Origin of the sequence: Neobacillus drentensis NBRC 102427 (assembly GCF_001591445.1) — a bacterium.
Lineage (GTDB): Bacteria > Bacillota > Bacilli > Bacillales > Cytobacillaceae > Neobacillus > Neobacillus drentensis.
On sequence record NZ_BCUX01000029.1, the window covers coordinates 1 to 57671 of the forward strand.

Genomic DNA, 57671 nt, shown 5'->3' on the forward strand with positions numbered 1-57671 from the left:
CGCTTCGCTTCTGCGGGGTCTCCCCTGTCCCGTACTCCCGCAGGAGTCTTCGCGCCTTCCGCTCCAATCAACAAGGTGCCAAAATTATCATTGGGCTTTAACTTATCATTTATTGAAACGGTTTAAAGTGAAATTCTGCGATCACTTCTGCCTTGATTATTATTTGTCCCGGTTCTAATTGGGTTGAGGTACTTGCTTTTACGAAAGTCTCTAGCTGGTTAAAGATAGGCTGGACTGTGCTTCCTCCTTCAACAATTACACTTGGTATGGGAATTAACTCAACGTTTAAGGACCTTGCTATAGTTTTTGCTTTGTCAGTTGCATTATTTACTGCAAGCACCAAGGCCTGTTTATAAAAGGCATCCTTGTTCTTCACAGTAAATTGGACATTAGAGACAAAGTTCACACCGTTTTGTACAGCGGTATCCACTACTTTCCCAACGAGTGATAAATCCTCTAGTTTTATCTGCAAGATATGAGTTATTTTATAGCCGCGAAAAATTTGTTTCCCTTGATCATAATCGTACATGGATTCAATTCGATAATCGAAAGTCTGTATATTATTTTTAGAAATTCCCAGTGCGGTAAGAGCGTCGATTACTTTGGTCACTTCTAGCGAATTCTGCCGCTGGGCTGCAATTAACTGCTTGCCATCTGTGATAACTCCGATGTTTACCGAAGCGGAGTCAGGCGAGATGGCCAATTCTCCTTCACCTGACACTTTGATTAAATGATCCTTGGGAGCCAATCCGCTTCGGATTAATGGATGGTAATTGTGCACTTCACTCTCCCCCTTTACGGTTATTCTTTTCTATAAAATACGACTGACATCTCAAAATGTTCCAACCCCAAATGTTTAAACCTATCTTAATTTGTTCTAGTAATAATCCAAAAAATAGCAAAGAAATGACAGATTTGAAAGTCATAATGTGACCAAGCAGGCATACATTTTAAATAATGAGAAAGGCAAATACAAGGAGGATACTTTCATGGAATCAATCCTAAATTTTTTACCTAAAAATATTGCCGACCTAATCAACAAAATCCCTCCTAATCAAAAAGAAGAATTAGAAGAAATCCGTATACGCATTAATCGACCGATTGAAATGACCATGAAGGGTGCACCAAAGTTTTTATCGTATATTATTCAGCCTGATGATGCGTTCCACCTAATGAATAAAATCAGCCATTTCTCCATCTATACACTCGAAGAGGAACTTAAACAAGGGTTTATAACGGTTTCTGGTGGCCATCGGATTGGGCTGGCCGGCAAGGTTATCCTTGAAGGTGGCAAGGTCAAGGCAATTAGGGATATTTCCTCATTTAATATACGGATAGCAAGGGAAAAAGTAGGGATAGCTGAGTCAATTATTCCGTATATATATCAGGGTAATTGGATGCATACGATGGTGATTGGTCCGCCGCAAACAGGAAAAACAACATTACTGCGGGATATTGCAAGAATCGCCTCGTCAGGTTTGTTAGTGAAAGGCATACAGGCAAGTAAGGTTGGGATTGTAGATGAACGCAGTGAGATTGCCGGATGTGTGAATGGAATCCCACAATTAACGTTTGGAGACCGTTTGGATGTACTAGATGCCTGTCCGAAAGCTGAAGGAATGATGATGATGATTCGCTCGATGAGCCCTGATATTTTGGTTGTTGATGAAATCGGCCGGAAAGAAGATGCTGAGGCCATCCAGGAAGCGGTTCACGCGGGGATAAAGTTAATGATGACCACCCATGGGACGAGCATCGAAGAAGTAAGGAACAGACCCTCTTTACGTGAGATTCTTGATCAAAAAATCTTTCAACGGTTTGTTGTCCTAAGCAGGAAATCAGGACCTGGAACGGTTACACATATTTTAGATGCAAATGGTATAGAAATGAATCAAAAAGTGAGAGTGACTTAAATGATTAAGCTTATAGGTGCTGTATTCATTATTGTCGCAACAACATGGATTGGATTTGAGATTTCCAGGCGCTTTAGTGAGCGACCAAAGCAGCTTCGTGCTTTAAGGACTGCCCTGCAATCACTGGAAGCAGAAATTATGTATGGTCATACACCGTTACATGAGGCTGCAAGGAGGTTAGCAGAACAGCTTTCAAAGCCGCTTTCAACCTTTTTTGAGTCCTTTTCCAAGAAATTAACGGACACTGAGACAACCGTTAAAGAGGCATGGGAAACTTCATTAAGAGAAATATGGAATTCCACGGCTTTAAAGCAGGGCGAATTTGAAGTCATGAAGCAATTTGGAGAAACCCTTGGTCGACATGATCGTATCTCCCAACAAAAACATATCATGCTGACGCTGACACATCTTGAACGAGAAGAGGTCGATGCGATTCAAGCCCAAGTAACTTATGAAAAAATGGTCAAGAGCCTCGGATTCTTATCAGGATTATTACTGATTATTTTATTATTTTAGGGGGAAAAGCAATGGGTTTAGAAGTAGATATTATTTTTAAAATTGCTGGTGTGGGAATCGTTGTTGCTTTTTTGCATACAGTTCTTGACCAGGTAGGGAAAAAGGAATACGCACAGTGGGTTACATTGTTTGGGTTTATCTATATTTTATTCCAAGTAGCATCCATTGTGGATGACCTCTTCCAAAAAATTAAATCAGTATTTTTATATCAATAGAAGGGGGGGCCCGAAGATTGAAATCATAAAAATAGTCGGAATAGCACTTGTCGCCACCTTTCTAGCATTAATTGTTAAAGAACAGAAGCCAAATTTTGCTTTCCTCTTAATCGTTTTTGTTGGCTGTGTTATTTTCCTTTTCTTAGTGGATAAAATTTATGAAATCATTCATATGCTAGAAAAACTGGCAGTGAATGCAAAAGTTAATATGGTCTATATTGAAACGATTTTAAAAATTATTGGAATTGCTTATATCGCTGAATTTGCCACCCAGATAACGAAGGACGCCGGCCAGGGAGCGCTCTCCTCTAAAATTGAATTAGCAGGAAAAATTATTATCCTTGCAATGGCAATCCCGATATTAACTGTTTTAATTGAAACGATCATCAAGCTTATTCCGAGCTAATGAAAGTCCGTAAAAAGAGGTGTAAAAATGAAGCAGCGAATGCAGTTTATTCCCATTATGATTCTTGTATTCTTTTTTTTATCATTTTCAGGTGTACAAGCTGCTGACGAGACCAAAGACCCGTCAAACCCACTTTCTCCGCAGGAGTTAGTGGATGCCCAGCTTAAAACCCTCGATATGACAGAACTCAAACAATTTTGGGAGGATATTACTAATAAATACGGTGGATTTCTTCCTGAAAGCCAAAAGGGAAGCTTGTATGACTTTGTCAGCGGTGAAAAGAAATTTTCGTTTAAACAGTGGGGATTGGGAGTAGTAAAGTTTGCTTTCCAAGAGTTTGTTTCTAACGGAAAATTACTAGGGTCGTTGATAATGCTAACCATATTTAGTATGTTTCTTCAATCCATGCAAAACGCGTTTGAGAAAAGCACGATTAGCAAGGTTGCCTATTCAATTGTGTATATGGTTTTAGTGATTATTGCCCTGAATAGTTTCCATATTGCTATCAGTTATACAAATGAGGCAATTGGATCGATGATCTCCTTTGTGCTGGCACTTGTCCCACTTTTACTTGCATTAATAGCAGCCTCCGGCGGACTTATTTCAGCAGCTTTCTTTCATCCAGTGATTTTGTTTTTAATGAATATAAGCGGTATGTTTATGCAGTATATTATCCTGCCTCTTCTTTTCTTAGCAACTTTGTTGAGTATAGTTAGCACGATGTCAGAACAGTATAAGGTTTCACAATTAGCAGCGCTGCTAAGGAACTGGTGTATTGGGTTAATGGGCCTCTTCTTGACAGTGTTCCTAGGTGTTATATCCGTTCAAGGGGCATCTGCTGCTGTAACAGACGGTATAACCATCAGGACAGCAAAATTTGTAACTGGGAACTTTATACCAGTTATTGGCCGGATGTTTACAGATGCCACTGATACGGTGGTTGGTGCATCGGTCCTATTAAAAAATACAGTCGGCATCGCCGGGGTTGGGATTTTGCTTATCATTGTTGCTTTCCCGGCTATAAAAATCTTAATGATTGCCTTTATCTATAAATTTGCTGCGGCTATCTTGCAGCCATTAGGCGGCGGGCCAATTATTACCTGCTTGGATATTATCAGTAAGAGTGTCATTTACGTGTTTGCAGCTTTAGCGATTGTTTCATTGATGTTCTTTTTATGTATAACGGTTATTGTTGCGGCAGGCAATCTGACAATGATGATGAGATAGGGAGGATTCATATGGGATTTTTAATAGAGTGGGTAACGAATATTATTTTATTTATCCTGTTAGCCACGGTAATTGATATGCTCCTCCCCAATTCAAGTATGCAAAAGTACACAAAGATGGTTACAGGCCTCCTCTTAATTGCGATTATTCTGACACCAATCTTTAAATTGATCTCTAAGGATTTTGAAACAGCATTGGGTTCAATACCTTCCTATCAAGCCCCTGGAGAAAAAAATATGAAAAATTCAATAGATTTAAAGAAAAAAGAAATACAAGCTCAACAACATGCATATATTTTAGAAGAAATGGCTGTCCAACTGAAAAAGGACGTGAAAGAGGAGTTGATGGAACAATACGGATTGGAGATAGCAAAAATTGATCTAGCTACAAATGAAGAAAGCGACGAAGCATTCCCAGACAACCTCCAAAAGGTTACAGTTCTTCTGAAACAACCAGAAAATGAAGTGAAGACAGTCGAAGCAATCAAACAAGTCGAAATTAACACAGCAACACCTCTTCCATCCAAAAGCTCAACAGAAGAAGCTGAAAAAATAGCCGCTTTTCTTTCGCAAAAATGGAATGTGACCGAAAAAACAGTTGAAGTTTCGATTGAAGGGGGGATTAAAAAGAATAATGGATAACAACCAAGGACCATTTTCATGGCTCAAAAAGGTGCTCAAAATAGAAGGTAAATCTGATAAGAAACCAGGGAAATACCAGTATATGCTCATTGTTTTATGTATCGGAGCCGCTTTAATGCTTGTGGGCAATATTGTATTTAAAACAAACTCGAATGCAGCTGATACACCTGTTACGACGAGCGAAAAGGCAGCAGCCGAAGATGTCCCGGCATTTGGGTTAAATAAGGGCACTGGCAATAAGGCTTTAGATAAATATGAAGAAAAATATGAAAATCAACTTAAGAAAGCCCTCCAACAAATGTTAGGGGTAAATGATGTGACTGTTGTTGTCAATATTGATGCTACTGATAAGAAAATTCTTGAAAAAAATAGGGTTTCAAAATCGCAAACGACGGAAGAAACAGATCGCGATGGCGGGCAGCGTAAAGTACAGGAAGCCTCAACAGATGAACAACTTGTGATTATACGTGAAGGCGAAAAAGAGGTTCCTATTGTAGTAGAAACGAAAAAACCTGTCATTCGCGGTGTCTTAGTGGTTGCGAAAGGCGCAGATAACATCCAAGTGAAAAAGTGGATTGTTGAAGCAGTCACACGCGCATTAGATGTACCGAGTCACCGAGTTGCTGTCATGCCTAAAAAATAAAAGGGGTGTTTTTCCATGCTATTGAAAAAACAAACAGTTTGGTTATTAACGATGTTAAGTTTAGTAGTTGTATTATCTGTTTATTACATTACTTCACCCGAGCAGAAGAGCAATGATATGGCGGCCATAAAGCAAGATGCGAAGGAGCAAAATAAAGGGAAAACAAAAACGGAAGCTAAAGAAGATAAAACGATTGTATCAACCGTGGCGGGTGATGAGCAGTTTGAAGAATTACGAATGAAACTTAATGATCTTAGAAGCGAACAGCAAGAGGAACTAACAACTGAGTTAGCCTCCACAGATCTACCTGCCGTCGAACGGTCAAAAGTAAAGGATCAAATGGATAAATTGAATCAAACTGCTCAAAAAGAAGAAATTCTTGAAACCTTAATCAAAACCATGGGTTATGAAGATGCTTTAGTTAGAGCAGATGGTGAAAAAGTCAGAGTTACTGTAAAATCCAAAAAGAAGCCTTCAGCCACAGAAGCTAATAAAATCATTTTACAGGTGAAAAAGGAAATTGGCGAAACCAATTATGTAGCCGTAGAATTCCAACCAACAAAATAAATCTATGCAAAAAGGAAAGTCAACCACTTTCCCAGATTGTCGAGAAAGACTATTTTTCTCGACAATTTTTTATTTTGTCAAATCTAAATTACTAATTTTTTATGAGTTGAGGGTCTTAAATGAATATTACACTCTGTTGATTTGCGCGGAAGTGCCTGGAGCGCAAAGCAACAGACATGGTTCAAAGCCGTCAACCGACTTTCTTTATTTTGATTGTTTGTTATGAAATAGGGTAAAATAATATGTTGAACGACTATTACTATAAAAATTCCCTTTTGTTAAGAAAACTATTATGATTAATATGAAGGGTGTAAAGGGGAAAAAGGTAATTATTTACATCATTGAACTTTTACTAGATATTATCGTATAGTTATAGTAGTTAGTCATAATTTTGTAGTACGAGGGGTGTAACTCAATGTTAAAAGTACAAGAAATTCGCGAATTGATAAAATTGGTGGATCAGTCAAGTATTGATGAATTTGTATATGAAAACGAAGGTTCAAAAATCAAAATGAAAAAAAATGTTGCTGCTACATATGTTTCACAAATAAATTCAGCTCCACAAGAAGTTGAAACTGTATCAACGCCACAACCGGTTTTAACGACAGCGACACCTTCTGTTACCATTCAAGAATTAAAGCAGGAGCTTCAGGAAGCAGAAACGGCTAACCAAGCAGACACTACAAATCTTCATAAAATTGTTTCTCCGATGGTTGGGACATTCTATGCTTCACCAACTCCAGACGCTGACGCATATGTTAAAATTGGTTCAACTGTAACAAAGGATTCAATTGTTTGTATTGTCGAAGCAATGAAATTATTTAATGAGATTGAAGCGGAAATAAACGGCGAAATTGTTGAAGTTCTTGTTAAAAGTGGACAATTAGTAGAATACGGACAGCCTTTATTTTTAGTAAAGCCTTAAGTTAGGAGCGATAACAGCATGATCAAAAAACTGTTAATTGCAAACAGAGGGGAAATTGCAGTTAGAATTATTAGAGCCTGCCGGGAAATGGGAATTGAAACTGTTGCCGTTTACTCGGAAGCGGACCGTGAAGCATTGCACGTCCAACTTGCAGATGAAGCCTATTGCATTGGTCCTACCTCATCAAAAGACAGTTATTTAAACGTTACAAATCTTATTAGTGTCGCAAAGCTTACAGCTTGTGATGCCATTCACCCAGGATATGGTTTCTTAGCCGAAAATGCTGATTTCGCAGATCTTTGTCGCGAATGTAACATAATATTTGTTGGCCCAAGCCCAGAAGCTATTACAAAAATGGGTACAAAGGATATCGCAAGGGAAACGATGCGGAAAGCGGGCGTCCCAATTGTTCCAGGTTCAACCGGTATTATTAATGATATTGATGAGGCATTTGAACTTGTGAAAAAAATCCAATACCCAGTGATAATAAAAGCAACAGCTGGCGGTGGAGGCAAAGGGATTCGCGTTGCCAAGAATGAGCAGGAATTAATTAAAGGCATAAATATCACCCAACAAGAAGCATTGACTGCTTTTGGTAATCCTGGAGTATATATTGAAAAATATATTGAAGATTTTCGCCATGTTGAAATTCAGGTTCTTGCCGATTCCTTTGGAAACACGATTCACTTAGGGGAAAGAGATTGCTCGATCCAGCGCAGGTTGCAAAAACTTCTTGAAGAATCTCCTTCACCAGCATTAGATGGAGAAATAAGAGAAGAAATGGGAGATGCAGCCGTTAAAGCTGCGAAAGCAGTTGATTATTCAGGTGCGGGAACAGTAGAATTTATATATGACTACCGCAATCGAAAGTTTTATTTTATGGAAATGAACACGAGAATTCAGGTGGAACATCCTGTTACTGAGATGGTCACTGGTATAGATCTTATTAAAGAACAAATCCGAGTGGCTTCTGGAGAGAAATTAAAGTTAAAACAACAAGATGTTACTTTTACTGGATGGGCAATCGAGTGTCGGATTAATGCTGAAAATCCAGAAAAGAATTTCCTTCCATCTGCTGGGAAAATCAACATGTACCTTCCACCTGGTGGATTTGGTGTACGTATCGATTCAGCAGCATATCCAGGGTATACGATTCCGCCTTATTACGATTCCATGATTGCGAAAGTCATTGCATATGGTGCAACCAGGGAAGAGGCAATTTCAAGAATGAAACGTGCATTAAGTGAATTCATTGTTGAAGGGATTCATACAACGATTCCGTTCCATTTAAAACTGTTGAATCATGAAAAGTTTGTCGAGGGTGGATTTAATACGAAGTTCTTGGAATTGCATGATGTAATGAAGTCTAATTAATATCTGGAGGTGTTTTGAATGAGTGAGTTCAGTGTCTTGGAAATGGAACAAGGCAGTAACGGTCATGGAAAAGTTGAAATTGCTCCTGAAGTCATTGAGGTTATTGCTGGCATTGCTGCGTCTGAGGTAGAAGGAGTAGCTGCGATGCGTGGGAATTTTGCAACAGGTGTGGTTGAGCGCTTAGGAAAAAAGAACCATGGAAAAGGCGTTAAAGTTGAACTAACTGAGTCGGGAATTAAAGTAGATGTTTATTGTATGATGAAGTTTGGAATTTCTATTCCATCAGTCGCTGGAAAAGTACAGGATAATATTCGTCAAGCTTTGTTAAATATGACTGCCTTAGATGCCGAAGAAGTAAACATTCATGTGGTTGGAATTCAATTTGAAAACCATAAGAATGAACCAGAGATTGTGGAGTCAGAAGTCTAAAAGTTGGAAACCAAAGGAGCATATCCTTTGGTTTTTCTTTTTCGAAAAAGAAGTTTTAAATAAAAGTGCTTACATATTGGAAAAATATTAACCTTAGAGTGCGAATCGTTTTTAGTTATGCTATTATCGTTTATGTGCATCCTATATGAATATTAATTACTTATAGAAGCTTCACCGTATGAAAAATAGACAAAAATAAATCAATTTCTCTAAAGGAGTTAAAGGTATAATGAAAAGAAGAACAGCAAGGGAAAAGGCATTGCAGGCACTTTTTCAAATCGATATCAGCAACACTGAGCCGTCTGCAGCAATTGAACATGTGTTACAAGGAGAGGCAGGTGACGAGTATCTATCTAGACTTGTCCTAGGAGTAGTCGAACAAAAATCCTTAATAGACAAGTTAATAGGTGAAAATCTTGAAAAATGGACCATAGACCGGCTGGCAACGGTTGATCGAAATTTATTAAGAATAGCTACATATGAAATGAAGTTTTTTCGAAATGAAATTCCAGAAAATGTTATTTTGGATGAAGCCATTGAGATTGCAAAAATATTCGGTGACGACCAATCAAGTAAGTTTATTAATGGAGTTCTTTCAAAGGTAAAGCAAAAGGTTCTTAACGATTAATTGATTAGGTCCTCGCTAAGTACAAAGGGAGAAGAGAAAATGACCGCTACTATTATTAATGGAAAAGAAATTGCTGAAAAAAAAAGAATGGAAATTGCTGAAGAAGTCAGCAAGCTCAAAAAGCTCGGTGTAACTCCCGGACTAGCCGTTATTCTTGTCGGAAATAACCATGCTTCTCGGACGTATGTAACCAATAAAGAAAAAGCCTGCAAAGAACTTGGGATGAATTCAGTATTAATTGAATTGCCAGAGGAAATTTCCGAACAGGAATTATTATCAAAAATTGAAGAATTAAACATGGACGATCAAATCCATGGCATTTTAGTTCAGTTACCAATCCCCAAACATATTGATGAAAAAAAGGTCATTGAATCAATCTCTCCTTTTAAGGATGTGGATGGATTTCACCCGATTAATATCGGCAGGATGATGACAGGGCAAAATGCCTTTTTACCTTGTACACCATACGGCATTATGGTACTACTTGAAGAAACAGGGATTTCAGTTGCAGGGAAGCATGTGGTCGTGGTTGGAAGAAGTAATATTGTCGGAAAGCCGGTCGGTCAATTATTCTTAAATCAACATGCAACAGTAACTTATTGTCACTCTAAAACAAAGGACTTAAAGGGACATACAAATCAAGCGGATATCCTTATAGCAGCTGTTGGGATTCCGAATTTTATTACGGCTGAGCATGTTAAAGACGGTGCAGTTGTCATTGATGTTGGTATCAATCGTAATGAAGCTGGAAAGCTTTGCGGTGATGTTGCTTTTGCTGAAGTAAGCGAAAAAGCCGGATACATCACTCCAGTTCCTAAAGGAGTTGGCCCGATGACCATTACGATGCTAATGTTCAATACATTAAAATCGGCAGCAGAAAGCCTTAATCGCAATTAACTACGATATTGTCCTTATCTTTTATCAACTTTAATAGATAAGGACAGTTTTTCGCTAATCAAAGAGTTTTCATTTGACTTAGTTGGTCAAAAAAGGAGTTACCTATGCAAGAAAAAAGATACTTATCTGTGAATGCTTTAACCAAATACATAAAAAGAAAATTTGATGCAGATCCACATTTACGGGATGTTCATGTAAGAGGTGAAATTTCAAATTATAAGCAGCATTCGAGCGGTCATATGTATTTTACCTTAAAAGATGAAAAGGCCCGTATTCTGGCAGTTATGTTTTCGAGTCAATCAAGGACAATGAAGTTCACACCGGAAAACGGCATGAAAGTAATTGTCCGCGGAGAAATTTCCCTCTATGAACCAAGTGGTCAATATCAGATATATATTAAGGAAATGCGGCCAGATGGCATAGGTGAATTGTTTTTAGCTTATGAACAGCTAAAACAAAGACTTGAATTAGAGGGATTATTTGCGAAAGAAACAAAGAAGACGATACCTTTTTATCCCAGAACTGTTGGTGTGATTACCTCACCCACAGGAGCCGCGATTAGAGACGTCATCACGACAATTAAAAGACGTTATCCTATTGCAAATATTCTTGTTCTCCCTGCCCTCGTACAAGGGGATAAAGCAGCACCTTCGATTGCGAGCGCAATTGCTAAAGCGAATCGCATGAATGAAATTGATGTGCTTATTGTCGGACGCGGCGGGGGGTCAATAGAGGAATTGTGGGCTTTTAATGAAGAGCTCGTTGCCCGTGCAATATATACTTCAGAGATCCCCATCATATCCGCTGTCGGTCATGAAACCGATTTTACCATTGCCGATTTTGTGGCGGATTTACGAGCGCCAACTCCGACAGCTGCTGCAGAACTGGCCGTCCCACAAATTGATGAGTTATTCGAAAGAGTATTACAGCGGCAATCTCGTCTTCTTCGCACGATGAAGGGGAAATTCGAGTTTGAAAAAGAACGATTGATCCGAGTTCAGAAATCATATGCCTTTCGTTATCCACATCGACTTTATGAACAAAAGCTTGAGCAGGTTGATAAATTAACGGAACTGCTTGTTCGCGGGGCGTCTAGATTGTCACAAATAAAAAAAGGACAACACGAAATCCTATCTAAACGCTTGCAGAGAAATCATCCAAGCGAACTATTACTTGAAGCTCAAAAACGTTTAGACCTAACCAATAAAGAGATAAAACGGGCGATGCAACAAGTTCTTTTGAAAAAACAAACCGATTTTGACCGGATTCTTTCGACTCTAGGGGCATTAAGCCCATTGAAAATTATGGAGCGTGGATATAGTCTGGCATATTCGGAAGAAAACCGTCTGATTAAAAGCATAAATCAAGTTAATATGAACGAGCAAATCCAGATACAATTAACAGATGGAAGTCTTTTCTGTAAAGTTGAGAATATTAAGGAGAGCGAAGAACGTGACGAATGAAAATAAAATTTCCTTTGAAGATGCTATGACAAAATTAGAGCAAATCGTAGATAAGCTCGAAGAAGGAGATGTACCTTTAGAAGAAGCAATTATCTTCTATAAAGAAGGTATGGAATTATCTAAACTTTGCCATGATAAATTAAAAAGTGTAGAGGAACAATTAACACAAATAATACATGAGGACGGGCGAACGGAGAGTTTCACGATTGATGAGGAGGAATAAGACTTGGGAACCGAGTTACTAGATGCATTTGCACAAGAATATAAACTTCTGCTTGATTCGGAGCTTCGAACTCTGGTTAATAAGCTTAATGCCCCTCCTATCATTAAGGAATCCATGGTTTATTCACTTGAAGCAGGCGGCAAACGAATTCGCCCCCTTTTACTATTCGCTACTTTAGACGCATTTGGAGTAGAACCCAAAAAAGGGCTACTGGCTGCTTCAGCGATTGAGATGATTCATACGTATTCCCTAATCCATGATGATTTGCCAAGCATGGATAATGATGATCTTCGGAGAGGAAAACCAACCAATCATAAAGTTTTTGGTGATGCCATTGCGATATTAGCTGGTGATGGTTTATTAACTTATAGCTTTGAGGTAATTGGAAAGATTCCATCTGAATTCGCTTCTGCGGAAACAAAACTAAAATTAGTGGTAGAGCTGGCAAAAGCTGCAGGGACAGAAGGAATGGTTGGCGGCCAAGTGGCAGATATGCTAGGAGAGGGGCAATCCTTAACCCTTGAAGAGCTAGAGTATATCCACATACATAAAACGGGTAAGTTGCTTGGATTTAGTGTTCTTGCTGGAGCGTTGCTAGCAGATGCAAATCGGGAACAATTAAAAAGTCTTTCTTCCTTTGCCCATCATCTAGGTCTCGCATTTCAAATCCAGGATGATATTCTTGATTTGGTAGGGAATCAACAATTAATCGGGAAACCTGTTGGCAGTGATACCACAAATGATAAAAGTACCTATCCACAGTTGTTATCGTTAGACGGAGCTATTGCTGCATTAACAAAACAAATAAACCTGGCAAAGGAATACCTGGGTATGACAGGCTTGAATACGGGCCTACTTATGGAAATAACTGAATTAATTGCTTCAAGAGATCATTAGAAAACGGTGTTTGAGGCATTGAAATAAGTGTGTTATAATTGTTTTCATTGTAGAAAATGTTGTCAATGCCGTTATCACTCGCGTGTTAGCGGCTATTTTTTAATAAAATAAATTTTGAGAATGTGTATTATAACACGGCAACAAAAAGAAGAATGCATAAAAGTATGAAAGCGAGTGGTCCAAACATGGATCTATTATCAATAAAAGACCCAGCCTTTTTAAAGGGCATGTCGAATACTGAATTGGAGGCTTTAAGTCAAGAGATCCGCAAATTTTTGATTGAAAAGCTATCCGTTACCGGAGGCCATATTGGACCGAATTTGGGTGTAGTCGAGTTAACCATAGCCTTACATAAATGTTTTAACAGTCCCTCTGATAAGATTATCTGGGATGTAGGTCATCAGTCCTATGTTCATAAAATTCTAACTGGCAGAGCATGTGAGTTTGATACATTGCGGCAATTTAAAGGTTTATGTGGATTCCCGAAACGGTCTGAAAGCAAGCATGATGTATGGGAAACAGGCCATAGTTCCACTTCTCTTTCAGCTGCAATGGGAATGGCAATTGCTAGAGATTTAAAAAAAGAAAAATCTTTTGTCATTCCAGTAATCGGTGATGGTGCCTTAACCGGTGGTATGGCTTTGGAAGCCTTAAACCATATTGGACATGAGAAAAAAGACATGATTGTTATCTTAAATGACAATGAAATGTCAATCGCTCCTAATGTAGGTGCAGTTCATAATATTCTTGGCCAATTGCGGACAGCGGGAAAATATCAATGGGTGAAAGATGAACTGGAAGTCCTATTGAAAAAAGTACCTGCAGTTGGTGGGAAATTAGCCGCAACTGCTGAAAGAGTGAAAGACAGCCTTAAATATTTATTTGTATCCGGGATGTTTTTTGAAGAATTAGGTTTTACTTATCTAGGTCCCATTGATGGTCATAACTTTGAAGCGTTATTTGAGAATTTCAGCTATGCCAAAAAGACAGAAGGTCCGGTACTTCTTCATGTAATTACTAAAAAGGGAAAGGGCTATAAGCCTGCCGAAAGTGATAAAACAGGTACCTGGCATGGAACTGGCCCCTATAAAATGGACACGGGTGCTTTCTTAAAACCTTCAAAAACACCACCACCTGCATGGAGCAGCCTTGTTAGTGAGACGGTTCGTAAGCTTGCTAGGACGGATGAACGAATTGTTGCCATTACACCAGCTATGCCTGTTGGGTCTAAACTCGAAGGCTTTGCCAGTGAATTCCCTGAGCGAATGTACGATGTAGGGATAGCAGAGCAGCATGCAGCGACCGTAGCAGCGGGTTTAGCTACACAAAATATGAAACCTTTTTTGGCTATATATTCAACTTTTTTACAGCGTGCATATGATCAGGTAGTACATGATATCTGCCGTCAAAACTTAAATGTTTTTATTGGAATAGACCGCGCTGGTCTAGTTGGTGCAGATGGTGAAACACATCAGGGAGTTTTTGATATTGCTTTTCTAAGACATGTTCCAAATTTAGTGTTAATGATGCCAAAAGATGAAAATGAAGGACAGCATATGGTTTACACCGCACTAAATTATGATGACGGTCCAATTGCCATGAGATTTCCACGTGGAAATGGCCTTGGTGTTCCAATGGATAAGGAATTACATGCCATTCCAATCGGTACCTGGGAGGTACTTAAAGAAGGTGATGATGCGGCTATCTTAACTTTTGGAACAACCATTCCAATGGCTTTACAAGCAGCGGAAGTGCTTGAAACAAAGGGGATATCCGTTAAGATTGTTAATGCTCGTTTTATTAAGCCAATGGATGAGAAAATGCTAACGAATCTTCTTGAAAAAAATATGCCGATTCTTACCATTGAGGAAGCCGTTTTACAAGGGGGCTTTGGGAGTGCAGTTCTCGAGTACGCACAGACCCAAGGATTTTATCACGCACACATCGACAGAATTGGAATTCCTGATCAATTCATCGAACATGGAGATGTTAACTCCCTTCTTGAAGAAATCGGTTTAACGAAAGAAGAAGTTATCAAACGGGTATCCATTCTTGCTAGAAAAAAACAACAAAGGGCTTAAGCAATGAAAAATAAAGAACGTTTAGATGTGTTACTAGTCGAAAGAGGTTTAATTGAAACAAGGGAAAAAGCGAAGCGAACCATCATGGCAGGGCTTGTTTATTCAAATGAAGAGCGATTAGATAAACCCGGAGAAAAAGTAAAAACGGATATTCCATTGAATATAAAAGGGAAGATTCTTCCTTATGTAAGCCGCGGTGGTTTAAAACTGGAAAAGGCATTAAAGGTATTTGATGTGAACGTCGCGGACAAAGTGCTTCTCGACATTGGATCGTCCACTGGAGGATTTACAGATTGTGCTTTGCAGAACGGGGCTAAAATGTCATATGCTTTGGATGTAGGCTATAATCAACTAGCTTGGAAACTTAGACAAGATGAACGTGTCGTAGTAATGGAAAGGACAAATTTTCGATATGTCACACCAACTGATTTAATTGGAGAGATGCCAAATTTCGCTACAATTGATGTATCGTTTATCTCTTTAACGCTGATATTGCCTGTCTTAAAAACACTTTTAGTTTCTGGAAGTGACGTTGTCGCTTTAGTGAAACCGCAATTTGAAGCCGGGCGTGAACAGGTTGGTAAAAAGGGTATCGTTCGTGAGGAAAAAGTACATTTACAAGTGATTGATAAAATCATTAATTTTGCCTTTCAACAAGGATACACAATAAAAAACTTGTCCTTTTCACCCATTACTGGCGGAGATGGGAATATTGAATTCTTGCTCCACTTAAGATGGGAAGGTGAACGAGAAATAGGAGTCAATCAATTACCTGTTACCCCCATTGAAATTGTAAAGGAATCGCACTTAGAATTTAAAACAAAACAAAATTCAGAAGGGTAGGCAGATGCTTATCCTTATTTCTTTTTCAAAGAAAATTCCTTCTTTTACTACAAGAAAAAATGTACAAGCTTGATAAAATCGGCTAACATATGGGTAGAAGAGAGAGTTTAAACCTATGACTTAGAGGTTTTCAACAATTTACGGGGTGAAATAATGAATAAAGGCCAACGCCATATTAAAATAAGAGAAATTATTGCAAGTAATGATATCGAAACACAGGATGAATTAGTGGATGAACTGAAAAGTGCTGGCTATAATGTAACGCAAGCAACCGTGTCAAGGGATATTAAAGAACTGCATCTTGTTAAGGTCCCATTAAGCGATGGACGATATAAATACAGCTTACCTGCCGACCAACGATTTAATCCATTACAAAAGCTAAAAAGATCATTAATTGATGCGTTTGTACGGATTGATTCCGCAGGTCATTTGCTTGTTATGAAGTGCTTGCCTGGTAATGCAATGGCAATAGGTGCGTTGATTGATAATCTTGATTGGGAAGAGATATTAGGAACGATTTGTGGTGATGATACGATGTTAATCATTTGTCGAACACCGGAAGATACTGAGGTCATTACGAACCGGTTTCTAGACATGCTTTAATGGGGGGAGTGTTTCTTGTTAGCTGAATTATCAATTAAAAATTTCGCTATTATCGAAGCTTTGTCAGTAACGTTTTCAAAAGGATTAACGGTTTTAACCGGGGAAACTGGTGCGGGAAAATCAATCATCATAGATGCGATTCACTTATTAGTTGGCAGCAGAGGGTCCGCAGAATTTGTTCGTCATGGGGAGGAAAAGGCGGAAATAGAAGGATTGTTTCAGGTCGATGATCATAAGCATCCAGTAATTGCGAAAGCTTTAGAATTTGGAATTGATGTTGAAGAAGGAATGGTTATCTTAAGAAGGGATATTTCCCAAACAGGAAAAAGCGTGTGCCGGATTAATGGAAAGCTTGTGACAATCTCTACGCTTAGGGAAATTGGGGCAACCCTCGTTGATATACATGGCCAGCATGAGCATCAAGAATTAATGGATGACTCAAGGCACCTATCCCTGCTGGATCAATTTGGGGCTGATAATATATTGCCTTCACTAAGTGAATACCAGCAAGTATATCGACGTTATGAGCAAACCTTACAAAAGTTAAAAGCATTAAGTGAAAATGATCAGCAAACTGCCCATCGCCTAGATTTAATTCAATTTCAATTGGATGAAATTCAAAAGGCAAATTTAAAACTTAATGAAGATGAAGACCTTTTTGAGGAAAAAAGAAAACTAAGTAATTTCGAAAGAGTATTTGAGTCCTTACAGTCGGGCCAATTGGCACTGCAAGGTGAACAAAAGGGTCTTGATTGGATTAGTATGGTTATGGGGCACCTTGAAGATGCCGCTGCACTTGATACGGCTTACAAGGGCATCTACGAAGCTGTGTCGAATAGCTACTACCAATTGGAAGATGCAGCAGGTGTTTTAAGAAATGAATTAGATGTATTAGAGTTCGACCCACAGCGGTTACATGAAATTGAAGACCGCTTGACTGAAATTAACCAGTTAAAACGGAAATACGGAAAAACAATCAATGAAATCGTAGAGTATGCGGTGAAAATCGAAGAAGAAATTGAAACATTACAAAATAAAGAAACACATATTGGGGAATTAGAAAAAGAATTAACTTCTGTAAAAAAGGACTTAATTCTCGAAGCGAAGCAGTTAACTGAAATTCGTCTGAAATGGGCTGAAAAACTTACAAAGTTAATACATAAAGAACTTAAAGAATTATATATGGCGAAAACAGTTTTTGAAATAAGATTTGAATCGAATTCATTGCAATTTTCAAAAAACGGTGTCGACCATGTTGCATTCTATATTTCAACAAACCCCGGTGAACCATTGAAACCCTTATCAAAGGTTGCATCTGGAGGGGAGTTATCAAGAATTATGCTGGCATTAAAAAGTATTTTTTCTAAACATCAGGGAGTTACATCCATTATTTTTGATGAGGTCGATACTGGTGTTAGCGGCAGGGTTGCTCAGTCCATTGCGGAAAAAATATATAAAGTAGCTGCCGAATCACAGGTTTTGTGTATTTCACATTTACCTCAGGTAGCAGCAATGGCTGATACGCACTTATTCATTTCAAAGATCATAAAAGGGGGAAGAACGAAAACTTCTGTTACTCCCTTACAGATGGATGAAAAGATTAATGAAATTGGCCGGATGATATCCGGGACAGAAATAACCGACCTAACTAAAAAACATGCGGAAGAATTATTATATTTAGCTCTGGAAAACAAAAAAAGTGTAAGTGCCTTGACAAGGCAATAAAGTGGGATATTTGCTTTTAAAAAGGCTAAAATTTCTATATTTTTAATAAAAATTGTAATGCTATCCATTTTGGGTAGCTTTTTTATGTAGAACGAAGTTATAAATGATTGTCAAGGAGGCAAAATTAAAGATGTAGCCATTTTTCAATGTAATGAAAAGAAGCGAGGAGAGTGAAGAATTTGAAGTTAGAAATAATTAGAAAGATTATTGGTGGAATTCTCCTTGTTTCATTAATTAGCCTAATATTTTTTCAGCCTATACAGCAATACCTTGCAATACCTAAGACGATTACAGTTTTTGAAGGACAAGACTATAGTTTTCAAAAGGCTGCACCGGTATCAGCGGCTTTGGGTTCTCACCATTCAAATATCACACTCAATCAAGAAACACATACGGTTTCAATGAAGGCATCTGAAAATGGCAAAAGTGAAATGCTGTTAGAATTTGCAGGGATTCCGATAAAAAAGGTCGATGTGCATGTCTTAAAGGATTTTAGGGTTATTCCAGGCGGTCAGTCAATCGGTGTAAAATTAAACACTGTGGGCGTTTTGGTTGTAGGTCACCATTTAATCAATACGATATCGGGAAAAAAGTCCCCGGGTGAAATTGCAGGAATAAAAATTGGGGATATCATCACAGAAATTAACGGTAATAAAATTGAAAAAATGACAGATGTAGCACCCTTTGTGCAAGCTGCCGGACAAGAGGGTAAACCTCTTGATATGGTTATTAGTCGAGAGAGTGGAAAAATTACAACAAAATTAACCCCCTTAAAAGACAAAGGGGAAAACATTTATAAGCTTGGTTTGTATATTAGAGATTCTGCAGCAGGAATTGGGACAATGACCTTTGTCCATCCACAATCTAAAAAATATGGTGCCCTAGGGCATGTAATTTCAGACATGGATACAAAACAGCCAATCGTTGTTGAAGACGGACAAATTGTTCGGTCTACCGTAACTTCGATTGAAAAGGGAAGTAATGGGGACCCTGGCGAAAAACTTGCCCGCTTTTCCTCGGACCGTGAAATTGTTGGCAATATCCAAAAGAACAGCCCATTTGGAATTTTTGGAGAAATGGCAAAAGAATTAAAAAATGGTGTAATGGATAAACCGCTTCCAATCGCATTATCACATCAAGTAAAAGAAGGACCAGCAAAGATTTTAACGGTTGTTAATGATGACCGTGTAGAAGAATTTGATATTGAAATTGTCAGCACAATTCCGCAAAAGTTTCCAGCAACCAAAGGCATGGTAATAAAAGTAACCGACCCCAAGCTCCTGAAGAAAACAGGAGGTATTGTTCAGGGGATGAGCGGTAGCCCAATTATCCAAGATGGAAAACTAATTGGAGCTGTTACACATGTTTTTGTTAATGATCCAACCTCAGGATATGGGGTCCACATTGAATGGATGTTAAATGAAGCTGGAATTAACATATATGAAATGCCGAAAAATAAAGCAAGTTAGGACCATTTGGAAGCAAAATAGGATTTCCCTATTTTGCTTTTTTTAAACATTTTTCGACAAAAGCAACCCATATTTTGGATATAGCGCGGTTTACGTCGAAAAGGTGAGAAAAACAAAGAAAAGTTAAGATTTTATCACTATTTTAAGAAATATTAAAAAAATGAGAGGAATTTTTGTTGCATTGTCGAATTTCTAATTTAGAATAGAATTAGGAGATTAAAACTGATTAGAAATGTAAGTTTTGAAATAGAGCTTATGATTTAAACCTGAGGAGGAACTCGAAGTGAAGAAAATTAAAGTTTGTGTAGTTGATGACAATCGGGAACTAGTTGGATTATTAGAGGACTTTATTTCGTCCCAAGATGATATGGAAGTTGTAGGGATTGCTCATAATGGACAAGAATGTCTAGAAATGTTATCAACAACAGACCCTGACGTTTTGGTTTTGGATATCATAATGCCTCATCTCGATGGTTTGGCTGTGCTTGAGCGCCTCCGTGATCTAAAAAAAGGAGTACTTCCTAATGTTATTATGCTAACTGCTTTTGGCCAGGAAGATGTGACGAAGAAAGCTGTTGAACTTGGTGCATCCTACTTTATTTTGAAACCATTTGATATGGAGAATCTAGGAAGCCATATTCGACAAGTTAGCGGAAATAGCAATACATTTACACGAAAGTCAACATCAACTTCTTATCGTTCTCAATCAGAGCAAAAACCGAAAAATTTGGATGCAAGTATCACGAGCATCATTCATGAAATTGGTGTCCCTGCACATATTAAAGGATACCTCTATTTACGTGAAGCGATCTCAATGGTTTATAATGATATCGAACTTTTAGGGTCAATTACGAAAGTGCTGTATCCAGATATCGCTAAAAAATATAATACGACAGCAAGCCGTGTTGAACGAGCAATCCGTCATGCGATTGAAGTGGCCTGGAGTCGTGGAAACATTGATTCCATTTCAAGCCTTTTCGGATACACAGTCAGCATGACTAAGGCAAAACCAACGAATTCAGAATTTATCGCCATGGTTGCTGATAAGCTTCGTCTTGAACATAAGGCATCTTGAAATGAATAATAATAATAATTGTAAGCCTTCATCGTAAGAAATGAAGGCTTTTTCTTTTCCATATAAGCTAAAGGAGTTTTTTACTTTTAGGAATTTGTTAATTCTCCTTCTCTTTTTCCAATTCCATAAGTTTTTGGATGAGAATGTGTTGGGGCATATGCATAAGCTGTTCTAACGGCACATTTAACTTTTTGGAAAGCTTTATTGCTGTTTCTGGTGATAACTGCAATGGTTTCATTAAAGAATTCCTCTAATTTTGTAGTTGGGAAGTGAAAATATGACTCAAATTTTTGCACACCGTGGCTACTCGGCTTCATTTGCAGAAAATACACTTGTCGCCTTTCTTGAAGCAGAAAAAGCCGGTGCAGACGGGGTAGAATTAGATGTTCAATTAACAAAAGACGGCGAATTAGTTGTCATTCATGATGAAAAAGTTGACCGAACAACAAGCGGGAACGGGTTGGTAAAAGAATTTTTATTTAAGGATCTTAGGAAATTGAATGCCAATAAAAAAAGTACCAAAAAGGAGCCAATACCTACTTTAACGGAAGTTTTTGAGTGGCTTACCTCCAATAAATTATTATGTAATATTGAATTAAAAAACGCGTTTTTTCCCTATGAGGGTATGGAAGAAAAAGTTATACATCTTATTCGTAAATTTGATTTAATGGATCGGATTATTCTTTCCTCTTTCAATCATTATAGTATAGTTAATTGCTATCGTCTGGCACCTGAAATTGAAACGGCACCGCTTTTTCTAGAAGGCATCTATATGCCCTGGATCTATTCCCAAGCCATTCGAGCAAAGGGGATACATCCCCGATACTCGACCATGCCTGATGATGTGATGATAAATACATTAAATAACGGGATCGCCGTAAGGCCATATACTATTAATAAAGAGACTGATATGCATCGCCTTTTTAAGATAAATTGCACGGCAATTATTACTGATGACCCAATAAAAGCGTTAAAATTACGAAAACAATATGAAAAGAGACCCTAGAGGCCTCTTTTTATTTTGTATTTTTAAACCTTTTTTGTACCTTGCTTCTTTTCCGGTCTCGATGAAAGATAAATCCTGCCACAAAGCCTAGACCGCCAACAAAAAAGATTAATCCAGAAAGAAATTGAAACAATAAGTTAGGGAATGAGGATTGCAAAATCCCGAATAACATATCACGCATTAATTTAATACCAACAGCAGCCAAAGCACCAGGAATCAATACAATGATGAGGGCAATAATTCGTTTCATACTTAATCCTTCCAATATCAAATTTTACTGTAATATCAGTCATAATTAGATTATATCTCATGAAAATATAATTACCTAGATATTATTTGTCAAGGACTGTGTTAGGGTATAAAATAGTAATGAAAAAAGTTGCATATTTTTCTGAAGATGATATGAAAAAAATTTCTTTAAGGGGTAGAAAAAATGCAAAATGTCATGATTGTTGGTGCTGGAAAAGGTGGTACGGCAATCTTAAAGATCTTAAATGAATCAGAGGTATTAAAGGTTGATGCTGTTATCGACCGGAACCCGGAAGCGCCAGGTGTTTTATTAGCACAAGCAGAAGGGATCAAAACAGGGGAAGACTGGTATCCTTTTTTAACAGAACCAATTGATATCATCATTGAAGTAACAGGTAGTGACACTGTTTTTCAGGAGATTAGAAAAGCTAAAAATCAAAAGACCGTTCTAATTCCCGGAAGTGTGGCGTTTCTAGTTGCTAAGATTATGCAAGAAAAAGAAGAACTAATCGAAAAGCATAAAAATGAATCTTACCAGCAGGAATTAATCTTTAATGCGTCTAATGATGGAATGGTGGTAATTGATAAGGATAGAAAAGTCATTTTATTCAATAAAAGGGCACAAGAAATAATGGGTGTAAAGAGAGAGCAGGCGATTGGGAAATATGTCGTTGAAGTTATTCCAACCACAAGACTGCCTTTAATTCTAGAAACAAGAAGAATTGAAGCCAACCAAGAAATGGTTCTAGATAATGACCGAAAAATCATAACAACCCGTATTCCAATTATCGAGGAAAATGGGACCTTGATAGGTGCTTTTGCTGTATTTAAAGATATTACTGAGGTTGTTAATCTTGCTGAAGAACTTACGGATTTAAAGGAAATTCAAACGATGCTGCAAGCGATTATCCATTCTAGTGATGATGCCATTTCTGTTGTGGATGAAACTGGCAGAGGTATCCTTATTAATCCGGCATACTCCCGTATTACCGGGCTTACGCATGATCAGATTATTGGCCAACCAGCCACAGCTGATATCTCTGAAGGTGAAAGTATGCATATGAAGGTGCTGCAAACAAAGAGAGCTGTACGAGGTGTACCGATGAGAGTGGGGCCAAACAAACGTGAAGTTATTGTAAATGTCGCTCCAATTATTGTAAAAGGGAAATTAAAAGGCAGTGTTGGTGTTATTCATGATATGTCCGAAATCAAATCACTGAATCGAGAATTGAACCGAGCCAGGGAATTGATCCGCAAGCTCGAAGCGAAATACACCTTTGAGGATATTATTGGTCAATCGGATGAAATGATGCTTGCAATCGAGCAAGCCAAACTAGGAGCAAAAACTCCTGCTACCGTCCTTCTTCGCGGGGAATCAGGAACAGGGAAGGAACTGTTTGCACATGCTATACATAATGCGAGCGACCGTAAATATAACAAATTTATCCGGGTCAATTGCGCAGCTATATCAGAAACATTGTTGGAAAGTGAACTATTTGGATATGAGGAAGGCGCTTTTTCCGGTGCAATGAGAGGTGGAAAAAGAGGTTTTTTCGAAGAAGCTAATAATGGCAGTATCTTTCTCGACGAAATTGGTGAACTTCCAGTTAATACACAAGCAAAATTGCTTAGGGTTCTTCAGGAAAAAGAAATTGTCCGAGTCGGTGGGACAAAGCCAATTTCCATTAATGTTAGGATTATTGCGGCAACTAATGTCAATTTAGAAAAGGGTATTGCTAAAGGCTCCTTTCGGGAAGACTTATATTATCGTTTAAATCGTATGCCAATACACATTCCGCCGTTAAGGAAACGAAAAGAGGAGATTCCTCTTTTAAATGAGAGGCTTATTCAAAAGATCAGTCAGGATTATGGAAGGAATGTAGAAGGAATTACATCAGCTGCACTAAAACAAATAATGGATTATGACTGGCCGGGAAACGTACGGGAATTGGAAAATATTCTTGGCAGAGCAATCATTTTTATGCAGTATAATGAGACCCTTATTGATGTACAACACTTACCAGAATTAAAAAATAAAAAAACCACAAACGAGTCTTCTGTAAGCCATAGTAATGATTCCTTTGTGATAGACCGTTCCTTATCGGATTTAATGGATGAATATGAGGGGAAAATTATCAAGCAGACACTAATTAGATTAAATGGAAATAAGACATTAACAGCAAAAATGCTGGGATTGTCCGTAAGGAATTTATATTATAAGCTTGAAAAATACAATATTGAAAAGAATAGCATGCAATAAATTTCATACTACGAAAAAAAATGCGCATTAAAAATTGGATAATAAAGCGTTTTCATGGATATTGAATTTGGCACAGAAATTGCATATTTTATTATGGGAGTTACAGTAGTAGGAGAAAGGGTTGATGACAACTTGTTGCTTGATTCACTAATTAACAAAGCAGCCCAAGGAAGTTCAAACACTGTGGCAGTTGTAGCTGCCGAAGATTTAGAAGTCATTGAAGCTGTCATAGCTGCATTGGACCAAAATCTCGCCAAATTTATGCTGTTTGGGGACAAAGTGAAGATTAATTCTATTATTGAATCGAAAAAACATCAAAACATGAGCGGTGATTGTTTAAAAGTTATCCACGCTGATTCGACTGCTGAAGCGGCAGAGTTAGCAGTGAAGGCAGTTTTTAACAAAGAAGCGAGTGTCTTGATGAAAGGGAACATTCCAACCAATATTTTCTTAAAAGCTGTTTTGAATAAGAATTTTGGGCTTAGAACTGGAAATGTTTTATCACATATTGCTGTATTTGAGGTCCATGGCTTCAATCGTTTTACGATAATAACTGACGCAGCCATGAATATTGCTCCCGATTTAGAACAAAAAGCACAAATTATTAGAAATGCGGTTACCCTTGCGAGGTCAATCGGCATAGATATGCCTAAAGTGGCCCCCATTGCTGCAGTGGAAGTAGTTAATCCAGCTATGCAGGCTACTTTAGATGCAGCGGCATTAACTGTAATGAATAAGCGAGGACAAATCTCAGACTGTATTGTAGATGGACCGTTAGGCTTAGATAATGCCATATCAACTCTTGCTGCTGAACACAAAGGGATTCATAGTGAAGTGGCAGGAAATGCAGATATTTTATTAGTACCAACCATCGAAGTAGGCAATGCATTATATAAATCATTAATATATTTCGCAAATGCAAAAGTTGGGGCAATAATTGCCGGGGCAAGCGCACCAATTGTTTTAACATCCAGGGCTGATACGGCTGAAAGTAAGCTTTATTCTCTTGCACTAGCGTTATGTTGCACAACAAAATAGATATTCACTAACCCGAGGAGGAATTACCCATGGAAATTTTCAAGTACTTAGAACAATACGATTATGAGCAAGTGGTATTTTGTCAGGATAAACAATCTGGATTAAAAGCAATTATTGCGATTCATGATACAACACTAGGTCCTGCGTTGGGCGGAACTCGTATGTGGACTTATGCCTCTGAAGAAGCAGCAATTGAGGATGCACTACGCCTAGCAAAAGGAATGACTTATAAGAATGCGGCGGCAGGATTAAATCTTGGCGGCGGTAAAACCGTAATCATCGGTGATCCGAGAAAAGATAAGAATGAAGCAATGTTTCGTGCCTTTGGCCGTTATATCCAAGGACTAAACGGCAGATATATTACAGCAGAAGATGTAGGAACAACCGTTGCAGATATGGATTTAATTCATGAAGAGACAGATTTCGTAACCGGGATTTCTCCAGCCTTTGGTTCTTCAGGCAATCCTTCCCCTGTAACTGCTTTCGGAGTATACCGCGGAATGAAGGCGGCTGCGAAAGAAGCGTTTGGAACTGATTCGCTTGAAGGAAAAGTTGTGGCTATTCAGGGTGTTGGAAATGTAGCCTATACGCTATGCGAATATTTACATGAAGAAGGAGCTCAACTCATTGTAACGGACATTAATAAAGAGGCTGTAAACCGTGCAGTAGAAGCATTTGGTGCACTTGCGGTAGATCCTGATGAAATTTATGGTGTGGAATGTGATATCTATGCACCTTGTGCATTAGGTGCAACAATCAATGATGAAACGATTCCGCAACTAAAGGCAAAAGTTATTGCCGGTTCGGCTAACAATCAATTAAAAGATACTCGTCACGGTGATATCATCCACGAAATGGGAATTGTTTATGCTCCAGATTATGTTATTAATGCGGGCGGGGTAATCAATGTTGCGGATGAACTCTATGGTTACAATCAAGAACGGGCAATGAAAAAAGTGGAACAGCTATATGGGACGATTGAAAAAATAATCGAAATTTCAAAACGTGATGGCATTCCGACTTACGTAGCAGCGGACCGGATGGCAGAAGAAAGAATTGCAAGAATCCGTAATTCACGTAGCCAATTCCTCCAAAATGGCCACCATATCTTAAGTCATAGAATTTCTAGATAGAACTTTTTACAAAAATAGGCCTTACAGAGCGCTGAATGGGAATTCAGCGTCTTTGCTTTCATAAAGCGAATTTCCTAAATGGAGGTCAATGCGTTGCAAGATAATGAATATCGAATTCTCGTCATCAACCCCGGTTCGACATCCACTAAGATTGGAGTCTTCGATAATGATATTTCGATCTTTGAAAAAACAATCCGCCATGAGGCAGAAATAATTAATACTTTTTCAAATATTATTGATCAATATGATTTTAGAAGAACCATAATTTTGGAAATACTGGAGCATGAAGGGATAAATATATCCACACTATCGGCTGTATGTGGACGTGGGGGGTTGCTCCGACCAATTGAAGGGGGGACCTATCCGGTTAATGATGTGATGCAAAAGGATTTGCGGTCGGGTTTTGCTGGACAGCACGCTTCTAATTTAGGCGGAATCATTGCCTTCGAAATCGCATCCGGATTAAATATTCCCTCTTTTATCGTTGATCCAGTTGTTGTGGATGAGCTTGAACCACTTGCAAGAATTTCCGGTTTTTCCTTAATTGAAAGGAAAAGTATTTTTCACGCCCTGAATCAAAAAGCAGTCGCAAGAAGGGTAGCAAAGGAATTAGGAAAAAAATACACCGACTTAAATTTAATTGTGACCCATATGGGTGGTGGGATTACTGTTGGTGCCCATCAGCATGGTAAAGTCATTGATGTTAATAACGGCCTTCATGGAGATGGGCCTTTTAGTCCTGAACGGGCTGGAACCGTGCCGGTCGGGGATTTAGTAGCACTTTGTTATTCTGGTGAATATTATCGTGAAGAAATAATGAAGATGCTTGTTGGCCAAGGTGGCCTTGTTGGTTACCTTGGAACCAATGATGCGGTAAAGGTAGAACAAAGAATAGCATCTGGTGATGATGTGGCAAAGCTTGTGTTTGAGGCAATGGCCTATCAAGTAGCAAAGGAAATCGGGGCTGCTAGTGCAGTATTATCAGGAAAAGTAGATGCAATTATTCTGACTGGCGGCCTTGCCTACGGGAAAGGATTTGTGAAATCAATCACCGATAGAATAAATTGGATTGCAGATGTTATCGTTCAGCCGGGAGAAAACGAACTACAAGCGTTAGCTGAAGGAGCCCTTCGAGTTTTACGTGGGGAAGAAGAGGCAAAGGTTTATCCCGGGAATTTTAAAATAGCGAAAATTTAAGGTATATAGGGAGGAAAAAAAGTGGCACAAGAATATGATTTAGTCATTCTTGGCGGGGGAACTGGTGGTTATGTAGCGGCTATAAGAGCCTCCCAGATGGGATTAAAAACTGCAATTGTCGAAAAAGGAAAACTTGGCGGTACATGTTTGCATAAAGGATGTATTCCAAGTAAAGCACTCCTAAGAAGTGCAGAGGTCTATGCAACAACCAAACATAGTAAAGATTTTGGAGTTATCACTAGTGATGTATCGGTTGATTTTCGTCTAGTACAGGATCGGAAAAATAGGATAATTGATCAACTTCACAAAGGTGTTCAGCATTTAATGAAGCAAGGGAAAATCGATGTCTACGAAGGATTAGGCAGAATCCTGGGACCATCAATCTTTTCTCCTATGCCGGGTACAATCTCTGTTGAAATGAATAATGGGGAAGAAAACGAAATGCTTCTTCCGAAAAATGTAATTGTTGCGACAGGTTCTAGACCGAGGACACTTTCAGGGCTTGAAATTGATGGCGAATATGTAATGTCCTCTGATGAAGCGTTGCAACTAGAGTCACTCCCTAGTTCCATTATTATTGTTGGCGGGGGCGTTATTGGGATTGAATGGGCATCTATGCTTTCTGATTTTGGAGTGGCAGTAACGGTTATTGAATATGCTGATCGTATAATTCCAACGGAAGATAAAGAAATCTCGAAAGAAATGCAGCGCTTGATGAAGAAAAAGGGAATTAAGCTTGTGACCAGCGCCAAAGTGCTTCCGGAAACAATTATGAAGGATAATGGAGTTGCGATTTCTGCAGAAGTGAAGGGTGCTTTGAAGGAGTTTAAAGCAGAAAAACTTCTTATTTCGGTTGGACGTCAAGCAAATATAGAAGGAATTGGGCTTGAGAATACAGAAATACAAGTGGTGAAGGGGTTTATTGAAACAAATGAATTTTTCCAAACCAAAGAATCACATATTTATGCAATTGGTGATGTGATTGGTGGATTGCAACTTGCCCATGTTGCTTCACATGAAGGTATTGTAGCGGTTGAACATATCGCCGGGAAAGATCCTACTCCGTTTGACTATCATTTGGTTTCTAGATGCATCTACAGTAACCCCGAAGTTTCAAGCGTCGGGATTACAGAAGATCAAGCTATTGAAAAAGGACATCAAGTGAAAATTGGTAAATTCTCTTTCCGTGCAATTGGTAAGGCACTTGTTTTTGGAGAGTCTGATGGATTTGTAAAAATTGTTGCTGATGAACAGACCAATGATATTCTAGGGGTACATATGATTGGTCCTCATGTAACAGATATGATTACAGAGGCAGGGCTTGCGATGGTATTAGATGCGACACCATGGGAAATTGCGCATACGATTCATCCGCACCCGACATTGTCAGAGGCAATTGGTGAGGCTGCACTTGCTGTTGATGGGAAAGCAATCCATTCTTAAATAATTTTTTGATACGAACAATTGAATTGGGAGGTAAGAAATAAATGACAGAAAAGCGTCATGATGCTTTAGGATTAAGCGACGGAAAAGTATTGGAAATGTATGAAACAATGCTTTTAGCCCGCCGAATTGATGAACGGATGTGGTTATTAAACCGTGCCGGTAAAATACCATTCGTTATTTCTTGTCAGGGTCAAGAAGCGGCACAAGTAGGAGCAGCATTTGCGCTTGATCGTGAGAAGGATTATGTTCTTCCGTATTATCGTGATATGGGTGTCGTGTTGACTTTTGGGATGACTCCAAGGGAACTGATGCTTTCAGGCTTTGCAAAAGCAGAAGACCCCAATTCAGGAAGTCGTCAAATGCCCGGGCATTTTGGTCAAAAGAAAAATCGGATTGTAACTGGTTCTTCACCAGTTACAACTCAAGTTCCCCATGCTGTCGGAATTGCACTTGCTGGGAAGATGGAAAGAAAAGACCTTGTTACTTTTGTTACATTTGGAGAGGGATCCTCTAACCAAGGTGATTTCCATGAAGGTGCAAACTTTGCAGGTGTCCATAAACTTCCGGTAATCTTCATGTGTGAAAATAACAAGTATGCCATTTCAGTGCCTATTGAAAAACAATTAGCGTGTGAAAAGGTTTCTGACCGGGCAATCGGATATGGTATGCCAGGCTTCACTGTTAATGGGAACGACCCATTAGAAGTTTATAAAGTAGTGAAAGAAGCCGCGGAACGTGGCCGTCGTGGGGAAGGACCATCCTTGATTGAAACCATTTCCTACCGTCTGACACCACACTCTTCGGACGATGACGACCGTTCCTACCGTGCTCCGGATGAGGTTGCAAAAGCAAAGACACAGGATCCGATCATAACTTTTGGTGCCTACTTAAAGGAAACGGGAGTTATGGATGACGGGTTGGAAAAGGAAATCAATGACCGTGTAATGAAGCTCGTAAACGAGGCGACTGACTATGCAGAGAACGCTCCATATTCTGCACCTGAAGACGCGCTGAAATATGTTTATGCGGACATGTAAGGGGGATGAAACATGGCGATAATTTCATATATTGATTCAATCACAATGGCAATGCGAGAAGAAATGGAACGTGATCCAAGGGTGTTTGTTCTTGGTGAAGATGTGGGCCTTAAGGGCGGTGTTTTTAAGGCGACGCAAGGATTGTACGAACAATTTGGAGAAGAGCGGGTGATTGATACTCCGCTTGCCGAATCAGCGATTGCGGGGGTAGGAATCGGTGCAGCGATGTATGGGATGCGACCGATTGCTGAAATGCAATTTGCCGACTTTATAATGCCGGCTATAAATCAAATTATCTCGGAAGCAGCCAAAATCCGCTATCGTTCCAATAACGACTGGAGTTGTCCGATGGTTATTCGCGCTCCTTACGGCGGCGGTGTCCATGGTGCACTCTACCATTCACAATCTGTTGAAGCTATATTCGCTAATCAGCCCGGATTGAAAATTGTAATGCCATCCACACCATATGATGCGAAAGGACTGTTAAAAGCAGCCGTTCGTGACAATGATCCAGTATTATTTTTCGAACATAAACGTGCCTACCGATTAATTAAAGGTGAGGTTCCGACGGAGGATTACACTGTTCCAATCGGAAAGGCGGATGTAAAGCGAGTAGGCGATGATATTACCGTTATTACTTATGGTCTATGTATTCATTTTGCCCTTCAAGCTGCTGAAAAATTAGCGAAGGATGGAATTTCTGCGCATATTCTTGATTTGCGAACGGTCTATCCCCTTGATAAAGAAGCAATTATTGAAGCTGCTTCAAAAACTGGAAAAGTCCTACTTGTTACAGAGGATACAAAAGAAGGCAGCATTATTAGCGAAGTCGCTGCGATAATTGCTGAAAATTGCTTATTTGAGTTAGATGCACCAATTATGCGCTTAGCCGGGCCAGATGTACCAGCAATGCCATATTCTCCAACAATGGAAAAATTCTTTATGGTCAATCCGGATAAAGTTGAAAAAGCCATGCGCGAGCTCGCTGAGTACTAGGAAAAGGAGGGTGAAAAAGTGGTAATTGAACAAATCAAAATGCCTCAGTTAGGGGAAAGTGTCACCGAAGGTACCATTAGTAAATGGCTCGTATCGGTTGGCGATAAAGTAAATAAATACGACCCACTTGCAGAGGTAATGACAGATAAGGTGAATGCGGAAGTCCCATCCTCCTTTACGGGTGTAATTAAGGAGCTGATTGCAGAGGAAGGTGAAACCTTAGCAGTTGGTGAAATAGTTTGCACGATTGAAATGGAAGGTGGAACGGTCCAAGATGCACCTGCAGCAATAACAAGTGATGCCCCTTCAACAAATGGTTCAGAAAGTGCAGAACCAGCAGACCAAGGAAACAAGGCTCGGTACTCACCTGCTGTCCTAAAAATTTCTCAAGAACATGGCATTGATTTAACTAAGGTGTCAGGCACCGGGGCTGGTGGACGGATTACCAGAAAAGATCTCTTGAAATTAATTGAATCAGGAACTATTCCGGTTGCAGGACAAATTGTAGAGGCTGATAAAGAACCAGCTGTCGTGCAGGCCTCAAAACAAGAACCGGTTCAACCGGTTTCAACGCAGACAACCCCTGCACCTGCAGTCAATATCCCAGTTGCAGTTGGTGATATTGAAATCCCTGTGACAGGCATCCGCAAAGCGATTGCTGCGAATATGCTGCGGAGTAAACACGAAGCACCGCACGCCTGGACAATGATTGAAGTCGATGCCACTAATTTGGTGGAATATCGTAACTCTCTAAAAGACGATTTTAAGAAAAAGGAAGGCTTCAATTTAACTTTCTTCGCTTTCTTTGTTAAAGCCGTTGCACAAGCATTAAAAGAATATCCACAAATCAATTCGATGTGGGCAGGAGATAAAATCATCCAAAAGAAGGATATCAATATTTCGATTGCAGTGGCAACAGATGATGCACTTTATGTTCCTGTGATTAAACAGGCAGATGAAAAAACAATTAAGGGGATTGCTCGTGAAATCTCTGAACTTGCCGGAAAAGTAAGAACAGGTAAGCTAAAATCAGATGATATGCAAGGCGGAACCTTTACGGTAAACAACACAGGTTCTTTTGGATCAGTACAATCAATGGGTATCATTAATTACCCTCAGGCAGCTATATTGCAAGTGGAGTCCATTGTTAAGCGTCCAGTTGTCATGAATAATGGAATGATTGCTGTGCGCGACATAGTGAATTTATGTATGTCACTAGATCACAGAGTATTAGACGGGCTTGTTTGCGGCCGATTCCTGCAACGTGTGAAGGAAATCTTAGAAAACACTTCAAAGTCAACTACCTCGATTTATTAACAAATCACAACCGCTTCCAAACTTGGCAGCGGTTGTTTGTTTTTGATTGCTAGAATTGTATTTGTACCATAAAATAGTATTTAGTAGAATTATTCGAATTTTGTTGTAATTAGCACAAGGAAGGGGGATGAACAGTTTGGAAAAAATCAAAAATCAGGCTTTTCCTTCAGGTACCACACTTGAATGGAAAGCAAAAGCCGAGCAATCATTAAAAGGAAAAACGGTTGAATCCTTACAAACTACCACATATGAAAACATTATTTTGAAACCGCTTTATACAGAGCAGGATGAGAGTCCAGTACCTGATTATCCAGGAGGTTCAGATTTTAGAAGAGGAATCTATCCGTTAGGTTACTTGACGAATAACTGGGTAGTCGCCCAACAGCTTTCCTATGAAACGGTGGAGGAGTTGCAGCAAAAACTAAATCAATCGTTTGATAAAGGCCAAACAGCAATCTCTTTTAATGTCTCAAACAATTTGGCAATTTCGGAAACAAATCTAGCGAAAGTGTTAGCTGAATCCTATCACAAATACCCATTTTCTATTAACGCAAAAGGCCGGCAAATTTCTTTTCTAGCTGAATTAGAAAGAATAGTTGAGCAAGAAGGAGCCTCTGAAAAAGTCAGTGGATATATTGGAGCTGATCCGGTTGCCATTTTTGCTGAAGAAGGGTGTATTTCTGAGGAATTTATGAATGATTGGGTTAAGAATATTGCCCGTTCAAATGAGAGTTTTCCTAACTTGCGTACCATTCTAATTGATACTGCTCCTTATCATCGTGGCGGGGCAAGCGCCGTTCAAGAACTTGGTATCGCCATGGCCGAAGGATTATTTTACCTTGTGAACCTTCAGGATGCGGGACTGGAACTCGATGAAATCTTTGAAAAAATGATTTTTCGATTCTCGATTGGCGGAAACTTTTTCATGGAGATCGCAAAACTTCGTGCGGCACGAATCCTTTGGAATCGAATTAGCAATGTATATGGAGTTGCTGATGATAAGAGCAAGATGCATATTGCTGCTGAAACATCGTCATTCACCAAAACAATCAATGACCCGCATGTAAACCTTCTGCGTGCCGGAAATGAAGCTTTTGCGGCTGTGATTGGGGGTATTCAATACTTACATGTGAGTCCATTCGATGAGCTCACCGGGTCCACTTCAGTTTCGGAAAGAATTGCTAGAAATATTCAACTTCTTTTGAAGGAAGAAGCACATCTCAAAAAAGTCATTGACCCTGCAGGGGGTTCTTGGTATGTGGAAGAACTAACCAATAACTTGGCCGAAAAAGCATGGGGATTTTTTCAAACAATTGAAGCCAAAGGCGGCATTCTAGAAGTTTTAAAATCTAGTTGGCTCCAGCAAGAGATTGCTAAAGTTTATCAAAAAAAGAATCACGATGTTCAAACAAGAAAGAAAAGCATTGTTGGAACGAATGTCTACGCGAATCTGGATGAAATAGTTACATATCAAAAAACAAAAGTGAAGAATTCATATTTTACTCAAAAGGAATATTCGTTTGTAAAAGTGGAGGCCATTCCGGACCTGAGATTGTCAGAACCATTTGAAGCGTTGAGAAGTAAGGCTTCTTATCTAGAAGGGAAATTTGGCTCAAAGCCGACTGTAGGGATGATTTGTCTGGGTAGTTTAACGCAGCATAAAGCAAGACTGGATTTTATGAAGGGTTTTCTTACAGCAGGTGGTTTGAAAGCAGCAGATAGTCAACCTATTTTGTCCCTAAATCATGCCAGACAATTCGTTTTAGAACATCCTACAAAGTACTATTGCTTTTGCGGAACGGATGACCAGTACGAAATCAACGGTTTTGAAATCCTAACGGCGCTAAAAACTGAATTCCCTGAGCTGAATTTTTACTTAGCAGGCCTTCCAGAAAAAGAAAAACAGGAGCAATGGATAAAGGCAGGTATTAAAGAATTTATCCATATAAAAAGCAATTGCTACGAAACACTTACAGCAATCCTTAACGAGTTGGAGGTGAGTAAGGTTGAAGAAACAAACGCCTGATTTTCAAAATATCGGTTTATTTGATGAACAAAGATTTATGACCAAAGAAGAGTGGCAGCAAAAAGTACAGCAAGATATAAATACCACCATTGCAGATTTATTGTTTGAGACTAATGAACAAATCAAGTTAAAACCGCTTTATACAAAAGAAGATCGTGAAGACCTTGAGCATATCGGTAATCTTCCGGGACTGCCTCCTTATACGAGAGGTCCTTATCCAACAATGTATGTGAAGCGGCCGTGGACCGTTAGACAATATGCAGGCTTTTCGACGGCAGAGGAAAGCAATGCCTTTTATCGAAGGAATCTAGCGATGGGGCAAAAGGGATTATCGGTTGCCTTTGATTTAGCCACCCACCGTGGCTATGACTCCGATCATCCGCGAGTGGTTGGTGATGTTGGTAAAGCAGGGGTTGCCATTGATTCGATCCTTGATATGAAGACGTTGTTTGAGGGGATACCATTGGATCAAATGTCCGTTTCGATGACCATGAACGGGGCGGTTCTGCCGATTCTTGCTTTTTTCATCGTGACAGCTGAGGAACAAGGGGTAAGTCAAGAGAAACTCGCCGGTACGATTCAAAATGATATTTTAAAAGAATATATGGTCCGAAATACTTATATTTATCCTCCAGATATGTCGATGAAAATAATCGCGGATATTTTTGAGTATACGTCCAAATACATGCCAAAGTTTAATAGTATTAGTATTTCCGGTTATCACATGCAAGAGGCGGGAGCACCAGCAGATTTAGAACTGGCTTACACGCTTGCGGATGGCTTGGAATACGTACGGACGGGACTTAAGGCTGGAATTGAAATCGACTCATTTGCGCCAAGATTGTCTTTTTTCTGGGCGATTGGGATGAATTACTTCATGGAAGTAGCAAAAATGCGTGCCGCTCGCTTAATTTGGGCAAAAATGATGAAATCTTTTCATCCAACCAATGAAAAATCATTAGCGTTACGGACTCATTCGCAAACATCCGGCTGGAGTTTGACAGAGCAAGATCCGTTTAATAATGTCACCCGTACTTTGATAGAGGCACATGCTGCTGTGATGGGACATACCCAATCCCTGCATACAAACGCCTTGGATGAAGCCATTGCATTGCCAACAGATTTTTCGGCACGGATTGCCCGGAACACGCAACTGTTTTTACAAGAGGAAACGGGGATTACCAATGTCATTGATCCGTGGGCAGGCTCATACTACGTTGAAAAGTTAACGGATGAATTGGTTAAAAGAGCATGGATACACATCGAAGAAATTGAAAGTCTCGGTGGGATGGCCAAGGCAATTGAAACCGGACTGCCAAAGATGAGAATTGAAGAAGCATCTGCGAGAAGGCAAGCACAAATTGATTCCGGCAAGGAAACGATTATCGGAGTAAATCGGTATCGATTAGAAAAGGAAGAAGCAATTGATATCTTAGATATTGATAATACAGCTGTACGGTTAAAACAAATTGAAAAATTAAATGGATTAAAAGCAGACCGAGATGATCAGAAAGTTAATGAAACGCTTACGGCATTAACGAAAGCTGCGGAAACCGGTGAGCAGAACTTATTAGAATTGGCTGTCCAAGCAGCAAGAGCGAGAGCGACACTTGGAGAAATTTCCGATGCAATTGAACAGGTTGCGAGTAGACATAAAGCCGTGATTCGTTCGATTAGCGGCGTGTATAGTACTGCTTTTAGCAACGAAGAAGAAATTGTTGAAGTGAAAAAAATGACCGATGAATTCCTGGAAAATGAAGGAAGAAGACCAAGGATACTGATTGCAAAAATGGGTCAGGATGGCCATGACCGCGGTGCCAAAGTAATTGCGACGGCTTTCGCTGACCTTGGGTTTGATGTGGATATTGGACCATTATTTCAAACACCTGAAGAAACTGCATTGCAAGCGGTTGAAAATGATGTTCATGTTATAGGCATCAGTTCGCTTGCGGCTGGACATAAAACGCTTCTTCCGCAATTAGTAGAGGAATTAAAAAGACTGGATCGAGAGGATATTTTAGTTGTCATTGGCGGCGTTATCCCTGCGCAGGATTACCAATTTTTATTTGACCACGGTGCATCTGCCATCTTTGGACCGGGTACGATTATTCCAGTAGCGGCTCAGAAGGTAGTCAAGGAGATTTATAGCAAACTCGGCTATGAGGAAGTGGATCAATAATGGCCACTGATCACAAGCCGGAATGGAGCGACCCGAATCAACCAGATAAATGCTCCAGTGTTGTCAGAAAAGGTCTAGAGCATGATGACCAGAGCGCTTCCATTCAAAAAAATATCCGCTTTCAAAAACGAAGAACACTCGAACCAACTGTCGATGACCTCTATGATGGAGTGTTAAAGGGTGATAGGAGTCTTTTAGCAAGGGCGATTACACTAGTAGAAAGTAATGCTGAACATCATTTTCAAAAAGCTCAGCAGCTTCTGCAGAAACTCTTGCCTAAGAGCGGTAATGCCATCCGAATTGGAATCACAGGGGTTCCAGGTGCAGGGAAAAGCACATTTATTGAGACCTTTGGAATGTACCTTTGCAGTTTAGGACATCGGGTAGCCGTATTAGCGATTGACCCAAGCTCTAGCCTTAGCGGCGGCAGTATCTTGGGGGACAAAACAAGGATGGAGCAATTGTCAAGGAACCCAAGGGCCTTTATCCGCCCTTCACCTACAGCAGGAAAACTGGGCGGAGTTCATCGCAAAACGAGAGAAGCCATGTTAATTTGTGAGGCGGCTGGTTTTGATGTCATCTTAATCGAAACCGTTGGTGTGGGGCAAAGTGAAGTGATTATCAGAGATATGGTAGATTTCTTCATGCTGCTTGTCCTTACGGGTGCAGGGGATGAATTGCAGGGGATGAAAAAGGGAATTATCGAACTTGTAGATGCTATCCTTGTTCATAAGGCAGATGGAGCAAACAAACAGGCAGCAGAACAAACTAGAAAAGAGTATAACCGAATTCTTCACTTTCTACATCCAGCAACTAAAGGTAGGGCACCAAAAGCCTATACCTGTTCATCTTTGACAAAAGAAGGGATAAATGATGTTTGGAATGTTATTCAATCTTTTGAAGAAAACGGAAAAGCATCGGGTGTCCTTAACGAAAGAAGACAGACACAGGCTAAGGAATGGCTTTATTCGATGATTACCGATCAGCTGCAATTTCAATTTTTTCATAACAATGGGGTGAAAAATGCGCTTCCAACCTTAGAAAAAGAAGTAATTGCCGGTGAAAAAACAGTGGCTAAGGCTGTAGATACTTTATTTACTATCTTTTTAGGATAGAAATATGAACGTGCTATTAAATTCTTCAATAAGAAATAAGATGTTACATTTGGAAAAAACACATTTTAACTGTTATGATATAGTTATCTAGATTCTTAAGGAGTGAATTTAATGAGCATGGATTTTAATTTTTTTATGAATGATGTTGTTAATCAGGCACGTCAAGAGATCGTGTCTGCTGGATATAAAGAGTTGAAAACACCTACAGATGTTGAGGAAGCACTAGAGCAAAAAGGGACCACGTTGGTAATGATTAATTCAGTATGTGGTTGTGCTGGCGGCATTGCTCGTCCAGCAGCAGCGCATGCCCTTCATTATGATAAGCGTCCGGATCACCTTGTCACTGTTTTTGCCGGACAGGATAAAGAGGCAACGGAGAAAGCCAGAAGTTATTTTACAGGATTTCCTCCATCTTCTCCTTCCTTTGCATTATTGAAAGACGGAAAGATTATCACAATGGTCGAAAGACATCAAATTGAAGGTTATGACCCTGCTTCAGTGGTTGCTAAGCTTCAAAAAGAATTTGATGAATATTGTGAAGAAGTATAAAAAATGTATACGAAAGGCCAAGTCGTAATTGATTTGGTCTTTTTTCTTGTCGGAATGATATTTTTAATGTATATTTATTAATAATTTTGTAATTTTAATCAAAATATAGGGGAGTTTTCATCATGAAGGATGTATTAAAAAATTATTTAGAATCCATTCAAAATAGATTATGGGAGATTAGTGATACCTTCTACCATCATCCCGAATTAGGGGATCAAGAATACAAATCTAGCAAACGCTTAATAGAGTTCCTTGAAGAACATAATTTTGTTGTTGAAAAAGGAATCGTTGGCAGGTCTACATCGTTTAAAGCTGTTTATGACAGCAAGAAAGATGGGCCAACCGTTGCGTATTTATCTGAATACGACGCTTTACCTGAAGTTGGGCATGGATGCGGTCATAATTTGATCGGGACGATGAGCGCTGGGGCTGGAGTGACTTTAAGTAAAGTGGTAGATGAAATTGGCGGACGTGTTGTTGTCTTAGGAACACCTGCTGAAGAAACAAACGGGGCGAAAGTGCCGATGGCTGAACAAGGTATTTTTGATGATATCGATGCGGCAATGATTTTACATCCTGCTGATGAATCCTATGAGAGTGGTGAATCTTTAGCAATGGATGCGATTCAATTTGACTTCCGAGGAAGGACAAGTCATGCGGCAGCTTCTCCAGAGATGGGAATCAATGCACTAGATGCTGTCATCCAATTATTTAATGGGATCAATGCCCTGCGTCAGCATGTGACTTCAGATGTTAGAATCCATGGCATTATTAAAGAAGGTGGAGTAGCAGCTAATATTGTCCCAGATAAAGCAGTCGCTCAGTTTTATGTTCGTGCCAAGGATCGCAGTTATTTAAATGAGGTCGTTCAAAAGGTCATAAGTATTGCGAAAGGTGCATCTTCCATGACAGGCGCAGAGGTTCATATTGAAAATTATGAATTGAGCTATGATAATATGGTTACAAATCAAACATTATCCAAATTGTTCACAGGAAATCTCCTAACTACTGGAGTTAAGAAAGTTAACAAAGCGAAAGACTCATATGGTTCGATTGATATGGGAAATGTCAGTCATGTTGTACCTGCTATTCATCCCTACATTGGTCTTGATTCGCCTGGATTAATTGCTCACACAAGGGAATTTGCCGATTTAACCATCACTGATAACTCTCACCAGATTCTATCTAGGGGAGCATTGGCTCTTGCCTTAACTGGATTTGATTTAATTAGCAATAAAGAAGTATTGGAAAAAATGAAAAATGAATTTAGGCAAACAGTATTAAGCTAATCCCATAATCTCTAGTACCTCTTTTTGATGAGGTGCTTTTTTATTGGAGTGATAAATTATTATGCAATAGCATAGTACGGAATTTTTTGAATATTATTATATTAAAAAAACATCTTCTCAAAATAAGAATCATGTGTTATTATTCATTTTGCTGAATAAAAATCCAGTTTTAATCTAGTAAATATTTATATAACATAGGAGGAAACACAATGAAAAAAGCGATTTTATTTTTTACCTTGATTTTGACATTAGTGATTATGGCTGCTTGCGGCCAGAATAATAAAGACGGGGCAAATGGAGAAAAAACAGCAGATAAAAAAGTACTGACAATGGCAACCTCTGCCGACTACCCGCCATTCGAATATGTTGATACAAAGAAAAGTGATGAAATTATCGGATTTGATGTTGATTTGGCAAAAGCAATCGCTGCTAAGCTTGGATATAAGGTTCAAGTAAAGGATATGGATTTTGGCGGGTTGGTTCAATCGCTTAAATCAGGACAAGCAGATTTTGTATTGGCAGGAATGACACCTACTGAAAAAAGAAAGAAAAATGTTGATTTTAGTGATATTTATTATACCGCTCAGCACATGATTGTTTCTAAAAAGGACAGCGGAATTGACACGGTTGAGGATTTAAAAGGGAAAACAGTTGGCGTTCAGCTAGGTTCTATTCAAGAAGGAAAAGCACAGGAAATTAATAAGCAGATTCCTATTAAAATTGAAAATCGTAACCGTATCCCGGACCTTATTCAAGAAATTAAATCAGGACGTTTTGATGCGGCTATTATTGAAGACACGGTAGCAAAGGGTTATTTTGAAAAAGAAAAGGAATTCAAGGGGTTTACTCTTAGTGACGATCCAGAAGAAGCAGGTTCTGCCATCGCATTCCCTAAGAACAGTGATTTAACCAAAAAGTTCAACAAAGAATTAAAGAACATGAAAGAAAACGGTGAATTACAAAAATTGATTGTTAAATGGTTCGGCGGGGAAAAGTAATACTACATTACCTAGAGACGTTCACTCCGAACGTCTCTAAGATTTTTATTCTTATAGAGAGGACGGATGATGAATGAACTTAGACTTTACTCAATTCATTCCCTCCATGCCATATATTTTAAAAGGTATTTTAGTTACCCTCCAGATTGTTATCTTAGCGGGGATATTGGGGTTTGTATTAGGGATTATCTTATCTTTATTTAAAATTAGTTCGATTAAAATTCTAAACTGGTTAGCTGACTTGTATACCTCGATTTTCCGCGGTACACCGCTAGTTTTACAGTTAATGCTCATTTATTATGGATCACCGCAGATTATCGGTTATCAAATCGAGCCTTATACAGCTGCAATTTTATCGTTCGCTCTTAATTCAGGGGCCTATATATCAGAGATTATCCGGGCAGGAATTCTTGCTGTTGATAAAGGACAGCAGGAAGCAGCAATGGCGTTAGGTGTTCCGTACGGAAAAATGATGTGGGACATCATTCTCCCTCAGGCCCTGAAGAATATTCTACCTGCCTTAATGAATGAATTTATTACACTTACAAAGGAATCAGCGATTGTTACAACAATCGGGGTTATGGATATTATGCGCCGTTCCTACCAAGTAGGGGCAGAAAATTACTCCTTTTTCGAACCGCTTTTGATTGCCGGATTAATTTATTACTTGATGGTTATCACGTTAACTTTCTTAGGAAAAGCGCTTGAGAGGAGAATGAGACGCAGTGATTAAGGTAGAGGGTTTGCACAAAAATTATGGAAAGCTTGAAGTATTAAAAGGAATCTCGACTAACATAAAAGCAGGGGAAGTTGTCGCCATAATTGGACCTTCAGGCTCTGGAAAGTCCACTTTTCTACGCTGTATGAATGTTCTTGAGAACGCAACTAGCGGTAGAATTTGGGTAGGAAATCATGAGCTGACCGATAAAAAGACAAATATCCTGAAGGTCCGCCAAAATGTAGGAATGGTCTTTCAACACTTTCATTTATTCCCTCATAAAACAGTCCTACAAAACCTCACCTATGCACCAATGAAGGTAAAAGGAATGTCTAAGGACCAGGCGGAGAAGATCGCCCACGAACTATTAGAACAAGTGGGTCTGACGGAAAAATCAGATGAATATCCGACAAGGTTATCTGGAGGGCAAAAGCAGCGGGTGGCGATTGCACGTGCCCTAGCGATGCAGCCCGAAGTGATGCTTTTTGATGAACCCACTTCCGCTCTAGACCCTGAAATGGTAAAAGAGGTGTTAGAAGTTATGAAATCCCTTGCCCATACTGGAATGACCATGGCGATTGTAACGCATGAAATGGGGTTTGCCAGAGAGGTTGCAGACAGGGTCTTATTCTTAGATGGTGGAGTGCTAGTAGAAGATGCTCCGCCGGAAGAATTTTTTACTAATCCAAAGAGCCAGCGGGCACAAGATTTCTTGCAAAAAATGCTTTAATAGGGATATGCTGAAGATGGTCTTAATGATCATCTTTTTATTTTTTCTATTTTTGGGGAGATAATTATGAAATTTCGTATTGGATACCGGACAATTAAAACAGCTGTGGGCACGGCCATTTCGATTTTACTGGCTCAGCAGCTTGGATTACAAAACTTTGCATCAGCAGGAATATTAACTATTTTATGTATTCAGGTTACAAAGCGAAGATCGCTTAGAACAGCTTGGGATCGATTTTTAGCTTGTGTATTAGCGATGCCTTTTTCGGCTTTATTTTTTGAAGGTATCTCCTATCACCCAATTGTTATCGGAATTATGTTGTTTTTCTTTATACCAACAATTGTGATGATAAAGGCGCCGGATGGAATTGTAACAAGCTGTGTTATTATTTTACATATCTATTTAGCAGAGAAAATAACTATGGCTATGTTTTTTAATGAACTTGGCGTTATCACTATAGGTATTGGGGTGGCACTACTCATTAATCTTTATATGCCGAGCGTCGATAAAAAACTTAAGGACTACCAAAGTGAAATAGAGGATAATTTTAAGATCATTTTCTGTGAAATGGTTCGTTATTTACGGACCGGAGCCAGTGATTGGGATGGAAAAGAGATTACAGTTAGTGCTCGATTACTTGAAGAAGCGATAACACTTGCCCTTCAGGATGTTGAAAATCATATTTTACGTGATGAGAATATTTATTTTCATTACTTTAATATGAGAGAAAAACAGTTTGAAATTATTGAACGTGTTTTACCCATTGTGACCTCAATTACTCGTACAGTAAAGCAGGGGCATATGGTGGCTGAGTTTCTGGAAGAACTTTCTGATAATGTTCATCCTGGAAATACAGCTCATATTTATCTTAAAAAATTAAGAGAAATGAAAAAGGAATTTGAGGAAATGGATCTCCCAAAGACAAGAGAAGAATTTGAAACGCGGGCAGCTCTACTGCAACTAGTAAATGAAATGAATGACTATCTGATTATAAAAAGTTCATATAAAGGTGTAAAAACTTCTTCAAAAGTGAATGAACAGAAAAAGATTGAAGCAAACTAGGGAAAAAAGGCAGGTGGCTGCTTTGATAAAAATCTTATCGCCAATCCTGATTACTTTTTTCCTTTCACCTTTTTGGCCGTTAGGGCCAAATCCTATGCCGGGTGGACCATTTGTTATTGTTAACAAAAGCAACAATGAAATGGCGTTTATTGATGAAAACAAAGTCCAAACAGTGGTAAGTGTCGGGACCGGTAAAACACAAGAATTAACCCCGGAAGGCCTTTTCACGATTACGGTAAAAGCAAAGGATCCTTATTTTCGGAAAGGGAATATTGCTGGTGGGGATCCGAAGAATCCTCTTGGGGCGAGGTGGATAGGCTTTGATGCAAAAGGAACCGATGGTCGAACCTATGGCATCCATGGGACGAATCAGCCTGCATCTATCGGAAAATACGTCTCTCAAGGTTGTATTCGCACACAGAATGAGGTAGTTTCTTCGCTTTATCCGATTATACCATTAGGAACAAAGGTATTAGTTATCTCTTCAAGTAAATCATTTGAGGCACTTGCCAAAGCTAGCGGTGCAATAAAATAGCGAAAGGGACTGTTCAACCGGAACAGTCCCTTTTTCATATATTTTTTTTACTATAGAAATGAACCAATTCCTATTAGGAGAGTTGAGGCAAGCATAGCGAATAACATTAACATAACTATAATTTTTCTCGTTTTCTTACTTTTCATTATGGGTACCTCCCTTAACATTTTGGAGCTTTATATCTATTGTACAAGGAAAAACAAAAATGAACAACGGAACAACTAAGCATTTTAGGAAGGATTTATGAACTTTTTCACGAATAAGTAAATTGTCGAATTAATTTTAATATTTAGAACAGAGGGGTAAAAATGATTAAAAAGGTCGACCATATTGGAATTGCTGTGAAGTCTATCGAGAAAACGCTTCCTTTTTATACCGATGTGTTAAATCTGCCATTAATAGGTATCGAAGAGGTTGAAACTCAAAAGGTAAGAGTGGCATTTTTACAGGCAGGGAGTACAAAACTTGAATTGCTTGAGCCTATTTCGGAGGAAAGTCCAATTGCCAAATTTATCGAAAAACGAGGCGAGGGCATCCACCACGTTGCACTGGGTGTGGAATCGATTGAGGAAAGAATTAGTGAAATGAAAGAAAAGGGAATTCGTATGATCGATGACCAGCCAAGAAGCGGTGCCGGTGGAGCAGATATTGCCTTCCTGCATCCAAAATCGGCAGCTGGGGTTTTATTTGAGTTATGCGAGAAGAAGGGGATGAAGGGGTAAATGATAGACATCTATGAAAAAATAAATGAATTGTATGATAAACGTCGCGAGGTTGAAATGGGTGGCGGTGATGAGCGAATTGATAAGCAGCATGAAAAGGGCAAATTGACTGCTAGAGAAAGAATCGATCTATTAGTAGACAAAGGCTCGTTTTTTGAATTAAATCCTTTCATTGAGCACCGGACCAATGATTTTGGTCTAGATGAACAAAAGGGCCCCGGGGATGGGGTTGTGACCGGTTTTGGGAAAGTAAACGGCCGTCCTATCTATCTTTTTTCGCAAGATTTTACTGTTTTTGGCGGTGCATTAGGGGAAATGCATGCCAAGAAGATTGCAAATGTGATGGATTTAGCAGCAAAAAATGGAGCACCTTTTATTGGTCTAAATGATTCGGGAGGAGCGCGCATTCAAGAAGGAGTCGTTTCGTTAGATGGATACGGGCATATTTTTTACCGAAATGCCATTTATTCGGGTGTCATTCCGCAAATTTCAGTGATTTTAGGTCCGTGTGCAGGTGGAGCCGTCTATTCACCTGCTATTACTGATTTTGTGTTTATGGTTGAAAAAACGAGTCAAATGTTTATTACTGGACCTAAGGTCATCGAAACCGTGACAGGTGAGAAAATATCAGCTGAAGAACTGGGCGGTGCAAATGTCCATAGTTCAATCAGTGGAAATGCTCATTTTCATTCCGATTCAGAAGTTGAGGTATTACTAAACGTCCGAAGGCTATTAAGTTATCTTCCTCAGAATAATCAAGAGAAACCTCCTAGATTTGAGGTACAAGAGGACGAAGATTATCGACCAGATTTAATGGATGTGATTCCGTTCGATGCAGTTCGTCCCTATGATGTCCGAAAAGTCATTGAGCATGTTGTTGACGAGGATTCTTTCATGGAAATTCATAAGGATTTTGCAAGAAACATAGTTGTAGGCTTTGCTCGGATCAAAGGTGAATCAGTCGGCCTTGTCTGTAATCAGCCTAAGGTGATGGCAGGAGGCTTGGATATCGATTCGTCTGATAAGGCGGCTCGATTTATCAGAACCTGTGATTCTTTTAATATTCCAATCATAACGTTTGAGGATGTTACCGGCTTCTTCCCGGGTGTTAAACAGGAACATGGGGGAATTATACGCCATGGTGCCAAAATATTATTTGCGTATTCCGAGGCGACCGTGCCGAAGTTGACAGTTATTTTAAGAAAAGCTTATGGTGGTGCCTATGTGGCGTTAAACAGTAAGTCTATTGGTGCTGACTTGGTATTTGCCTGGCCCAATGCGGAAATAGCTGTTATGGGTCCTCAAGGGGCAGCCAATATAATTTTTGCTAAGGATATTAATAATAGTGAAAATCCTGAACTCACAAGGCAGCAAAAAATCGATGAATATCGTGAAAAATTTGCCAATCCATATGTGGCGGCAAGCAGAGGCATGGTCGATGATGTCATTGACCCACGAGAAACAAGAATGAAGATTGTTCAAGGATTAGAAATGCTTAGAAACAAAAAAGAGTCAAGACCATATAAAAAGCATGGAAATATCCCGCTGTAAACCAAAACCCAATAGTCAACTCCCTTTCATTTGATGATACCTTTATTAAAAGGTATACTGATATAGTGAGTACATAATTGGAGGGGTCAATAGAATGGTTAATCAGGAGCGTCTTTTGAATGAATTTTTGGAACTTGTGCAAATTGACTCAGAAACGAAATTTGAAACAGAAATTGCGAAGGTATTAAAACAAAAATTTACTGAGCTTGGTCTCGAAGTTTTTGAAGATGATACGACCTCTGTGACAGGACATGGGGCAGGCAATTTAGTTTGCACATTAGCAGCAACTAAAGAGGGTGTGGACCCTATTTATTTTACCTGCCATATGGATACAGTTACACCAGCTAAGGGTGTAAAGCCATCGATTAAAGATGGCTATGTGGTTACTGATGGCACGACGATTTTAGGGGCAGATGATAAAACAGGTATTTCTGTTATGCTAGAAACCATTCGTCAATTAAAAGAACAGAATCTTCCGCATGGTTTGATTCAATTCGTCATCACTGTTGGGGAAGAGTCTGGTCTTGTCGGTGCAAAAGCGCTTGATTCTTCATTGATGAAAGCAAAATTTGGCTATGCGTTAGATAGTGATGGCTTAGTTGGTAACGTAGTTGTAGCTGCTCCTACACAAGCAAAGGTAAAAACTGTTATATACGGTAAAACAGCTCATGCTGGTGTAGCACCTGAAAAAGGGGTCTCTGCGATTACGATTGCAGCAAAATCGATTGCAAGGATGCCGTTAGGAAGAATTGACCACGAGACAACGGCAAATATTGGCCGCTTTGAAGGTGGTCAGGCAACCAATATCGTTTGTGACCGTGTCGATATTTTAGCGGAAGCACGTTCACTTATCCCTGAAAAAATGCAGGCTCAGGTCAGCAAAATGAAGGAAGCATTTGAAACGGTTGCAGCAGAAATGGGCGGCAGAGCCGAAGTGAATGTGGAAGTCATGTATCCCGGCTTTAAATTTGCTGAAGGCGATCATGTTGTGGAAGTCGCTCGCAAGGCTGCAGCAAAAATTGGCCGCAGCTGTGAACTGCAGCATAGCGGCGGCGGCAGTGATGCCAACGTATTTGCCGGCTTTAACATTCCAACAGTTAACCTGGCTGTCGGTTATGAAGAAATTCATACCACTAACGAACGGATGCCAGTGGAAGAATTGTATAAGCTAGCCGAAATGACACTTGCCATTATCGAAGAAGTGGCAAATCAATAATACTTTGTAAGGAGAACCTAACTGATGGTTCTCCTTTTTGATATAATTAGCGGAGAAAATGTATTGAAGGAGTGCCAGCATGAAGGAAATGTATCCCAAAAACGGAAAAGTCATTTTACATGTTGATATGAACAGCTTTTACGCATCGGTTGAAATGGCCTATGATTCCAATCTTAAAGGGAAACCACTTGCGATTGCTGGAAATGTCGAGGAGCGAAGAGGAATCATAGTTACTTGCAGCTATGAGGCGCGAAAATTCGGTGTGAAAACCACGATGCCACTGTGGGAAGCGAGAAAACTTTGTCCGCAGTTAGTCGTCATGAAGCCAAATTTTGAACGTTATCGTACCGTTTCCCTTGCGATGTTTGAAATTCTTCGGCACTATACTGACCTCGTTGAGCCTGTTTCGATTGACGAAGGTTACTTAGATATAACGGAAAGCTTTGAATTCGGCAGTCCGATAGAAATCGCCGAAAGTATTCAAAAAAGGATTCATGAACAGCTAGATATACCTTGCAGTATTGGGATCGCTCCAAATAAGTTTTTAGCAAAAACGGCATCAGATATGAAAAAGCCAATGGGGATTACCGTGCTTCGAAAGCGTGATATACCGAAAATCCTTTGGCCCTTAAACACGAACGATATGCATGGTGTTGGAAAAAAGACTACTGAAAAGTTAGAGACCATTGGGATTCACACCATTGGTGATTTAGCAAAAGGCAATGAGATTCAACTTAAAACACTTCTTGGTATCAATGGAATTCGATTAAAAGAAAGAGCCAATGGGATTGATTATCGCCCTGTTGACCCGGAATCGATTGAAGAATTTAAAAGTATCGGCAATTCAACCACCTTGCCTAAGGACGTTGGTAATCAACTGGAACTATTCCGTGTGTTAGAATCATTGGCAGAAACGGTTTCTGTAAGGCTGAAGCGAAAGAAAGTCCTTGCGTCTACACTCGGAATAACCATACGTTATAAAGATCGAAAGACAATTACTAGAAGTAAAAAACTTTCTAACCCAATCAGTCATAAAGAAGATCTTTCATCGTTTGCAAAGCAGCTTTTTCTAAAATCATGGAACGGAGATCCGATACGATTGTTGGGCATCACAGGTACTGATTTAGTCGATCAGACCCGAGCTTATAAACAATTAGATTTATTTTCCTATGAAAAGGATGCGAAAAAAGAACCGTTACTTAATACAATTTCTAGTCTTCGTGAAAAGTTCGGGAAAAGTATTATTGAAAATGCGGGGTCGCACAAAATGGATGGTTCTCAAAATATCGGAACCGGAACGAGCTTTAATAAAGACTTTCTCCGGACCTTTCCAAATAAAAATAAGGATCCGGACTAAAAAGGACCACTTTGCTGTCATCACAAAGTGGTCCTTTTTGATATTTACTTACATATATCAACCTCTAAATCAGTTACAGGCCACCAGAAGTAACCGTCTTTTTCTAACAGCTCATCCACCTCTTTAGGTCCCATCGTCCCGGATTGATAATTAGGGAAGTAGTCAGCCTTTGTGCTTTCCCAAACCGCCGAAATTTTATCTACAAAGCTCCAGGAATAGGCGACTTCATCCCAATGGGTGAAATTCGTAGCATCGCCGCGCATGCAATCTAAAAGGAGTTTCTCATAACCTTCAGGTGTATTCATCGCATGGATGCCTGTATTGGCAAAGCTTAATTTAACCTCTTGTGCATCCAAATGTCCACCCGCTTTCTTGGCGTTTAAGTGCAGGGTAATTCCCTCTTCGGGTTGAATATGAATGACCAGGAGGTTCGGATTTAACATTTTTTCTGTTTGGTAATATAAATTCATCGGAATATCTTTAAATTGAATGACAATTTTTGTTGATTTTGTCGACATTCTTTTTCCAGTTCGAATGTAAAATGGCACACCAGCCCAACGGAAATTATCAATCATGATTTTACCAGCAACAAAGGTTTCAGTATTCGATTCTTTGTCCACCATTGTTTCCTCACGATAGGCAGGAACCTGAACATCCTCAACTGTGCCCTCACCGTACTGTCCGCGAACAAAATATTCATTTACTTGTTCCCCCTCAACCGTGCGAAGAGCTCGAAATACACGAACCTTTTCAGATCGGATTTCATCGGTAGTAAGGTTAATAGGCGGTTCCATCGCAAGCAATGCCACCATTTGCATCATATGGTTTTGCAGCATATCTCTAAGAGCTCCGCTTGTTTCATAATAACGGCCGCGTTCTTCCACCCCGAGGACCTCACTGGAGGTAATTTGAATGTTTGAGATATAGCGGTTATTCCAAAGCGGTTCAAAAATAGCATTGGCGAAACGGATTACCTCGATATTTCGAACCATTTCTTTGCCCAAATAATGATCGATACGATACACTTCTTTTTCTAGAAATGCACTCCTGATTTGCTTATTTAGCTCGATTGCAGATGCTAAGTCATGTCCAAATGGCTTCTCAATCACAAGTCGTTTATAGCCTTTTACTTCTGTCAGTTTATCTGATTTTAAATGCAGAGCGATGGTTCCAAAAAATTCAGGGGCCATGGCGAGATAAAAAATGCGATTGCCTTCTAATTGATAATGTTCATCAATTTCATCTGCCAAATTTTTTAACATGGCATATGAATTGGAATCAGAGACATCATGTGATTGATAGTAAAAATGGGAGGTGAATTCATCAATCCTGTCTTTTTTTCCTAATGCAGATAAGACGGAGTCTCTAACAGAATGTTGAAACTCTTCGGTAGAAAGGGATCTTCTTGCCACGCCAACAACTGCAAATTTATTTAATTTACCTTTCTCAAATAACCGGTATAAGGAAGGAAACAACTTCCGTTTTGCTAAATCACCAGTCGCACCAAAAATCATAATTAATGAAGTCACGTTTCCAGTTTGCGTCAAAGTAAAGCCCTCTTTTCTAGTTATGTAATTTGTTTATTCAATAAATATCGCATTCATTGATTTTATAGTATTCCGTTAGCCTTCGCAAAAATAAAACTCCAAGTCACGATTATTTTTCACTTAATAGTCTGTGTTATTCACTTATTTCTTAAAGATCCTCTAGGGAGAAATTGATTTCTTTTTGTGCTATATTAACAATATTGGATAAAAGGAACGGATTGAGAGGAGCTATTATTAGTGGACATATTTTTCCTGGGAACAGGGGCTGGAATGCCGGCAAAACTTCGCAATGTAACGTCAATCGCACTGAAATTGTTAGAAGAGCGGGGGGCGGTTTGGTTATTTGATGCCGGGGAGGCTACCCAGCATCAAATTCTGCATACATCGATTAAACCACGCCGGATTGAAAAGATCTTTATTACCCATCTTCATGGTGACCATATCTATGGCCTGCCTGGTTTATTATCAAGCCGCTCTTTTCAAGGCGGGGAATCTGAGGTAACGGTTTATGGACCTAAAGGGATTAAAGACTATATTCATGTCAGCCTTTCATTAAGCCAGACCTATTTGAAATACCCGCTTGATGTCATTGAGATTGACGAAGGAATGATTTTTGAAGATGAGCAGTTTACGGTGGAATCCCTCAGGCTTGATCATGGAATCCCCTCGTACGGGTATCGAATCGTCGAAAAGGATCGTCCCGGAACCTTACTTGCAGATAAGCTAAAGGAAGCGGGTGTACAGCCGGGACCTATTTTTAGAAAAATTAAAAATGGTGAAATCGTTACCCTTGAAGATGGCAGGACTATTGATCCGAATCAGTTTCTTGGTCCTGAACAGAAGGGGAGAATTGTCACAATATTAGGGGACACACGGTACTGCGAAAATGCGATTTCATTGGCTGAAAATGCAGATCTTTTGGTTCATGAAGCGACTTTTTCAGCGGGTGAAGAAAGACTTGCCCACGACTATTTTCATTCGACCACGCATCAGGCGGCGGAAGTTGCAACCAAGGCTGGCTGTAAGCAATTGTGCATAACTCACATTAGCTCCCGTTATGATCGAAATGCTTGGCAAGAATTAGTGGCTGAGGCAAAGGAAGTATTTCCGAATACAGATATTGCCGAGGATTTTAAAGAAATAAATCTGCCACTAAAGTAATTTAAAAACGCACTTACCTCAAAAATAGGTAAGTGCGTTTGAAATAAACGGGAAAAACCCAGCCCCAAAAAATCAAGCTACTACTCTTTTTCCCTTAGTTCACTTAAACGATAGGTGGTCCCCCTCCAGACAATTCCCCCACGCTTAAAGGTAAGAAAACTTGCCCGTATGATCGAATAAATAAACAGCAAGGCAGTAATTGGAAAGACTAAAAACATCAAAGGGGAGAATAAGGTTAATTTTTTTATGACCACCACATAAAGTATTCCGCAAAGCACGATATTCCCGATGCTTAATAGTGCAACCATTTTGTTTCCTGAAAAAATCATTACAAAGGGCAGTACGTTGGTGATAAATACCCCTAGTATTGCAAAGATTATCATGCTGATTCGGTAATGTAATCCGGCAAATGTGTTCTTCTCTAGACCGATGAAAGCTTCTTTTAAACTTCCATACCATTCCACTTCGATTAAATGCAGTGCAGTCACAATTCTTTGGCGGTAGCCGGCTTTTTTCATTTTCATCCCAAGTTGCAAATCATCGTCCGGACGCATTTTTATTTTCTCATGTGTTCCAAACGTTTCATACGCCTCTTTCAAAACCAGATTAAACGCACCAATCCCCGTGCCAATTTTTGATTTTGGATTATTTGCTAACCAAGGGCGTTTAAAGTAAGAAAAACCAAACAGGAAAAAAGCAACAAATGTCTTTAACCAAAAAACTTTCGCGCTTAGGTTTGGCGCCGCGGTTAGGTGGTCCAGCTCGTTTCTTTCAAAATAATGAAGTGCTTTTGCGAAGGCCTGTTGCTCGTATTTTATGTCAGCATCGGTAAACAACAGCCATTTACCTGATGCCTGAAGCGTGCCCCTATATAAGGCGTTATTCTTTCCAAGCCAGCCCTCGGGCAATTGTTCAATATGGATGACCCTTATTCGCGAGTCCCTTTTTGTTAATTCTTCCATGATGGTTCCAGTTGTGTCAGTTGACCGATCATTAACAAGAATCCATTCCACATTTTTGTACGTTTGCTCCAACTGGCTGAGGATACTTGCTGCTATTTGTTTCTCCTCATTACGGGCGGCAACGACTACCGATAATAGTGGTCCAAGTTCCAAGTCCTTTTCCTTTTCCAGTGGATCTATTTTTCGTAACCCAATCAGCCCATCGAAAAGAAAAACAATCCAGACTAGAATTCCTAAAGAAAATAAGATGGTTAGCATGCCCTACACTTCCCTATTGCCTTTTTTACTAGTGTAATGTAATCAGGGCAAAAATCAAATTTAGGAAGGCTGCTCTGCAGTTCGAAGCTTGGAACTTAATTCAGCTCCCATTTTTTTGGATTGGGCAGTTGCTGCTTTAATGCATGAGATAAATGCCTGCTGGACTCCGTGTTCTTCTAGAACTCTAATGCCAGCTTCGGTTGTTCCTCCCGGGCTTGTTACTTCTTTGCGCAGCTGTGTAGATGATTTGCTTGAGTTTTTCACCATCTCTGCTGCGCCAAGTAGTGTTTGAACAATTAATTCACTGGCCATTTCCTTGTCCAGGCCCACTTCAACGGCACTTTTCTCCATGGCTTCGATTAGATAATAAATATAGGCAGGTCCACTCCCGGAGAGCCCAGTAACGGCATCTAACTGTTCCTCTTCCACGAATGAGGCCAAGCCAACTGTTCTAAATAGGTTTTTGATCGTTTCCAATTGCTGCTCGGTCACGCGCTGATTTACGGCAACGGCTGTGGCCGATTTTGCAACAGCTGCCGAAGTGTTCGGCATCGACCGTACAATCGGAAGTGGAATTTTTGCCAATGTTTCAATTGTATTCATGGAGACCCCGGCTAAGACAGAGACGACGAGCATTTGTTCCGTTAAGTGTTCACGAATTGATTGCATGGCAGTTGCGACGTCCTTTGGTTTCATAGCTAACATGACAATGTCAGCTTGATTAAATAGTTCATTCAGATTATAAGTCGTTTGAATTCCATACCTTGTTTCTAAGTTAGCTAATCTTTCTTGATTGGAATTGTTGGTAATCCAGATATTTTTTTTATCTATAAAACCATTTTCGAGAATTCCTGAAATGAATGCTTCAGCCATCGATCCTGCACCTATAATTGCGATTTTTTTCATGAATATTCCTCCTCTTATTTTTCAAACAAAAACAAAAAGACCTCTCATCCGTAAAGGACGAAAGGTCTAGCTTCCGTGGTACCACCTTCATTTACCCTTGCTTAAATTTCAATAAGGGATTACTCGAATCCTATAACGCCGGACGTGCGTTAGGTTTTCCTAAGTGCTCCTAAGGTAGGTTCAATGATTAAGAGGGCGGTGAAGTCTTTCAGCCATCGAACTTCACTCTCTAGCGCCATTTCTCATTTACTGGTCTTATTCATCGCTTTAACGAATCAAATTTTACTAGTGATTATGCAAGATAAACATCCTATCTGTCAAGAGTTAAGTTTATTGAATTTTTTATTTTTTCTAAAAAGTTATGCAGAAATAATGACAATTGACTTAAAAATGGTTACACTTTAATTTATACAATAAATGTCACATAATGTTCATATCTATACAATCGAATTCTTTATTTGAGAATAATGTAAGGGGATTTAGAAATGACAGAATGGAAAGATGGAATTGCCAAAATTACGGTGCCGACTCCTTTTGCGGTCGGGGATGTCAATGTCTATTTGGTTAAAGGTGAGCGTTTAACACTCGTTGACGCGGGCGTAAAAACGGAACAGTCCTGGGAGTCGCTTAAGGAACAAATGGGGAAATTAGGATTAAGCCCTGCCGATATCGAGCAGGTGGTCCTAACACATCACCACCCTGATCATGTGGGGATGCTGGACTTTTTTCCGGATTCCTTAGAAGTATATGGTCATCATTTGAATGAACGATGGATTCATCAAACAGAAGCCTTTTTTCAAGAACAAGAAGAATTCTTCCGTGTTCACTTTCTAAAGTTTGGTCTGCCTGAGGAATATTTTCCGTTACTGTCTAAGTTAAGAAAAACATTGAAATATTCATGTAACCGCTCATTGACTGGACATCTTGTTGAGGGAATGAGACCTCCAGGGCTAAAGGAGTGGCAGGTAATTGAAACACCTGGTCATGCCCAAAGCCATATTGCACTTTACCGGGAAAAGGATGGCATTTTGATCGGTGGAGATTTAATTTTAGCTCATATTTCACCGAATCCCTTGCTTGAGCCGCCTGCCCCAGGTGAAGCAGAAAGACCGAAGCCGCTGCTGCAGCATAATGACTCCATGAGGAAGCTGCTTTCGTATCCGATTCAATGTGTCTACACAGGTCATGGTGAGGAGGTCTACAAGTTAGCAGAGCTGATTGAAAAGCGGCTGAAACGCCAACACGAGCGGGCAATGACGGTCCATAGCTGGTTAAAAGAAGAAGAGCTGACCGTATTTGATATTTGTAAACGACTGTTCCCGTCGGTATATCAGCGCGAACTGATGCTAACCATTTCGGAAACAGTGGCACAACTTGACTATTTATCATCTATCGGGGAGATTAGTAGTAAGGATACTAAACCCGTGCTTTATCAAGCTAAACTATAAGCAGCGGCGGATCAACTCAGATGAGGTGTAGAAATGGTTAGAGAACAATTAAAAGGTAAAAGTATTGTGATCACGGGTGCTTCAGGGGGAATCGGAGCGGAAATCGCTAAGCTTTGTGCAGCAAGCGGTGCCAATCTTGTTCTGCTTGCACGAAGTATTGGCAAGCTTGAACAATTGCAAACGGAGCTCCAGCAAAAGCATCAGATTAAAGTGGCTGTTTATCAGCTGGATGTGTCGGATACAGCTCAGGTACAGGCGGTTTTTCAACGGATCTTCGATACCATCGGAGAGATTGATATTCTTGTCAATAATGCCGGCTTTGGAATTTTCAAGGAAGCTCATTTGGCAACAATGGATGAAATCAAGGGAATGTTTGATGTCAATGTTGTCGGGCTTATGGCCTGCACAAGCATGGTGCTGCCGAAAATGCGGGACAGGCGCTTTGGTCATATTATTAATATTGCCTCACAGGCTGGGAAAATTGCCACTCCTAAATCGAGTGTCTATTCAGCCTCGAAGCATGCTGTTCTTGGTTACACGAACTCACTGCGAATGGAGCTTTCTGACTACAATGTACAAGTGACTTCGGTGAACCCTGGGCCAATTGCCACTAACTTTTTTAACATAGCCGATGAAAAAGGCACCTATGTTAAAAATGTGCAAAGATTTATGCTTCAGCCTGAATATGTCGCCCAAAAAGTCGTTGATAGTATGCTGACGAAAACAAGGGAGATTAATTTGCCAGGCTGGATGAATATGGGGAGCGTTGTGTACGTCCTCTTTCCTCGGCTATTTGAGCGGATAGGAAAACGGGTGCTTAATCGGAAATAGATTGTTATTTTTTTATTTAAGGTTAGGCTCTGTTATATCTGAATGTTGATTTCACGGTATATGAAAAATAAACGGAGAAATTCCGGCTAAATTGGGAAATACCCATATTTCCTTAAAAATAAGGGGAGTTTTTCCGTTTATATCATCCAAATCTTTGGATTTTGTCTTATTTAGAGCAGTTAATCGGAATATCTCCTCTTATATTCGCTTCTAAGGTTCCCCTAAATACATTAGCAGGAAATTCTCCGCCTATGAATTCTCATAATGAGTTTGAATATATCGGTTTCTCCAACAAATAATGAATTAAATTTTGATCCATCATACGACCGCACTGTGATTTTTTCACTAGCGCGGTTTTTTGTATTACTCCGCTAAATATTCATATACCGTATCATTCACAATCTCATATAAATCTGCGGTTGGCTCCTCTGCTTTCGTTTGAAGGATCTGGTTGCTTAGCTTTTCCAAATCGTTTTCTCCAATAGGCATTGTCCCCGTCTCATAATATTGTTTAAAACAATTTTTGATCATTTTAACCACTAGCTTTTTATCCATCAACATGCACCTCACAAACCATTATACTATTTTTCACCTCACTTCCATAAAAGAATAGTGTCAAAAAATTTCCATTGAATACGAACGCATATTCGCTTATGATAATGAGTATAATGAAAAGGAACGAATGTTCGATACTCTGATTGTGAGGGAAAGCCATGGTGGATTACAGCGCATTGCCGCAAAATAAAATTTTATGTGTCGACATGAAGAGCTTTTATGCCAGCTGTTCGGCTGTCATGCGGGGTCTTGACCCTATGGAGTGTTATTTAGCGGTTGTCGGTCAAAAAGAGCGGCAGGGGAGTATTGTCCTCGCTTCTTCGCCCCGTATGAAAAAAGAATTTGGTATCAAAACGGGTTCCCGGATGTTTGAAATTCCAAACGACCCCAGGATTGAAATTGTTGAGCCCAAAATGGCAACGTATTTACGGATTGCTACTGAAATTTCGCGTGTCTTTAACCGCTATGTCCCCAAAGAAGCGATTCATGTCTATAGCGTTGATGAAAGTTTTATAAAAGTGGATGGTGCCCTTCATTTGTGGGGGGATGCTCACACAATTGCCAAAAAAATAAGGGATGATATTGAGCGGGAGTTTCAACTGCCATGTGCCGTTGGAATTGGCCCTAACATGTTACTTGCCAAACTATGTCTTGATCTTGATGCCAAGAAAAGCGGAGTGGCCGAGTGGACGTATGAAGATGTTCAGACAAAGCTTTGGAATGTGTCACCACTCAGGGAAATGTGGGGGATTGGCAGGCGAGTCGAAAAAACATTAAATGGGATGGGCATTTTCACTGTCGGTCAGCTTGCCCGCTATGATTTAGAAAAGCTCGAAAAGAAATTCGGCATCATGGGGAACCAGCTTTACCATCATGCTTGGGGAGTTGATTTGTCGGATTTGGGTGCACCGCTTATCCAAGGACAGATTAGCTTCGGGAAAAGTCAAATTCTGTTAAGGGACTATAAAGAGGAAGCGGAAATTAAGACGGTCATTTTAGAAATGTGTGAGGAAGTAGCCAGAAGAGCACGAACTCATCGAAAGGCAGGGAGAACGATTAGTCTCGGAGTCGGCTACAGCCAAGACGAATTTGGCGGCGGTTTTCATCGTTCGAGAAGTATCGGGCAGCCGACCAATGTGACGATGGAGCTTTACCGTGTGTGTCTGGAATTATTTCATGAGCATTACACTGGGAAGACGGTACGGCAGATTTCAATTGCCATCAGTAATATTGTTGATGATCTAGAATTGCAGCTTGATCTTTTCGACATGGGTGCCTATAAGAGGCGCGAGCTTGGCTATGTAGTGGATACGGTTCGCAGACGCTTTGGTTCAAGTTCCTTGTTGCGCGCGGTTTCATATACAGCTGCTGGAACAGCTAAGCACCGGGCCACGTTAGTTGGAGGACATAAAAGATAGGAGGGAAGAGCCGTATGATTCGCGACCGCGGAAGAATCAAATGGACATCGATGATGCTTCCGGAGCATGTGAAATTGCTTAGGGATTGGGTGAAGGAAG

General features: G+C 39.6%; 58 protein-coding genes (1 of these 58 running past the window's edge). 50 read left to right on the plus strand and 8 right to left on the minus strand.

Translation table 11 applies throughout. The features are described 5' to 3' along the window. Nucleotides 1-109: 109 nt before the first annotated feature. The gene (locus BDR01S_RS15130) at nucleotides 110-781 is read right to left on the minus strand and encodes an SIMPL domain-containing protein (RefSeq protein WP_066257500.1); all 672 of its coding nucleotides are present in this window, start codon (nucleotides 779-781) and stop codon (nucleotides 110-112) included. 208 nt (nucleotides 782-989) lie between these two features. On the opposite strand from BDR01S_RS15130, the gene spoIIIAA reads away from it, so the two are divergent. From spoIIIAA to spo0A, 22 genes are all read left to right on the plus strand, one after another. Beyond that, nucleotides 990-1913, plus strand: a complete 924-nt coding sequence (spoIIIAA, locus tag BDR01S_RS15135) for a stage III sporulation protein AA (protein ID WP_066257498.1) — start codon at nucleotides 990-992, stop codon at nucleotides 1911-1913. Then, nucleotides 1914-2429 carry a stage III sporulation protein SpoIIIAB gene (gene spoIIIAB, locus BDR01S_RS15140; protein WP_066257496.1) on the plus strand — a complete coding sequence of 172 codons (516 nt, stop codon included), beginning with the start codon at nucleotides 1914-1916 and terminating at the stop codon, nucleotides 2427-2429. A gap of 11 nt (nucleotides 2430-2440) precedes the next feature. Then, nucleotides 2441-2644 (plus strand): stage III sporulation protein AC, encoded by a 204-nt coding sequence (gene spoIIIAC / locus BDR01S_RS15145; protein ID WP_066060661.1) that lies wholly within the window; start codon nucleotides 2441-2443, stop codon nucleotides 2642-2644. Beyond that, nucleotides 2601-3050 carry a stage III sporulation protein AD gene (gene spoIIIAD, locus BDR01S_RS15150; RefSeq protein ID WP_082797446.1) on the plus strand — a complete coding sequence of 150 codons (450 nt, stop codon included), beginning with the start codon at nucleotides 2601-2603 and terminating at the stop codon, nucleotides 3048-3050. The genes spoIIIAC and spoIIIAD overlap by 44 nt, the downstream gene beginning before the upstream one ends. Nucleotides 3051-3077: 27 nt before the next feature. Further along, complete coding sequence (spoIIIAE, locus tag BDR01S_RS15155; protein WP_066257491.1) at nucleotides 3078-4277, plus strand: stage III sporulation protein AE; 1200 nt, start codon at nucleotides 3078-3080, stop codon at nucleotides 4275-4277. A gap of 11 nt (nucleotides 4278-4288) precedes the next feature. Further along, nucleotides 4289-4918: a stage III sporulation protein AF gene (spoIIIAF, locus tag BDR01S_RS15160; protein WP_066257489.1), complete on the plus strand. Its 630-nt coding sequence runs from the start codon at nucleotides 4289-4291 to the stop codon at nucleotides 4916-4918. Next, entirely contained in the window at nucleotides 4911-5561 is a 651-nt protein-coding gene (gene spoIIIAG, locus BDR01S_RS15165) for a stage III sporulation protein AG (RefSeq protein ID WP_066257488.1), read from the plus strand. The genes spoIIIAF and spoIIIAG overlap by 8 nt, the downstream gene beginning before the upstream one ends. A gap of 15 nt (nucleotides 5562-5576) precedes the next feature. Then, nucleotides 5577-6128, plus strand: coding sequence for a SpoIIIAH-like family protein (locus tag BDR01S_RS15170; protein ID WP_066257486.1), 552 nt, complete (start codon nucleotides 5577-5579; stop codon nucleotides 6126-6128). Nucleotides 6129-6543: 415 nt separating this feature from the next. Then, entirely contained in the window at nucleotides 6544-7053 is a 510-nt protein-coding gene (gene accB / locus BDR01S_RS15175; protein WP_066257484.1) for an acetyl-CoA carboxylase biotin carboxyl carrier protein, read from the plus strand. 18 nt (nucleotides 7054-7071) lie between these two features. Further along, nucleotides 7072-8427, plus strand: coding sequence for an acetyl-CoA carboxylase biotin carboxylase subunit (accC, locus tag BDR01S_RS15180; RefSeq protein ID WP_066257482.1), 1356 nt, complete (start codon nucleotides 7072-7074; stop codon nucleotides 8425-8427). Between the two features lie 18 nt (nucleotides 8428-8445). Then, complete coding sequence (locus BDR01S_RS15185; protein WP_066257480.1) at nucleotides 8446-8856, plus strand: Asp23/Gls24 family envelope stress response protein; 411 nt, start codon at nucleotides 8446-8448, stop codon at nucleotides 8854-8856. 229 nt (nucleotides 8857-9085) lie between these two features. Then, nucleotides 9086-9484 (plus strand): transcription antitermination factor NusB, encoded by a 399-nt coding sequence (gene nusB / locus BDR01S_RS15190; RefSeq protein ID WP_066257478.1) that lies wholly within the window; start codon nucleotides 9086-9088, stop codon nucleotides 9482-9484. A gap of 39 nt (nucleotides 9485-9523) precedes the next feature. Beyond that, the gene (gene folD / locus BDR01S_RS15195) at nucleotides 9524-10381 is read left to right on the plus strand and encodes a bifunctional methylenetetrahydrofolate dehydrogenase/methenyltetrahydrofolate cyclohydrolase FolD (RefSeq protein ID WP_066257476.1); all 858 of its coding nucleotides are present in this window, start codon (nucleotides 9524-9526) and stop codon (nucleotides 10379-10381) included. Nucleotides 10382-10485: 104 nt separating this feature from the next. Continuing rightward, on the plus strand, nucleotides 10486-11844 hold the full coding sequence (xseA, locus tag BDR01S_RS15200; RefSeq protein WP_066257474.1) for an exodeoxyribonuclease VII large subunit: 1359 nt from the start codon (nucleotides 10486-10488) through the stop codon (nucleotides 11842-11844). Continuing rightward, the gene (locus BDR01S_RS15205; protein WP_066257472.1) at nucleotides 11834-12067 is read left to right on the plus strand and encodes an exodeoxyribonuclease VII small subunit; all 234 of its coding nucleotides are present in this window, start codon (nucleotides 11834-11836) and stop codon (nucleotides 12065-12067) included. The genes xseA and BDR01S_RS15205 overlap by 11 nt, the downstream gene beginning before the upstream one ends. 3 nt (nucleotides 12068-12070) lie before the next feature. Then, nucleotides 12071-12964, plus strand: coding sequence for a polyprenyl synthetase family protein (locus BDR01S_RS15210; protein ID WP_066257470.1), 894 nt, complete (start codon nucleotides 12071-12073; stop codon nucleotides 12962-12964). A 185-nt stretch (nucleotides 12965-13149) separates the two neighbouring features. Continuing rightward, nucleotides 13150-15045, plus strand: a complete 1896-nt coding sequence (gene dxs / locus BDR01S_RS15215; protein WP_066257468.1) for a 1-deoxy-D-xylulose-5-phosphate synthase — start codon at nucleotides 13150-13152, stop codon at nucleotides 15043-15045. A gap of 3 nt (nucleotides 15046-15048) precedes the next feature. Further along, nucleotides 15049-15888 (plus strand): TlyA family RNA methyltransferase, encoded by an 840-nt coding sequence (locus tag BDR01S_RS15220; RefSeq protein ID WP_066257467.1) that lies wholly within the window; start codon nucleotides 15049-15051, stop codon nucleotides 15886-15888. A 153-nt stretch (nucleotides 15889-16041) separates the two neighbouring features. Next, a complete protein-coding gene (ahrC, locus tag BDR01S_RS15225) occupies nucleotides 16042-16491 on the plus strand; it encodes a transcriptional regulator AhrC/ArgR (RefSeq protein ID WP_066257466.1) in 450 nt (149 codons plus the stop codon). Between the two features lie 15 nt (nucleotides 16492-16506). Beyond that, nucleotides 16507-18216 carry a DNA repair protein RecN gene (gene recN, locus BDR01S_RS15230; RefSeq protein WP_066257464.1) on the plus strand — a complete coding sequence of 570 codons (1710 nt, stop codon included), beginning with the start codon at nucleotides 16507-16509 and terminating at the stop codon, nucleotides 18214-18216. A 179-nt stretch (nucleotides 18217-18395) separates the two neighbouring features. Next, nucleotides 18396-19685 carry a SpoIVB peptidase gene (gene spoIVB / locus BDR01S_RS15235; protein ID WP_066257462.1) on the plus strand — a complete coding sequence of 430 codons (1290 nt, stop codon included), beginning with the start codon at nucleotides 18396-18398 and terminating at the stop codon, nucleotides 19683-19685. Between the two features lie 283 nt (nucleotides 19686-19968). After that, nucleotides 19969-20760, plus strand: a complete 792-nt coding sequence (spo0A, locus tag BDR01S_RS15240) for a sporulation transcription factor Spo0A (protein ID WP_066257460.1) — start codon at nucleotides 19969-19971, stop codon at nucleotides 20758-20760. A 97-nt stretch (nucleotides 20761-20857) separates the two neighbouring features. Here spo0A and BDR01S_RS24945 read toward each other — a convergent pair whose 3' ends face one another. Then, nucleotides 20858-20998, minus strand: coding sequence for a YycC family protein (locus BDR01S_RS24945; protein ID WP_066257459.1), 141 nt, complete (start codon nucleotides 20996-20998; stop codon nucleotides 20858-20860). 39 nt (nucleotides 20999-21037) lie between these two features. Between BDR01S_RS24945 and BDR01S_RS15245 the strand changes: the two genes are divergently transcribed. Continuing rightward, nucleotides 21038-21766 (plus strand): glycerophosphodiester phosphodiesterase, encoded by a 729-nt coding sequence (locus tag BDR01S_RS15245; RefSeq protein WP_066257456.1) that lies wholly within the window; start codon nucleotides 21038-21040, stop codon nucleotides 21764-21766. A gap of 10 nt (nucleotides 21767-21776) precedes the next feature. Here BDR01S_RS15245 and BDR01S_RS15250 read toward each other — a convergent pair whose 3' ends face one another. After that, complete coding sequence (locus tag BDR01S_RS15250; RefSeq protein ID WP_066257454.1) at nucleotides 21777-22016, minus strand: DUF2627 domain-containing protein; 240 nt, start codon at nucleotides 22014-22016, stop codon at nucleotides 21777-21779. A gap of 183 nt (nucleotides 22017-22199) precedes the next feature. Here BDR01S_RS15250 and BDR01S_RS15255 point away from each other — a divergent pair, with 183 nt between their 5' ends. The 18 genes from BDR01S_RS15255 (at nucleotide 22200) to BDR01S_RS15340 (ending at nucleotide 43640) form a co-directional block, all read left to right on the plus strand. Continuing rightward, nucleotides 22200-24275, plus strand: coding sequence for a sigma 54-interacting transcriptional regulator (locus BDR01S_RS15255; RefSeq protein WP_066257452.1), 2076 nt, complete (start codon nucleotides 22200-22202; stop codon nucleotides 24273-24275). 132 nt (nucleotides 24276-24407) lie between these two features. Next, nucleotides 24408-25313: a phosphate butyryltransferase gene (yqiS, locus tag BDR01S_RS15260; RefSeq protein WP_066260252.1), complete on the plus strand. Its 906-nt coding sequence runs from the start codon at nucleotides 24408-24410 to the stop codon at nucleotides 25311-25313. 29 nt (nucleotides 25314-25342) lie between these two features. Next, entirely contained in the window at nucleotides 25343-26446 is a 1104-nt protein-coding gene (bcd, locus tag BDR01S_RS15265; RefSeq protein WP_066257451.1) for a branched-chain amino acid dehydrogenase, read from the plus strand. A gap of 78 nt (nucleotides 26447-26524) precedes the next feature. After that, nucleotides 26525-27643, plus strand: a complete 1119-nt coding sequence (buk, locus tag BDR01S_RS15270) for a butyrate kinase (protein ID WP_418303029.1) — start codon at nucleotides 26525-26527, stop codon at nucleotides 27641-27643. A 21-nt stretch (nucleotides 27644-27664) separates the two neighbouring features. Beyond that, nucleotides 27665-29086, plus strand: a complete 1422-nt coding sequence (lpdA, locus tag BDR01S_RS15275; protein WP_066257449.1) for a dihydrolipoyl dehydrogenase — start codon at nucleotides 27665-27667, stop codon at nucleotides 29084-29086. A gap of 44 nt (nucleotides 29087-29130) precedes the next feature. Then, the gene (locus BDR01S_RS15280; RefSeq protein ID WP_066257448.1) at nucleotides 29131-30126 is read left to right on the plus strand and encodes a thiamine pyrophosphate-dependent dehydrogenase E1 component subunit alpha; all 996 of its coding nucleotides are present in this window, start codon (nucleotides 29131-29133) and stop codon (nucleotides 30124-30126) included. Between the two features lie 12 nt (nucleotides 30127-30138). Continuing rightward, nucleotides 30139-31122 carry an alpha-ketoacid dehydrogenase subunit beta gene (locus BDR01S_RS15285; protein WP_066257446.1) on the plus strand — a complete coding sequence of 328 codons (984 nt, stop codon included), beginning with the start codon at nucleotides 30139-30141 and terminating at the stop codon, nucleotides 31120-31122. Nucleotides 31123-31140: 18 nt separating this feature from the next. Continuing rightward, on the plus strand, nucleotides 31141-32439 hold the full coding sequence (locus BDR01S_RS15290; RefSeq protein ID WP_066257444.1) for a dihydrolipoamide acetyltransferase family protein: 1299 nt from the start codon (nucleotides 31141-31143) through the stop codon (nucleotides 32437-32439). Between the two features lie 127 nt (nucleotides 32440-32566). Next, nucleotides 32567-34465 carry a methylmalonyl-CoA mutase subunit beta gene (locus tag BDR01S_RS15295; protein WP_066257441.1) on the plus strand — a complete coding sequence of 633 codons (1899 nt, stop codon included), beginning with the start codon at nucleotides 32567-32569 and terminating at the stop codon, nucleotides 34463-34465. Nucleotides 34466-34502: 37 nt separating this feature from the next. Beyond that, the gene (scpA, locus tag BDR01S_RS15300; RefSeq protein ID WP_066260250.1) at nucleotides 34503-36644 is read left to right on the plus strand and encodes a methylmalonyl-CoA mutase; all 2142 of its coding nucleotides are present in this window, start codon (nucleotides 34503-34505) and stop codon (nucleotides 36642-36644) included. Beyond that, nucleotides 36644-37759 (plus strand): methylmalonyl Co-A mutase-associated GTPase MeaB, encoded by a 1116-nt coding sequence (gene meaB / locus BDR01S_RS15305; protein WP_066257439.1) that lies wholly within the window; start codon nucleotides 36644-36646, stop codon nucleotides 37757-37759. Before scpA ends, meaB begins: the two co-directional genes overlap by 1 nt. Before the next feature lie 111 nt (nucleotides 37760-37870). Further along, the gene (locus BDR01S_RS15310) at nucleotides 37871-38308 is read left to right on the plus strand and encodes a BrxA/BrxB family bacilliredoxin (RefSeq protein WP_066257436.1); all 438 of its coding nucleotides are present in this window, start codon (nucleotides 37871-37873) and stop codon (nucleotides 38306-38308) included. Between the two features lie 122 nt (nucleotides 38309-38430). Next, nucleotides 38431-39597: a M20 family metallopeptidase gene (locus tag BDR01S_RS15315; RefSeq protein WP_066257434.1), complete on the plus strand. Its 1167-nt coding sequence runs from the start codon at nucleotides 38431-38433 to the stop codon at nucleotides 39595-39597. Nucleotides 39598-39806: 209 nt separating this feature from the next. Beyond that, a complete protein-coding gene (locus BDR01S_RS15320; protein ID WP_066257432.1) occupies nucleotides 39807-40595 on the plus strand; it encodes a transporter substrate-binding domain-containing protein in 789 nt (262 codons plus the stop codon). Between the two features lie 73 nt (nucleotides 40596-40668). Then, the gene (locus tag BDR01S_RS15325; RefSeq protein ID WP_066257431.1) at nucleotides 40669-41328 is read left to right on the plus strand and encodes an amino acid ABC transporter permease; all 660 of its coding nucleotides are present in this window, start codon (nucleotides 40669-40671) and stop codon (nucleotides 41326-41328) included. Beyond that, nucleotides 41321-42043, plus strand: a complete 723-nt coding sequence (locus BDR01S_RS15330; RefSeq protein ID WP_066257429.1) for an amino acid ABC transporter ATP-binding protein — start codon at nucleotides 41321-41323, stop codon at nucleotides 42041-42043. Before BDR01S_RS15325 ends, BDR01S_RS15330 begins: the two co-directional genes overlap by 8 nt. 66 nt (nucleotides 42044-42109) lie before the next feature. Beyond that, entirely contained in the window at nucleotides 42110-43105 is a 996-nt protein-coding gene (locus tag BDR01S_RS15335; protein WP_066257427.1) for an aromatic acid exporter family protein, read from the plus strand. A gap of 22 nt (nucleotides 43106-43127) precedes the next feature. Then, complete coding sequence (locus BDR01S_RS15340; protein ID WP_235846581.1) at nucleotides 43128-43640, plus strand: L,D-transpeptidase; 513 nt, start codon at nucleotides 43128-43130, stop codon at nucleotides 43638-43640. 50 nt (nucleotides 43641-43690) lie between these two features. Here the strand turns inward: BDR01S_RS15340 and prli42 are convergent, their stop codons facing one another. Continuing rightward, entirely contained in the window at nucleotides 43691-43807 is a 117-nt protein-coding gene (gene prli42 / locus BDR01S_RS26515) for a stressosome-associated protein Prli42 (RefSeq protein WP_335405564.1), read from the minus strand. Nucleotides 43808-43948: 141 nt separating this feature from the next. Here prli42 and mce point away from each other — a divergent pair, with 141 nt between their 5' ends. From mce to BDR01S_RS15360, 4 genes are all read left to right on the plus strand, one after another. Beyond that, a complete protein-coding gene (gene mce / locus BDR01S_RS15345; protein WP_066257423.1) occupies nucleotides 43949-44362 on the plus strand; it encodes a methylmalonyl-CoA epimerase in 414 nt (137 codons plus the stop codon). Then, nucleotides 44363-45913, plus strand: a complete 1551-nt coding sequence (locus tag BDR01S_RS15350) for an acyl-CoA carboxylase subunit beta (protein WP_066257421.1) — start codon at nucleotides 44363-44365, stop codon at nucleotides 45911-45913. It begins immediately after the preceding gene. Nucleotides 45914-46007: 94 nt separating this feature from the next. Further along, the gene (locus tag BDR01S_RS15355; RefSeq protein WP_066257419.1) at nucleotides 46008-47129 is read left to right on the plus strand and encodes a tripeptidase T; all 1122 of its coding nucleotides are present in this window, start codon (nucleotides 46008-46010) and stop codon (nucleotides 47127-47129) included. A 79-nt stretch (nucleotides 47130-47208) separates the two neighbouring features. Continuing rightward, on the plus strand, nucleotides 47209-48486 hold the full coding sequence (locus tag BDR01S_RS15360) for a DNA polymerase IV (RefSeq protein ID WP_066257415.1): 1278 nt from the start codon (nucleotides 47209-47211) through the stop codon (nucleotides 48484-48486). A 44-nt stretch (nucleotides 48487-48530) separates the two neighbouring features. Here the strand turns inward: BDR01S_RS15360 and zwf are convergent, their stop codons facing one another. Next, entirely contained in the window at nucleotides 48531-50000 is a 1470-nt protein-coding gene (gene zwf, locus BDR01S_RS15365; RefSeq protein WP_066260247.1) for a glucose-6-phosphate dehydrogenase, read from the minus strand. Between the two features lie 270 nt (nucleotides 50001-50270). On the opposite strand from zwf, the gene rnz reads away from it, so the two are divergent. Next, nucleotides 50271-51194, plus strand: coding sequence for a ribonuclease Z (rnz, locus tag BDR01S_RS15370; protein WP_066257413.1), 924 nt, complete (start codon nucleotides 50271-50273; stop codon nucleotides 51192-51194). An 80-nt stretch (nucleotides 51195-51274) separates the two neighbouring features. Here the strand turns inward: rnz and BDR01S_RS15375 are convergent, their stop codons facing one another. Beyond that, nucleotides 51275-52414, minus strand: a complete 1140-nt coding sequence (locus BDR01S_RS15375) for a glycosyltransferase family 2 protein (RefSeq protein ID WP_066257412.1) — start codon at nucleotides 52412-52414, stop codon at nucleotides 51275-51277. A gap of 60 nt (nucleotides 52415-52474) precedes the next feature. Then, a complete protein-coding gene (proC, locus tag BDR01S_RS15380) occupies nucleotides 52475-53320 on the minus strand; it encodes a pyrroline-5-carboxylate reductase (protein WP_066257410.1) in 846 nt (281 codons plus the stop codon). Between the two features lie 485 nt (nucleotides 53321-53805). On the opposite strand from proC, the gene BDR01S_RS15390 reads away from it, so the two are divergent. Next, on the plus strand, nucleotides 53806-54768 hold the full coding sequence (locus BDR01S_RS15390) for an MBL fold metallo-hydrolase (protein WP_066257408.1): 963 nt from the start codon (nucleotides 53806-53808) through the stop codon (nucleotides 54766-54768). A 33-nt stretch (nucleotides 54769-54801) separates the two neighbouring features. Further along, the gene (locus BDR01S_RS15395; RefSeq protein ID WP_066257406.1) at nucleotides 54802-55599 is read left to right on the plus strand and encodes an SDR family NAD(P)-dependent oxidoreductase; all 798 of its coding nucleotides are present in this window, start codon (nucleotides 54802-54804) and stop codon (nucleotides 55597-55599) included. Between the two features lie 363 nt (nucleotides 55600-55962). Here the strand turns inward: BDR01S_RS15395 and BDR01S_RS15400 are convergent, their stop codons facing one another. Further along, on the minus strand, nucleotides 55963-56154 hold the full coding sequence (locus BDR01S_RS15400) for a YqzH family protein (protein ID WP_066363239.1): 192 nt from the start codon (nucleotides 56152-56154) through the stop codon (nucleotides 55963-55965). A 158-nt stretch (nucleotides 56155-56312) separates the two neighbouring features. On the opposite strand from BDR01S_RS15400, the gene BDR01S_RS15405 reads away from it, so the two are divergent. Then, nucleotides 56313-57572: a Y-family DNA polymerase gene (locus BDR01S_RS15405; RefSeq protein ID WP_066257402.1), complete on the plus strand. Its 1260-nt coding sequence runs from the start codon at nucleotides 56313-56315 to the stop codon at nucleotides 57570-57572. Between the two features lie 14 nt (nucleotides 57573-57586). Further along, nucleotides 57587-57671, plus strand: partial view of a YolD-like family protein gene (locus tag BDR01S_RS15410; protein ID WP_066257400.1) — the 5' portion only. Its footprint extends 251 nt past the window's final position; 85 of the gene's 336 nt are visible here — the first part of the coding sequence; it begins with the start codon at nucleotides 57587-57589; the stop codon falls past the right edge of the window.

What these genes read in the sequence shown, in the direction of transcription:
- BDR01S_RS15310 (WP_066257436.1), top strand. Translation starts at nt 37,871, where the DNA reads ATGAGCATGGATTTTAATTTTTTTATGAATGATGTTGTTAATCAGGCA.
- BDR01S_RS15320 (WP_066257432.1), top strand. Translation starts at nt 39,807, where the DNA reads ATGAAAAAAGCGATTTTATTTTTTACCTTGATTTTGACATTAGTGATT.
- BDR01S_RS15315 (WP_066257434.1), top strand. Translation starts at nt 38,431, where the DNA reads ATGAAGGATGTATTAAAAAATTATTTAGAATCCATTCAAAATAGATTA.
- spoIIIAE (WP_066257491.1), top strand. Translation starts at nt 3,078, where the DNA reads ATGAAGCAGCGAATGCAGTTTATTCCCATTATGATTCTTGTATTCTTT.
- dxs (WP_066257468.1), top strand. Translation starts at nt 13,150, where the DNA reads ATGGATCTATTATCAATAAAAGACCCAGCCTTTTTAAAGGGCATGTCG.
- ahrC (WP_066257466.1), top strand. Translation starts at nt 16,042, where the DNA reads ATGAATAAAGGCCAACGCCATATTAAAATAAGAGAAATTATTGCAAGT.
- BDR01S_RS24945 (WP_066257459.1), bottom strand. Translation starts at nt 20,998, where the DNA reads ATGAAACCATTGCAGTTATCACCAGAAACAGCAATAAAGCTTTCCAAA.
- BDR01S_RS15360 (WP_066257415.1), top strand. Translation starts at nt 47,209, where the DNA reads ATGAAGGAAATGTATCCCAAAAACGGAAAAGTCATTTTACATGTTGAT.
- accC (WP_066257482.1), top strand. Translation starts at nt 7,072, where the DNA reads ATGATCAAAAAACTGTTAATTGCAAACAGAGGGGAAATTGCAGTTAGA.
- BDR01S_RS15285 (WP_066257446.1), top strand. Translation starts at nt 30,139, where the DNA reads ATGGCGATAATTTCATATATTGATTCAATCACAATGGCAATGCGAGAA.
- BDR01S_RS15250 (WP_066257454.1), bottom strand. Translation starts at nt 22,016, where the DNA reads ATGAAACGAATTATTGCCCTCATCATTGTATTGATTCCTGGTGCTTTG.
- nusB (WP_066257478.1), top strand. Translation starts at nt 9,086, where the DNA reads ATGAAAAGAAGAACAGCAAGGGAAAAGGCATTGCAGGCACTTTTTCAA.
- BDR01S_RS15355 (WP_066257419.1), top strand. Translation starts at nt 46,008, where the DNA reads ATGGTTAATCAGGAGCGTCTTTTGAATGAATTTTTGGAACTTGTGCAA.
- spoIIIAF (WP_066257489.1), top strand. Translation starts at nt 4,289, where the DNA reads ATGGGATTTTTAATAGAGTGGGTAACGAATATTATTTTATTTATCCTG.
- BDR01S_RS15295 (WP_066257441.1), top strand. Translation starts at nt 32,567, where the DNA reads ATGAACAGTTTGGAAAAAATCAAAAATCAGGCTTTTCCTTCAGGTACC.
- accB (WP_066257484.1), top strand. Translation starts at nt 6,544, where the DNA reads ATGTTAAAAGTACAAGAAATTCGCGAATTGATAAAATTGGTGGATCAG.
- prli42 (WP_335405564.1), bottom strand. Translation starts at nt 43,807, where the DNA reads ATGTTAAGGGAGGTACCCATAATGAAAAGTAAGAAAACGAGAAAAATT.
- mce (WP_066257423.1), top strand. Translation starts at nt 43,949, where the DNA reads ATGATTAAAAAGGTCGACCATATTGGAATTGCTGTGAAGTCTATCGAG.
- BDR01S_RS15280 (WP_066257448.1), top strand. Translation starts at nt 29,131, where the DNA reads ATGACAGAAAAGCGTCATGATGCTTTAGGATTAAGCGACGGAAAAGTA.
- BDR01S_RS15335 (WP_066257427.1), top strand. Translation starts at nt 42,110, where the DNA reads ATGAAATTTCGTATTGGATACCGGACAATTAAAACAGCTGTGGGCACG.
- BDR01S_RS15255 (WP_066257452.1), top strand. Translation starts at nt 22,200, where the DNA reads ATGCAAAATGTCATGATTGTTGGTGCTGGAAAAGGTGGTACGGCAATC.
- BDR01S_RS15170 (WP_066257486.1), top strand. Translation starts at nt 5,577, where the DNA reads ATGCTATTGAAAAAACAAACAGTTTGGTTATTAACGATGTTAAGTTTA.
- meaB (WP_066257439.1), top strand. Translation starts at nt 36,644, where the DNA reads ATGGCCACTGATCACAAGCCGGAATGGAGCGACCCGAATCAACCAGAT.
- BDR01S_RS15185 (WP_066257480.1), top strand. Translation starts at nt 8,446, where the DNA reads ATGAGTGAGTTCAGTGTCTTGGAAATGGAACAAGGCAGTAACGGTCAT.
- proC (WP_066257410.1), bottom strand. Translation starts at nt 53,320, where the DNA reads ATGAAAAAAATCGCAATTATAGGTGCAGGATCGATGGCTGAAGCATTC.
- folD (WP_066257476.1), top strand. Translation starts at nt 9,524, where the DNA reads ATGACCGCTACTATTATTAATGGAAAAGAAATTGCTGAAAAAAAAAGA.
- buk (WP_418303029.1), top strand. Translation starts at nt 26,525, where the DNA reads ATGGAGGTCAATGCGTTGCAAGATAATGAATATCGAATTCTCGTCATC.
- bcd (WP_066257451.1), top strand. Translation starts at nt 25,343, where the DNA reads ATGGAAATTTTCAAGTACTTAGAACAATACGATTATGAGCAAGTGGTA.
- scpA (WP_066260250.1), top strand. Translation starts at nt 34,503, where the DNA reads ATGACCAAAGAAGAGTGGCAGCAAAAAGTACAGCAAGATATAAATACC.
- BDR01S_RS15405 (WP_066257402.1), top strand. Translation starts at nt 56,313, where the DNA reads ATGGTGGATTACAGCGCATTGCCGCAAAATAAAATTTTATGTGTCGAC.
- zwf (WP_066260247.1), bottom strand. Translation starts at nt 50,000, where the DNA reads ATGATTTTTGGTGCGACTGGTGATTTAGCAAAACGGAAGTTGTTTCCT.
- BDR01S_RS15220 (WP_066257467.1), top strand. Translation starts at nt 15,049, where the DNA reads ATGAAAAATAAAGAACGTTTAGATGTGTTACTAGTCGAAAGAGGTTTA.
- spoIIIAC (WP_066060661.1), top strand. Translation starts at nt 2,441, where the DNA reads ATGGGTTTAGAAGTAGATATTATTTTTAAAATTGCTGGTGTGGGAATC.
- BDR01S_RS15375 (WP_066257412.1), bottom strand. Translation starts at nt 52,414, where the DNA reads ATGCTAACCATCTTATTTTCTTTAGGAATTCTAGTCTGGATTGTTTTT.
- spoIIIAB (WP_066257496.1), top strand. Translation starts at nt 1,914, where the DNA reads ATGATTAAGCTTATAGGTGCTGTATTCATTATTGTCGCAACAACATGG.
- BDR01S_RS15245 (WP_066257456.1), top strand. Translation starts at nt 21,038, where the DNA reads ATGACTCAAATTTTTGCACACCGTGGCTACTCGGCTTCATTTGCAGAA.
- xseA (WP_066257474.1), top strand. Translation starts at nt 10,486, where the DNA reads ATGCAAGAAAAAAGATACTTATCTGTGAATGCTTTAACCAAATACATA.
- spoIIIAA (WP_066257498.1), top strand. Translation starts at nt 990, where the DNA reads ATGGAATCAATCCTAAATTTTTTACCTAAAAATATTGCCGACCTAATC.
- BDR01S_RS15325 (WP_066257431.1), top strand. Translation starts at nt 40,669, where the DNA reads ATGAACTTAGACTTTACTCAATTCATTCCCTCCATGCCATATATTTTA.
- spoIIIAD (WP_082797446.1), top strand. Translation starts at nt 2,601, where the DNA reads ATGACCTCTTCCAAAAAATTAAATCAGTATTTTTATATCAATAGAAGG.
- BDR01S_RS15395 (WP_066257406.1), top strand. Translation starts at nt 54,802, where the DNA reads ATGGTTAGAGAACAATTAAAAGGTAAAAGTATTGTGATCACGGGTGCT.
- spoIIIAG (WP_066257488.1), top strand. Translation starts at nt 4,911, where the DNA reads ATGGATAACAACCAAGGACCATTTTCATGGCTCAAAAAGGTGCTCAAA.
- BDR01S_RS15400 (WP_066363239.1), bottom strand. Translation starts at nt 56,154, where the DNA reads ATGGATAAAAAGCTAGTGGTTAAAATGATCAAAAATTGTTTTAAACAA.
- BDR01S_RS15390 (WP_066257408.1), top strand. Translation starts at nt 53,806, where the DNA reads ATGACAGAATGGAAAGATGGAATTGCCAAAATTACGGTGCCGACTCCT.
- BDR01S_RS15350 (WP_066257421.1), top strand. Translation starts at nt 44,363, where the DNA reads ATGATAGACATCTATGAAAAAATAAATGAATTGTATGATAAACGTCGC.